Source organism: Streptosporangium canum (genome assembly GCF_900113865.1).
GTDB lineage: Bacteria > Actinomycetota > Actinomycetes > Streptosporangiales > Streptosporangiaceae > Streptosporangium > Streptosporangium canum.
In genome coordinates, this window is sequence record NZ_FOQY01000001.1 from 309,422 (window position 1) to 366,317 (window position 56,896).

51 protein-coding genes (2 of these 51 cut by a window edge) are annotated in these 56,896 nt (G+C 71.6%); 20 read left to right on the top strand and 31 right to left on the bottom strand.

The window, feature by feature from the left end:
- Together BM085_RS01295 and BM085_RS01300 are read right to left on the bottom strand one after the other, a co-directional pair.
- Window positions 1–601, bottom strand: partial view of a response regulator gene (locus tag BM085_RS01295; RefSeq protein ID WP_031160912.1) — the 5' portion only. Its footprint begins 38 nt before the window's first position; 601 of the gene's 639 nt are visible here — the first part of the coding sequence; the start codon lies at window positions 599–601; its stop codon lies off the left edge, out of view.
- Window positions 602–656: 55 nt separating this feature from the next.
- Entirely contained in the window at window positions 657–1,871 is a 1,215-nt protein-coding gene (locus tag BM085_RS01300; RefSeq protein WP_093885201.1) for a PspC domain-containing protein, read from the bottom strand.
- Between the two features lie 141 nt (window positions 1,872–2,012).
- On the opposite strand from BM085_RS01300, the gene BM085_RS01305 reads away from it, so the two are divergent.
- The 11 genes from BM085_RS01305 (at window position 2,013) to BM085_RS01355 (ending at window position 12,040) form a co-directional block, all read left to right on the top strand.
- Window positions 2,013–3,671 carry a PspC domain-containing protein gene (locus tag BM085_RS01305; RefSeq protein ID WP_093885202.1) on the top strand — a complete coding sequence of 553 codons (1,659 nt, stop codon included), beginning with the start codon at window positions 2,013–2,015 and terminating at the stop codon, window positions 3,669–3,671.
- Window positions 3,661–3,870, top strand: a complete 210-nt coding sequence (locus BM085_RS01310; protein WP_093885203.1) for a hypothetical protein — start codon at window positions 3,661–3,663, stop codon at window positions 3,868–3,870. The genes BM085_RS01305 and BM085_RS01310 overlap by 11 nt, the downstream gene beginning before the upstream one ends.
- A 45-nt stretch (window positions 3,871–3,915) precedes the next feature.
- The gene (locus BM085_RS01315) at window positions 3,916–4,491 is read left to right on the top strand and encodes a CGNR zinc finger domain-containing protein (RefSeq protein WP_093885204.1); all 576 of its coding nucleotides are present in this window, start codon (window positions 3,916–3,918) and stop codon (window positions 4,489–4,491) included.
- Between the two features lie 382 nt (window positions 4,492–4,873).
- Window positions 4,874–5,317, top strand: a complete 444-nt coding sequence (locus BM085_RS01320) for a VOC family protein (RefSeq protein WP_093885205.1) — start codon at window positions 4,874–4,876, stop codon at window positions 5,315–5,317.
- Window positions 5,318–5,321: 4 nt separating this feature from the next.
- Window positions 5,322–6,278, top strand: a complete 957-nt coding sequence (locus BM085_RS01325) for a pyridoxamine 5'-phosphate oxidase family protein (RefSeq protein WP_093885206.1) — start codon at window positions 5,322–5,324, stop codon at window positions 6,276–6,278.
- A complete protein-coding gene (locus BM085_RS01330; RefSeq protein WP_093885207.1) occupies window positions 6,275–6,466 on the top strand; it encodes a ferredoxin in 192 nt (63 codons plus the stop codon). The genes BM085_RS01325 and BM085_RS01330 overlap by 4 nt, the downstream gene beginning before the upstream one ends.
- On the top strand, window positions 6,463–6,888 hold the full coding sequence (locus tag BM085_RS01335; RefSeq protein ID WP_093885208.1) for a nuclear transport factor 2 family protein: 426 nt from the start codon (window positions 6,463–6,465) through the stop codon (window positions 6,886–6,888). Before BM085_RS01330 ends, BM085_RS01335 begins: the two co-directional genes overlap by 4 nt.
- A gap of 94 nt (window positions 6,889–6,982) precedes the next feature.
- Window positions 6,983–7,480, top strand: coding sequence for a (2Fe-2S)-binding protein (locus BM085_RS01340; protein ID WP_093885209.1), 498 nt, complete (start codon window positions 6,983–6,985; stop codon window positions 7,478–7,480).
- The gene (locus BM085_RS01345) at window positions 7,477–10,068 is read left to right on the top strand and encodes a xanthine dehydrogenase family protein molybdopterin-binding subunit (protein ID WP_093885210.1); all 2,592 of its coding nucleotides are present in this window, start codon (window positions 7,477–7,479) and stop codon (window positions 10,066–10,068) included. Before BM085_RS01340 ends, BM085_RS01345 begins: the two co-directional genes overlap by 4 nt.
- Entirely contained in the window at window positions 10,065–10,955 is an 891-nt protein-coding gene (locus BM085_RS01350; protein ID WP_093885211.1) for an FAD binding domain-containing protein, read from the top strand. Before BM085_RS01345 ends, BM085_RS01350 begins: the two co-directional genes overlap by 4 nt.
- Window positions 10,956–11,110: 155 nt before the next feature.
- Window positions 11,111–12,040, top strand: coding sequence for an SRPBCC family protein (locus tag BM085_RS01355; protein ID WP_093885212.1), 930 nt, complete (start codon window positions 11,111–11,113; stop codon window positions 12,038–12,040).
- A gap of 97 nt (window positions 12,041–12,137) precedes the next feature.
- Here the strand turns inward: BM085_RS01355 and BM085_RS01360 are convergent, their stop codons facing one another.
- The 3 genes from BM085_RS01360 to BM085_RS01370 form a co-directional block, all read right to left on the bottom strand.
- The gene (locus tag BM085_RS01360) at window positions 12,138–13,259 is read right to left on the bottom strand and encodes a CU044_5270 family protein (RefSeq protein ID WP_093885213.1); all 1,122 of its coding nucleotides are present in this window, start codon (window positions 13,257–13,259) and stop codon (window positions 12,138–12,140) included.
- Entirely contained in the window at window positions 13,256–13,795 is a 540-nt protein-coding gene (locus BM085_RS01365; RefSeq protein WP_093885214.1) for an RNA polymerase sigma factor, read from the bottom strand. Before BM085_RS01365 ends, BM085_RS01360 begins: the two co-directional genes overlap by 4 nt.
- Before the next feature lie 215 nt (window positions 13,796–14,010).
- Window positions 14,011–14,274, bottom strand: a complete 264-nt coding sequence (locus tag BM085_RS01370; protein WP_093885215.1) for an RICIN domain-containing protein — start codon at window positions 14,272–14,274, stop codon at window positions 14,011–14,013.
- Window positions 14,275–14,454: 180 nt separating this feature from the next.
- On the opposite strand from BM085_RS01370, the gene BM085_RS01375 reads away from it, so the two are divergent.
- The 3 genes from BM085_RS01375 to BM085_RS01385 all read left to right on the top strand — a co-directional run bounded on the left by BM085_RS01375 (window position 14,455) and on the right by BM085_RS01385 (window position 18,973).
- Entirely contained in the window at window positions 14,455–14,919 is a 465-nt protein-coding gene (locus BM085_RS01375) for a hypothetical protein (protein WP_093885216.1), read from the top strand.
- A gap of 63 nt (window positions 14,920–14,982) precedes the next feature.
- On the top strand, window positions 14,983–17,877 hold the full coding sequence (locus BM085_RS01380) for a bifunctional glycosyltransferase/CDP-glycerol:glycerophosphate glycerophosphotransferase (protein WP_245789052.1): 2,895 nt from the start codon (window positions 14,983–14,985) through the stop codon (window positions 17,875–17,877).
- Window positions 17,878–17,884: 7 nt separating this feature from the next.
- Window positions 17,885–18,973, top strand: a complete 1,089-nt coding sequence (locus tag BM085_RS01385) for a glycosyltransferase (protein WP_093885217.1) — start codon at window positions 17,885–17,887, stop codon at window positions 18,971–18,973.
- A gap of 64 nt (window positions 18,974–19,037) precedes the next feature.
- Here BM085_RS01385 and BM085_RS01390 read toward each other — a convergent pair whose 3' ends face one another.
- The 10 genes from BM085_RS01390 to pseB all read right to left on the bottom strand — a co-directional run bounded on the left by BM085_RS01390 (window position 19,038) and on the right by pseB (window position 34,174).
- Entirely contained in the window at window positions 19,038–20,081 is a 1,044-nt protein-coding gene (locus BM085_RS01390) for a sulfotransferase family protein (RefSeq protein ID WP_093885218.1), read from the bottom strand.
- Window positions 20,082–20,083: 2 nt separating this feature from the next.
- Window positions 20,084–21,094 (bottom strand): sulfotransferase family protein, encoded by a 1,011-nt coding sequence (locus BM085_RS01395; protein WP_031160945.1) that lies wholly within the window; start codon window positions 21,092–21,094, stop codon window positions 20,084–20,086.
- 25 nt (window positions 21,095–21,119) lie between these two features.
- Window positions 21,120–21,941, bottom strand: a complete 822-nt coding sequence (locus BM085_RS01400) for a CDP-alcohol phosphatidyltransferase family protein (RefSeq protein ID WP_245789053.1) — start codon at window positions 21,939–21,941, stop codon at window positions 21,120–21,122.
- A 257-nt stretch (window positions 21,942–22,198) separates the two neighbouring features.
- Window positions 22,199–25,771, bottom strand: a complete 3,573-nt coding sequence (locus tag BM085_RS01405) for a bifunctional glycosyltransferase/CDP-glycerol:glycerophosphate glycerophosphotransferase (RefSeq protein ID WP_281249801.1) — start codon at window positions 25,769–25,771, stop codon at window positions 22,199–22,201.
- Window positions 25,772–26,244: 473 nt separating this feature from the next.
- Entirely contained in the window at window positions 26,245–27,285 is a 1,041-nt protein-coding gene (gene pseI, locus BM085_RS01410) for a pseudaminic acid synthase (RefSeq protein WP_093885220.1), read from the bottom strand.
- The gene (locus BM085_RS01415) at window positions 27,275–29,125 is read right to left on the bottom strand and encodes a glycosyltransferase family 2 protein (RefSeq protein ID WP_177244911.1); all 1,851 of its coding nucleotides are present in this window, start codon (window positions 29,123–29,125) and stop codon (window positions 27,275–27,277) included. The genes pseI and BM085_RS01415 overlap by 11 nt, the downstream gene beginning before the upstream one ends.
- Window positions 29,126–29,150: 25 nt before the next feature.
- Window positions 29,151–31,142, bottom strand: coding sequence for a hypothetical protein (locus BM085_RS44125; RefSeq protein WP_093885222.1), 1,992 nt, complete (start codon window positions 31,140–31,142; stop codon window positions 29,151–29,153).
- Between the two features lie 37 nt (window positions 31,143–31,179).
- Window positions 31,180–32,013 (bottom strand): hypothetical protein, encoded by an 834-nt coding sequence (locus tag BM085_RS01425; protein ID WP_093885223.1) that lies wholly within the window; start codon window positions 32,011–32,013, stop codon window positions 31,180–31,182.
- An 11-nt stretch (window positions 32,014–32,024) separates the two neighbouring features.
- Window positions 32,025–33,149, bottom strand: coding sequence for a DegT/DnrJ/EryC1/StrS family aminotransferase (locus tag BM085_RS01430; protein WP_093885224.1), 1,125 nt, complete (start codon window positions 33,147–33,149; stop codon window positions 32,025–32,027).
- Window positions 33,149–34,174: a UDP-N-acetylglucosamine 4,6-dehydratase (inverting) gene (gene pseB / locus BM085_RS01435; protein ID WP_245789055.1), complete on the bottom strand. Its 1,026-nt coding sequence runs from the start codon at window positions 34,172–34,174 to the stop codon at window positions 33,149–33,151. Before pseB ends, BM085_RS01430 begins: the two co-directional genes overlap by 1 nt.
- A 61-nt stretch (window positions 34,175–34,235) precedes the next feature.
- On the opposite strand from pseB, the gene BM085_RS01440 reads away from it, so the two are divergent.
- The gene (locus BM085_RS01440) at window positions 34,236–34,970 is read left to right on the top strand and encodes a cytidylyltransferase domain-containing protein (protein WP_093885226.1); all 735 of its coding nucleotides are present in this window, start codon (window positions 34,236–34,238) and stop codon (window positions 34,968–34,970) included.
- Entirely contained in the window at window positions 34,967–36,028 is a 1,062-nt protein-coding gene (locus BM085_RS01445; RefSeq protein ID WP_093885227.1) for a PseG/SpsG family protein, read from the top strand. Before BM085_RS01440 ends, BM085_RS01445 begins: the two co-directional genes overlap by 4 nt.
- On the opposite strand, the gene pseH is transcribed toward BM085_RS01445, so the two are convergent.
- From pseH to BM085_RS01485, 8 genes are all read right to left on the bottom strand, one after another.
- Entirely contained in the window at window positions 36,029–36,517 is a 489-nt protein-coding gene (pseH, locus tag BM085_RS01450) for a UDP-4-amino-4,6-dideoxy-N-acetyl-beta-L-altrosamine N-acetyltransferase (protein WP_093885228.1), read from the bottom strand. It lies immediately after the preceding gene.
- A 5-nt stretch (window positions 36,518–36,522) separates the two neighbouring features.
- Window positions 36,523–37,572 carry an HAD-IIIC family phosphatase gene (locus tag BM085_RS01455; protein ID WP_093885229.1) on the bottom strand — a complete coding sequence of 350 codons (1,050 nt, stop codon included), beginning with the start codon at window positions 37,570–37,572 and terminating at the stop codon, window positions 36,523–36,525.
- Window positions 37,569–37,835 carry an acyl carrier protein gene (locus BM085_RS01460; protein ID WP_093885366.1) on the bottom strand — a complete coding sequence of 89 codons (267 nt, stop codon included), beginning with the start codon at window positions 37,833–37,835 and terminating at the stop codon, window positions 37,569–37,571. Before BM085_RS01460 ends, BM085_RS01455 begins: the two co-directional genes overlap by 4 nt.
- A gap of 266 nt (window positions 37,836–38,101) precedes the next feature.
- Window positions 38,102–38,491: a YbaB/EbfC family nucleoid-associated protein gene (locus BM085_RS01465; protein ID WP_093885230.1), complete on the bottom strand. Its 390-nt coding sequence runs from the start codon at window positions 38,489–38,491 to the stop codon at window positions 38,102–38,104.
- Between the two features lie 2 nt (window positions 38,492–38,493).
- Complete coding sequence (locus BM085_RS01470) at window positions 38,494–38,874, bottom strand: YbaB/EbfC family nucleoid-associated protein (protein ID WP_093885231.1); 381 nt, start codon at window positions 38,872–38,874, stop codon at window positions 38,494–38,496.
- A complete protein-coding gene (locus BM085_RS01475) occupies window positions 38,871–39,749 on the bottom strand; it encodes a hypothetical protein (protein WP_143120759.1) in 879 nt (292 codons plus the stop codon). Before BM085_RS01475 ends, BM085_RS01470 begins: the two co-directional genes overlap by 4 nt.
- 11 nt (window positions 39,750–39,760) lie before the next feature.
- Window positions 39,761–40,024 (bottom strand): hypothetical protein, encoded by a 264-nt coding sequence (locus tag BM085_RS01480; RefSeq protein ID WP_143120760.1) that lies wholly within the window; start codon window positions 40,022–40,024, stop codon window positions 39,761–39,763.
- 622 nt (window positions 40,025–40,646) lie between these two features.
- Entirely contained in the window at window positions 40,647–42,926 is a 2,280-nt protein-coding gene (locus tag BM085_RS01485) for a hypothetical protein (protein WP_093885234.1), read from the bottom strand.
- Between the two features lie 287 nt (window positions 42,927–43,213).
- Between BM085_RS01485 and BM085_RS01490 the strand changes: the two genes are divergently transcribed.
- A complete protein-coding gene (locus tag BM085_RS01490; RefSeq protein WP_093885235.1) occupies window positions 43,214–44,086 on the top strand; it encodes a polysaccharide deacetylase family protein in 873 nt (290 codons plus the stop codon).
- On the opposite strand, the gene BM085_RS01495 is transcribed toward BM085_RS01490, so the two are convergent.
- A complete protein-coding gene (locus BM085_RS01495) occupies window positions 43,993–45,252 on the bottom strand; it encodes an acyltransferase family protein (protein ID WP_245789056.1) in 1,260 nt (419 codons plus the stop codon). The two genes, BM085_RS01490 and BM085_RS01495, sit on opposite strands and share 94 nt — an antisense overlap.
- A gap of 278 nt (window positions 45,253–45,530) precedes the next feature.
- Here BM085_RS01495 and BM085_RS01500 point away from each other — a divergent pair, with 278 nt between their 5' ends.
- Both BM085_RS01500 and BM085_RS01505 read left to right on the top strand, forming a co-directional pair.
- Window positions 45,531–45,899, top strand: a complete 369-nt coding sequence (locus BM085_RS01500) for a nuclear transport factor 2 family protein (RefSeq protein WP_093885236.1) — start codon at window positions 45,531–45,533, stop codon at window positions 45,897–45,899.
- Window positions 45,900–45,943: 44 nt separating this feature from the next.
- Window positions 45,944–46,351, top strand: a complete 408-nt coding sequence (locus BM085_RS01505; RefSeq protein ID WP_093885237.1) for a hypothetical protein — start codon at window positions 45,944–45,946, stop codon at window positions 46,349–46,351.
- A 60-nt stretch (window positions 46,352–46,411) separates the two neighbouring features.
- On the opposite strand, the gene guaA is transcribed toward BM085_RS01505, so the two are convergent.
- The 4 genes from guaA to BM085_RS01525 all read right to left on the bottom strand — a co-directional run bounded on the left by guaA (window position 46,412) and on the right by BM085_RS01525 (window position 51,209).
- Window positions 46,412–47,983, bottom strand: a complete 1,572-nt coding sequence (gene guaA, locus BM085_RS01510) for a glutamine-hydrolyzing GMP synthase (protein WP_399506235.1) — start codon at window positions 47,981–47,983, stop codon at window positions 46,412–46,414.
- Window positions 47,984–48,234: 251 nt separating this feature from the next.
- Complete coding sequence (locus BM085_RS01515) at window positions 48,235–49,065, bottom strand: formate/nitrite transporter family protein (protein WP_218158562.1); 831 nt, start codon at window positions 49,063–49,065, stop codon at window positions 48,235–48,237.
- A gap of 188 nt (window positions 49,066–49,253) precedes the next feature.
- Window positions 49,254–49,613, bottom strand: coding sequence for a hypothetical protein (locus tag BM085_RS01520; RefSeq protein WP_177244913.1), 360 nt, complete (start codon window positions 49,611–49,613; stop codon window positions 49,254–49,256).
- 75 nt (window positions 49,614–49,688) lie between these two features.
- On the bottom strand, window positions 49,689–51,209 hold the full coding sequence (locus tag BM085_RS01525) for a DUF885 family protein (protein ID WP_093885240.1): 1,521 nt from the start codon (window positions 51,207–51,209) through the stop codon (window positions 49,689–49,691).
- 169 nt (window positions 51,210–51,378) lie between these two features.
- On the opposite strand from BM085_RS01525, the gene BM085_RS01530 reads away from it, so the two are divergent.
- On the top strand, window positions 51,379–52,122 hold the full coding sequence (locus BM085_RS01530) for an N-acetyltransferase (RefSeq protein ID WP_093885241.1): 744 nt from the start codon (window positions 51,379–51,381) through the stop codon (window positions 52,120–52,122).
- Between the two features lie 14 nt (window positions 52,123–52,136).
- Here BM085_RS01530 and BM085_RS01535 read toward each other — a convergent pair whose 3' ends face one another.
- From BM085_RS01535 to BM085_RS01545, 3 genes are all read right to left on the bottom strand, one after another.
- Entirely contained in the window at window positions 52,137–53,528 is a 1,392-nt protein-coding gene (locus tag BM085_RS01535) for a pyridoxal phosphate-dependent decarboxylase family protein (protein WP_093885242.1), read from the bottom strand.
- Window positions 53,529–53,582: 54 nt separating this feature from the next.
- Window positions 53,583–55,265 (bottom strand): FAD-dependent oxidoreductase, encoded by a 1,683-nt coding sequence (locus tag BM085_RS01540; RefSeq protein ID WP_093885369.1) that lies wholly within the window; start codon window positions 55,263–55,265, stop codon window positions 53,583–53,585.
- A gap of 115 nt (window positions 55,266–55,380) precedes the next feature.
- Window positions 55,381–56,896, bottom strand: the 3' portion of a protein-coding gene (locus BM085_RS01545; protein ID WP_093885243.1) for a succinic semialdehyde dehydrogenase. It continues 50 nt past the right edge of the window; 1,516 of the gene's 1,566 nt are visible here — the last part of the coding sequence; its start codon lies off the right edge, out of view — the gene reads right to left on this strand; its stop codon occupies window positions 55,381–55,383.

Sequence of the window (56,896 nt, forward strand, 5' to 3'; positions counted from 1 at the left end):
CGTGGCGGTTGGAGAGCTGAAGCTTGCGCAGGACGGACGAGACGTGGGTCTCCACGGTCTTGACCGAGATGAACAGCTCCTTGGCGATCTCCTTGTAGGCGTAGCCGCGGGCGATCAGGCGCAGGACCTCGCGTTCGCGCTGGGTCAGCGAGTCGAGCTCGGGGTCGATCGGCGGGGCCTCGCTGGAGGCGAAGGCGTCCAGCACGAAGCCGGCCAGTCTCGGGGAGAACACCGCGTCGCCGTCGGCCACCCGGCGGATGGCGTCGGTGAGCTCGCGGCCGCTGATGGTCTTGGTGACATACCCTCGGGCACCGCCGCGGATCACGCCGATGACGTCCTCGGCGGCGTCGGAGACCGACAGCGCGAGGAAGCGGACCGAGGAGCCGGAGCCGAGGACGCGGCGGAGCACCTCCTGGCCGCCGCCGCCGGGCATGTGCACATCGAGCAGGACCACGTCGGGCTGGAGCTCCGCGATCGTCCTGACCGCGGACTCGACGTCCTCGGCCTCCCCGATCACCTCGATGGAGTCGCCCAGCTCGGCGCGGACACCGGAGCGGAACAACCGGTGGTCGTCGACGATCAGAACCCTGATCGCGCTCATGAGCCCTCCCCCGCCGTCCGCGCTCCCGCACTGCCGTTCTTCCTGGCTCGCTCGCTCACGTCTTCTCCAGCTTCATGGTCAACATCACTTCCGTGCCCTCGCCGGCCTCGGTCCGCACCCGGGCGCTGCCGCCGTGGCGTTCCATCCTGCCGATGATCGACTGGCGGATGCCCATCCGGTCCTCGGGCACCTGTCCCATGTCGAACCCGACACCACGGTCCCGGACGAAGATGGTGACCTCCTCCGGCTCCGCCTCGGCGTAGACGGAGATGACCGATGATTCAGAGTATTTCGCGGCGTTGACCATAGCTTGCCGTGCGGCCTGCATCATCGCGGACAGTTCCGGGGTCAGCGGGCAGTCGCCGACGCAGACGACCTCGATCGGCACCCCGTGCGCGTCCTCCTCCTCGGCCGCGACCCGGCGCACGGCCGCGGCCACCGAGGCGTCGGCGTCCTGTTTCGGCTGGTAGAGCCAGTTGCGCAGCTCACGTTCCTGGGAGCGGGCGAGCCGCATCACCTCACGTGAGTCATTGGCGCTGCGCTGGATCAGCGTGAGCGTGTGCAGTACGGAGTCGTGCACGTGCGCGGCGAACTCGGCGCGCTCCTCCTGCCGGATGCGCTCGCGGCGCTCCCGCTGCAGCTCCTTCCAGAGCGCGGCCAGCCACGGGGCCGCGATCAGCGCGACGCCGCCCACGACCACCAGCGTGAACATGACGCCCGGACGGGCGCTGCCCAGCTCGTCGGTGACCACCAGGAAGCCGATGGCGCCGACCACGACGAGCGCCAGCCCGGCGAGCGTGCGGACCCGGTTCTGGCGCCCCTGGCCGACCGTCGAGTTCATCCAGCGCTGCCGCCGGTCCGGGTCGGCCTGCTGCCACAGGATCAGCGAGCCGATCCCGCCGACCGCGATCGGCCACGCGCCGATCCCGCCGGCCGAGGCCCCGGTGAGCCAGCCGAGAGCCATCAGCGCCAGCCCTATCGCGCCGTAGGCGGCGACCTGGCTCCAGTCGCGGGAGGGCTCCCTGCCCTCGTACAGCTCGCGCGAGGTGAACATCCACAGCGCCGCGTAGGCCACGGCGCCGATCCCGTCCAGGACGGTGAGCAGCACGAACGCCAGCCGCAGCGCGACCGGGTCGAGCCGGAGCTGGGCGGCGGCGGCCTGGGCCACCCCGGCGACCAGACGACCCTCCACCGGCCTGATCAGCCGAGGGAGGGCGGGTTCTTCCGGGGGCGCGGGCGCCGCGTCATGAATTGTCGGTCGGTCAGCCATATCGTCAGCATCGTCACATGTCGGGGTGCCTCTTCGCATCCGGCGTTCCCCTGACGCGACCCTGAGAGGGGCCTTCCCGCTCCGGGAGGACTCAGGGGTCTCCCGGATGCGATCTCCGCCGGGGAAGGCCACGATTGGTACATGACCGACACCGGGAACGCACAGGACCCGGCGAGCACCTCGTCCGACTCGCCGCCCGCATCCCCCCTTACTGAGGAGCGCGTGCTCCGCCGCAGTGACGAGGGCCGCATGCTCACCGGCGTCTGCGCGGGCCTGGGCCGCTACGCCGGGATCGACCCGGTGCTGTTCCGCGTCGGCTTCGCGGTGCTGGTCCTCGGCTCCGGGATCGGCATCATGCTCTACATCGCGGCGTTCCTGCTGATGCGGGAGGCGAGCGGCGGCCCGGGATACATGGAGCAGTGGACCCGGCGCACCTTCGACAGCGAGACCGTGCTGGCCCTGCTGACCGGCGTGTTCGCCTTCGGGCTGATCATCAACCTGTCCTCGGACGGCATCGGCACCGGCACGGTCGTGGTCGGCACGCTGTTCGCCATCGTCCTGCTCGCCGCCCACGCCCGCGGCGTCGACCTGCTGGCCGTGGCCCGTTCGCTGCCCGACCGGCTCCGCGGCCGTCGCGTTCCCCGCCCGTCCGGGCCGCCGCCCGCGGCCTTCGCCCCCGCCCCGCCCGTCGCGCACCCCTACCCGGCCGCGCCCCCGCAGACCGGATCGATGTCCACCGCCCCCTACGCGGCTCAGGCCCCGGCCGCGGACCCGGCGCCGGTCCCCGCCCCGCAGGGCGGCGGCACAGCGCCGGCCGGCGACATCCCGTCCGCCGAAAGCACGCCGCTCCCCGCCGACCCGCCCTCCGCCGCGGACACCCGGTCACCGGAGAACGCGCCGCCGTACACGGAGACGGCTCCGGTCGCGGACACCCGGTCACCGGAGAACGCGCCGCCGTACGCGGGCACGGCGCCGGTCGCGGGCGGCCCGCCGCGGGGCGCGTTCCCGGCCGGGGGCATGCCGCCGCCTCCCCGGCCCGCCCCCCGGCCGTCGTTCGACTCCTCCGGCGAGCCGTTCTCGCCCTACGGGCCCTACCAGCCCCTGGACCCCCGCAGGCGGCAGCAGCAGTACTCCCCCTATGACCTCTCCGGGTACGGCGGGCCGGTCCGGACGGCGCCCCGGCCGAAGCGGCCCCGGTCGTTCGTCGGAGGCGTCACCCTGTTCCTGGCCATGATCGTTGGAGGGATCATCATGGCGATCCAAGCCACGTCGGGATCGGTCAACATGACGATCGCCGGCGGCGCGATGCTGATCACCATCGGCGCCGGCCTCCTGGTCGCCGCCTGGTTCGGCCGGGGCGCGGCCCTGGTCGCGGCGGGCACGATCATCTCGATCGCCCTGGTCGCGGGGTCCACGCTGACCGACATGCCGAAGAGGTTCGGCAGCTACCACTGGGAGCCGACCAAACTGTCCGAGATCGCCGCGGACTACGACGTGGGCGTCGGCGAGGGCACCCTCGACCTCAGCGACCTGGCGTTCCCGCCGGGCTCGCGGACCGTCGTCGACGCCTCCGTCTCGGTGGGGCAGCTCAGCGTGATCCTGCCGCCGACGGTCCGGGTCGAGGTCAACGGATACACCAAACTGGGCGACGTCAAGATCGACCATGCGGTGGAGGGCGGGGCCGACATCCGGCACGACAAGATCCTGGAGCCTGAGACGGCTCCGAAGGGCGACGTGGCGACCGTCGTCCTGAACGTCAAGGCGGGCATCGGAGACGTGGAGGTGCGCCGTGCGGCCTGAGGTCGACCGGACGACGGAGCGCGGCAGGCTGCACCGGACGGACTGGATGGCCCTGCTCAGCGGCGTGCTGTTCATCGCGGTCGGGACCGTCCTGATCAGCCGGCCGGACATCGAACCGGTGATCATGATCCCGGTCGTCCTGTGCGGCCTGGGCTTCGCGGGCCTGGTCGCCATCCTTGTCCGGGCGGTCCGGCGCTAGACCGACCTCACGGCCTTCATTCAACCCAAGCGTTAGACTTGGAGCATGTTGGTCCTGGAGTTCGTCAGCACGGTCCGCGCGACCCGGAGCGGGCTGCTGGACACGCTCCCGGACGTCGAGGGCATGACCGAGTGGGGCCGGGCCCACGCCGCCGAGCTGGGGATCACCGCCGGCTTCACCGCCACCGAGGACCTGTGGCGCGAGGTGGTGGAGCTGCGGCAGGCCGTACGGGCCCTGCTCGCCAGGGCCGTCGCGCCGGGCCCGGCGAGCAGCGCGGACGCCGACCGGCTGCCGGGATTCACCGAGTCGCTCGACCTGGTCAACGCCACGGCGCTCGCCGCGCCGCTGGCCCCCCGGCTGGACTGGCCGGCTGAGGGCGCCCCGGTGGCCACGAGCGTCCCGGCGGGCGAGAGGGCGCAGTCCCCGCGCATCCGGGCCGCCCTCGCCACGTCGGCGATAGAGCTGCTGGCCGGACCGGCCCGCGAGCAGCTGCGCGCGTGCCCGGCCCCCCGCTGCGTGCTCTATTTCGTCAAGGAGCACAGCCGCCAGGAGTGGTGCTCGGTCGGGTGCGGCAACCGGGCCCGCGCCGCCCGCCACTACCACCAGCACAAGGGCCGGTGATCTCCGGGCCCGCCCGCCCGGCGAGCCCCCCACCCCCACCGTCCGGCCGGCCTTCAACCGTGCGGCGCGCCCGCACGGCCGCGCGGCCGGCTCCCGCATGCCCACGCAGCCGTACGGCGGCTCCAGCATGTCCGCGCAGCCGCGCGGCCGGCTCCCCATGCCCGCGCAGCCGTGCCGGGCGGTAGCCGTACGGCCGCACCGGCGACCCCGCGGGGCTGCACGGCGGCTCCGGCGTGCGGCGGCCAGACGGGCGGGACCGTCGCGATCCTTCTTGACAGTGATTCAGATCACATTTTTCTAACGTCAAAAATCTCACAACTCCATTAGATTGTCTTCCAGACCTAACGGGCAAATCCGTTGGGAACCGTGATAGGGAGATGAGATGACCTTCCAGACCGGCCATGTCGGCCTCAACGTCTCCGACCTCGACAGGTCCAAGGACTTCTACCTGAAGATCTTCGGCTTCGAGGTCTTCGGCGAGTCGGCCGATCCGGACCGCCGCTACGCCTTCCTCGGCTCCGACGGCAAGCTGCTGCTGACCCTCTGGCAGCAGAGCGAGGGCCGCTTCGCCACCGGACTGCCGGGGCTGCACCACCTGTCCTTCCAGGTGCCGGACATCGAGGCGGTCCGCCGGGCCGAGACCGTGATCCGGGAGCTCGGGGCCACGCTCCACCACGACGGCGTGGTGCCGCACGGCGAGGGCGCGTCCTCGGGCGGCGTGTTCTTCGAGGACCCGGACGGGATCCGGTTGGAGATCTTCGCGCCCAGCGGCGCCGGCGAGCGGCCCGCCCCGACCGCTTCCGCCCCCACCTGCGGCTTCTTCTAAACCCATGAGGCACGCGGGAGAGCTGGCCGTGCAGCGGCGGGCCGGGGTGCGGGCCGGGACGTGGGGCTCGGCCTCGGCCAGGCCGGAGATCCCGGCCGCGGCCGCCGCGTTCCTGGCGCGACAGCGGATGCTGCTGATCGGGGCCGAAGGCCGGGACGGGCGGCTGTGGGCGAGCGCGCTGACAGGGGCGGCGGGGTTCGCCGAGGCCGTGGACGAGCGGACGATCGTGATCGAGGCGGTCCCGGGCGAGCACGATCCGCTGGCGGGGCTGACCGGCGGCGAGATCGGGATGCTCGCGATCGAGCCGGCGACCAGACGCAGGATGCGGGTCAACGGCACGGTCCGGCGCGACGGCGGGCGCCTGACCGTCCGCACCGAGCAGACATACGCGAACTGCCCCAAATACATCCAGACGCGGGACATCTCCGACGAGCCCGCCGCCGCCTCTCCCGCGGCCGCCTCGGCCGCCCGGACGCTCACCGCCGAGCACCGGGCGTGGATCGAGAGCGCCGACACCTTCTTCGTGGCCACCCGGGCCCCGGATCTCGGCGCCGACCTGTCCCACCGGGGCGGCAACCCGGGATTCGTCCGGGTGGCCGGCCGCCGGCGGCTGGTCTGGCCCGACTACGCCGGCAACTCGATGTACATGACGCTCGGGAACCTGGAGCTCGACGAGAGCTGCGGCCTGCTCTTCCTCGGCTGGGAGAGCGGCGAGGCGCTGCACCTGACCGGGCGGGCCCGCGTCGACTGGGATCCGGGGGACGTCCCGGGGGCGCAGCGGCTGGTCGAGTTCGAGGTGGACCGGGCCGTCCACGTGCGGGGGGCGAGCCCGTTGCGCTGGACGCTCGACGGATACTCCCGCTTCAACCCGCCGGTCCGGCCCGCCCCCGCGGAGGCGGGGGCCGGTGCGGCGGAGAGCGGCCGGGATGGCCAGGATGGCCAGGAGGGAGAGCCGCGATGAAGGTCATCGTGGATCGGGCGCTGTGCCAGGTGCACGCGCAGTGCGTGTTCGCCGCGCCCGAAGTGTTCGAGCTGGACGACGACGACCGGCTCGTCTACGTCGCCGAACCGGACGACGGACTGATCGACGCGGTCGAGGAGGCCGCGCGGGCCTGCCCCGTGCAGGCGATATTCCTGGAGGAAGCATGAACTTCACCGAGGAGACGGCCAGGGCCAAGGTGCAGGCCGCCGAGGACGCGTGGAACACGCGGGACCCCGAGCGGGTCTCGCTCGCCTACACGCCCGACTCCGTCTGGCGCAACCGGGACGAGTTCGTCACCGGCCGCGCGGAGATCAGGGAGTTCCTCACCCGCAAGTGGGCCAGGGAGCGGGAGTACGCGCTCCGCAAGGACCTGTGGACGTTCGGCGGCAACCGCATCGCCGTACGGTTCCAGTACGAGTGGCACGACGCGGACGGCCAGTGGTGGCGCAGCTACGGCAACGAGCTGTGGGAGTTCGCCGACGACGGGCTGATGCGGCGTCGCGAGGCGAGCATCAACGACGTCCGGATCGACGAGGCGGACCGCCGCATCCTCGGCGACCGCACACCGAAGGAACTTCCGCTGGCGTGATACCAGGGGGTTGACCGGGCACAACAGGGGCGTACGTTCACTTTTGTCGGCTCTCACTTCTCCTATGTCCCCTGCGGATGTTCTTGGAGGACGTATGCCCCGAATCACCGTCACCGTCGACGGAGTCACCTATGAGGAGGAGGTCGAGCCGCGTCTCCTCCTCGTCCACCTGCTGAGGGATCGGCTCGGCAAGACGGGGACGCCCGTCGGCTGCGACACCAGCAACTGCGGCGCCTGCACCGTGATGCTCGACGGCAGGAGCGCGAAGAGCTGCTCCGTGCTCGCCGTACAGGCCGACGGGAGCGACGTCGTCACGATCGAGGGCCTGGCGCGGGGGGACGAGTGGCACCCCATGCAGAAGGCCTTCCACACCGAACACGCCCTGCAGTGCGGATACTGCACCCCAGGCATGATCATGGCCGCGATCGACCTGCTCAGGGACGACCCGGACCCGTCGGAGGAGGCCGTCCGCGAGGGGCTCGAAGGCAACCTGTGCCGGTGCACCGGTTACTGCAACATCGTCCGGGCGGTACGGCTCGCCGCCCAGGAGATGGCACAGGCCGGGGAGCGGCGGGAAGTGCGGACGCCATGAGCGAGCAACTCGACGCAGGCCTGATCGCCGAGCAGATCGCCGAGAGCGACCAGCTCGGCGAGCCCTCCGGCGCGCACGAGGTGGGCAGGGCCCGCAGGCGCAAGGAGGACGCCCGGCTGGTCACCGGCCGGACCACGTGGACCGACAACATCCAGCTCCCCGGCATGCTGTACATGGCGTTCCTGCGCAGCCCGATGGCGCACGCCCGGATCACCCGGGTGGACACCTCGGCCGCGCGTGCCCGGCCGGGCGTGGTCGCGGTCTACAGCGGCCGGGACCTCGCCGACGAGCAGGGCAGCCTGCCGTGCGCCTGGCCCGTCACCGAGGACATCGTCATCCCCGACCACCCGCCCATGGCGGTGGAGGAGGTCCGCTACGCCGGCGAGGCGGTGGCCTGCGTGGTCGCCACCGACCGCTACAAGGCCGCCGACGCCCTGGAGGCGATCGAGGTCGACTACGAGCCGCTCGACGCGGTCGTCGACATGACCGAGGCGCTCGCCGAGGGCTCCCCCCTGGTCCACGAGTCCGGCAACCGGGCCTTCACCTGGAAGTTCGCCGGGGGCGACATCGACGCGGCCTTCCGCGACGCCCCCGTGGTGATCGAACGCACCTACGTGCAGCAGCGGCTCATCCCGACCGCGATGGAGCCCCGCGCGGTCGTGGCCACCACCGACGGCGACGGCTTCACCCTCTACTCCGCCACCCAGATCCCGCACGTGCTGCGGGTCATGCTCGCGCTGACGACCGGCATCCCCGAGCACAAGCTGCGCGTGGTCGCCCCCGACGTCGGCGGCGGCTTCGGCTCCAAGCTCCAGGTCACCGCCGAGGAGGTGCTCGGCCTGCTCGTCACCAGGCGGCTGGGCAAGCCGGTGAAGTGGACCGAGTCGCGCTCCGAGGGCAACCTGACCGTGCACCACGGCCGCGACCAGCTCCAGCGGATCTCCCTGGCGGCCGAGCGGGACGGGCGCGTCCGGGGCGTCCGGGTGGACCTCCTGGCCGACATGGGCGCCTACCTGATGCTGGTCACGCCCGGCATCCCGCTGCTCGGCGCGTTCATGTACAACGGCATCTACAAGATCGACGCCTACGACTTCACCTGCACCGGCGTCTTCACCACCAAGATGCCGACCGACGCCTACCGGGGCGCCGGCCGCCCCGAGGCCACGTTCGCCATCGAACGGGCCGTGGACGAGCTCGCGCACGAGCTCGGCCTGGACCCCGTCGAGGTACGGCGCCGCAACTGGATCACCCACCAGGAGTTCCCGTACGACACGATCTGCGGGCTGACCTACGACTCCGGAAACTACGAGGCCGCCACCGAGAAGGCGCTCGCGCTGTTCGGCTACGACAAGCTCAGGGCCGAGCAGTCCGACCGGCGCGACCGGCGCGACCCGGTGCAGCTCGGCATCGGCGTGTCGACGTACACCGAGATGTGCGGGCTGGCGCCCTCGCGCGTGCTGGGCTCCCTCAGCTACGGCGCGGGCGGCTGGGAGCACGCCTCCGTCCGGATGCTGCCCACCGGCAAGGTCGAGGTGGTCACCGGCACGAGCCCGCACGGGCAGGGGCACGAGACGGCCTGGAGCCAGATCGTGGCCGACGCGCTGGGCGTGCCGTTCGGCGACGTCGCCGTGCTCCACGGGGACACGGCGATCTCCCACAAGGGCATGGACACCTACGGCTCGCGTTCGCTGGTCGTGGGCGGCGTGGCGGTCCTGGCGGCCTGCGAGAAGGTGAAGGACAAGGCCCGGCTGATCGCCGCCCACATGCTTGAGGCCTCCGCCGACGACATCGAGTTCTCCGCCGGGTCGTTCACGGTGCGGGGCACGGCCGAGGGGAGGACGATCCAGGAGCTCGCACTGGCCACCTTCGCCGCACACGACCTCCCCGACGGCGTCGAACCCGGCCTGGACGCCGACGCGACCTTCGACCCGGACAACTTCTCCTTCCCGCACGGCACCCACCTGTGCGCGGTCGAGGTGGACACCGAGACCGGCGCGTGCGCGATCCGCTCCTACGTGGCCGTCGACGACGTGGGCTCCGTGGTGAACCCGCTGATCGTCGAGGGGCAGGTGCACGGCGGCATCGCGCAGGGCATCGGCCAGGCACTGTTCGAGGAGGCGGTCCACGACACCGAGGGCAACCTGCTCACCACGACCATGGCCGACTACCTGATCCCGACGGCGGCCGACCTGCCCGATTTCACCACCGACCGCACCGAGACCCCGGCGACCAGCAACCCGCTGGGCGTCAAGGGCGTCGGCGAGGCCGGCACGATCGCCTCGACCCCGGCCGTGGTCAACGCGATCGTGGACGCGCTGCGCCCGTACGGCGTGCACGACGTGCGGATGCCGTGCACGCCCGAGCGGATCTGGCGGGTGGTCTCCGAGGCGGGACCGCCGGCGTCCGGATCCGCTGCGGCCGAAGCGCCCGCAGGGGCCTCCGCTGGGGCATCCGCGGAGGCGCCCGCGCCCACGTCCGGCCCCGGCCCCATGTCCACGCCCGGCCCCGCGTCCACGCCCGGCCCCGCATCTACACCCGGGTCCGGGTCCGGGGAGGCCACGTCCAGCTCCGAGGGAGGCGCCCGATGATCCCCGCGGCGTTCGACTACATCCGGCCCGCCTCGCTGGAGGAGGCCTGCCGCGTGCTCGCCGAGGCCGACGCCGCCGGCGACGACGTCAAGGTGCTGGCCGGCGGCCAGTCCCTGCTGCCGCTGCTGCGCCTGCGGCTGGCCTATCCCGCCGCGCTGGTGGACCTCGGGCGGCTGCCGGAGCCACGCGGCGTGGAGGACCGGGGCGACCACGTGTTCGTCGGCGCACTCACCACGCACGACGAGGTGCTGCGCTCCGGCGTGGTCAGGGAGCAGGTTCCGCTGCTCGCGCTGGCCACCGCCACGGTGGCCGACCCCGCCGTACGGCACCGCGGCACGTTCGGCGGGTCGATGGTCCACGCCGACCCCGCCGGCGACCTGCCCGCCGTCGCCCTGGCGCTGGACTGCGTGTTCGTCGTCAGGTCGAGCGAGGGAGAGCGGGAGATCCCGGCCTCCGAGTTCTTCGTCGACTACCTGGAGTCCGCGCTCGGACCCGGCGAGGTGCTGCTCGGCGTCCGGGTGCCTAAGCTCGGCCCCGGCTGGGGCTTCCACTACGAGAAGTTCCACCGGACCGCGCAGGCCTGGGCGATCGTCGGCGTGGCGGCGGCCGTACGGCGCGACGGCGGGACCATCGGGGAGGCCCGGATCGCGCTGACCAACATGGGGCCGACACCGGTGCGGGCGCGGGCGACGGAGGCCGCGCTGCGCGGCCTGAGCCCCGCGCCGGTCGGCGGTGCCGGCGACGGCGCGCGGGACCAGGTCAGGGACGCCTGCGGCCAGGCGGACTCCGGCACCTCGCCCCCGGCGGACCTGCACGCCAAGCCCGACTACCGCCGCCACCTGGCCCGGGTGCTGACCTACCGGGCGGTCAGGGCCGCGACCGGCTGAGCCCCGTCCCACCGGCCGGGAACCCTCCGGCCGGTGGACGGGCGTCCGCGCCGGTCAGAAGTTCAGCTTCCGGCCGGTGGGGCAGGCAGAGTTGTGACAGCCGCCGCGCGCGGTCGTAATGTCGCAGAAGCGGCCGATCGACAAGGAGCGGATCGATGGCGATGCGATTCGAGCACGAGTTCACGGTTCCGGTGCCGATCGAGCAGGCGTGGTCGGTGCTGCTCGACGTCGAGCGGGTCGCGCCCTGCCTGCCGGGGGCCACCCTCGACACGGTGGAGGGCGACTCCTTCACCGGCCGGATGAGGGTGAAGGTCGGGCCGATCACGGTGACCTACCAGGGCGAGGCCACGTTCGAAGACGTGGACAAGGACGCCCACGCCCTGACCATCAAGGCTTCCGGCAAGGAGACGCGGGGCGCGGGGACGGCCGGCGCCACGGTCGTCGCCCGGCTGTACCCCGCCGGCGCGGAGACCCGGGTGACCGTCGAGACCTCGTTCAACGTGACCGGCCGCCCGGCCCAGTTCGGCCGGGGGGTGATGGCCGAGATCGGCGGCAAGCTGATCGACAGGTTCGCGGCCAACCTGGCCGAACTGCTCGGGGAGAGCCCGGTCGCGGAGCCGGACGTGTCGTCGGCGAGCGTCTCGCCCCTCCCCTCGGCGGTCCCCGCGCAGGGCACGGCCGAGCAGGTCACCGCCGGCGTGGAAGACCGGCCGGAATCACCGGACACCACGGGCGCCCCGGACCCCACAGCCTCCAGAGACACCTCGGAGACCTCGGGCCTTACAAGCTCCCCGGGCTCGGGGGGCGAGGGATCCGGCGGGGTCTCCGGGCGGCACGAGCCGGTCCGCCACCTCACCGCCGTGCCCTCCTCACCCGAGGGGGCCGCGGTGGAGAAGGCCCTCGGCCTGGACGCCCACCCGGCGGGCACCTCCCGCACCTCCCTCACCCCCGAGGAGGAGGCGCTCGACCTGATGGAGATCGCCGGCCTGCCCCTGCTCAAGCGCGTCGCCCCGCTGGTGGCCGCCGCGCTGACCGGGATCGTCCTGGCGGGCTGGCTGATCCGCCGGACCCTGCGCCGCCGCTGAGCCGGCCCGTCTCCGCCGGCCGTCATACGCGTCTCACCCGTGGCGCCGGTACGGCTGAGGCCTGTGACAGGGCTCGACGCCGACGTGCGCGGCCGGTTCAGCGCAGGCATTCCTCCTTCTGGTCCGGCCCGCACCCCTCGGGGATGACAGGCTCGTCGTCGGTCCAGCCGAGCTTCTTGATCACCATGGACATGTAAACGATGCCCGGCGGGATGTTCCCCTGGTCGGCGGTCGGGACGGGCAGCACGTCCTGGGTCGCCAGCAGGTCGCCCGTCTCCCGGTCGATGACGATCTGCTCCTCCGACTCGCCGTTGGCTCCTCCGCGCAGGATGGCCACCCCCACCCGCCCTTCGACATCCCGGATCCCGTCCACGACCCGGACCCCGGGCAGCCCCGCGAGCATCCGGTAGACGGCCGCCCTGGTTCCCGGGGTGGTGGGGGCGTCCAGGAGGAGACGCTCGCCCAGCCCCCACAGCCAGTAGTCCTGCTCGGGGAGCTTCACCTGCGCCGACTGCGTGGACTGCGTGTCCTTCATGGCCTCCCGCGCGGCGGGCCAGTACGACAGCAGCTTCTCCTTCAGCTCCGCCGGGTCCTGGGGCAGGTCAAGGAGTTCCCTCACGCTCAACTCCAAGGTCGACTGTTCGAGGCCTTTCTTACCGGTGAAGAGGTACCGGGTCTTCCCTATGGGAATCATGTCGTTGCGGCAGTCGGTGTCCGATCCGCAGAGCCGGGGCGAGCCCGCCTTCTCCCACTCGGCCCTGTCGGCGGCGGTGAAGGGCCGGGTACCGAGCCCGCTGAACACCATGACCTGGTTCCGGTCGATCCCGTTCCACCGGACATCCCTGACGCGGTCCTCGGCGACGAACTCGCGTCCCCCGACGCTGATCCGTTGCCGGTAGACCTGTTCCATCTCCCTGCGCCAGTATCGGCCGCCGGTCGCCTCCTGCCGCCGGGCCATCCGGTCGGCGGCGGTGGAGAGCACCTCCTCGGCACTCGTCTGGGTCACCGTGGCGACCGGGCCGCCGCCCAGTCTGGGGACGACCGCGATGGCGCCGATCACGGCGACGGTCGCGGCCGTCGCGACCAGGACCCCCGTCCACGCGGAAATCCGCCGGCGCCGCCCGCCGTTCAGCACCCTGGCCCTGGCCTCGGCCGTCTTCCCATGCCCAGCGGGCGGGACGTCCGGCATCACGTCGTCGATGAGCTTGAACTCGTTCATCGGACCTCCACTCCCAGCGACTTGTGCAGCTTGGCCCTGGCCCGGCTGAGCCGGGAGGCGACGGTGCCGTAGGCGACCCCGAGCGCCTCGGCGACCTCGTCATAGGTCAGCCCGCCGTAGGCGACGAGCAGCACCACGTCACGCTCGCCCGTGGACAGCCCCGCCAGCGCCCCCGAGAGCCGGCCGACCGTCACCCCCGCCGCGACGCGGTCGACGACCCGCTGGTCGTGGCCGTCGTCGTCGGGTGGCGGCCCCGTCCTGGCCAGCGCCCGGTAGCGGCGCAGCTCGGCCCTGCGGTGGCGGCCGATCAGGTTGGTGGCGATGCCGTACAGCCAGGGCCGGATCGCGCCCCGGGCGGGGTCGAACCGGCCGCGCCGGCGGAAGGCGATCAGGAAGGTCTCGGCGGCCAGGTCCTCGGCGGTGTCGAGGTCGAGCCGCCGTCCGATGTAGCGGCGGATCTCCTCGTAGTGCGCGTCGAAGACGGTGCCGAACCGCTCGGGATCGACGACCGAGGCGGCGTCAGGGACAGCGATCATGCAAGGGTCTCCCCTGCCGGAAGGATCAGGACACCCCTTGTTGCCCGATGGTCGCACCACCCTTCCCTGTTTCCGGGGAGAGGCCCTGGCCCGTACGGGCCAGGGCCTCTCCCCGGACGTCGCCGGAGTCCGAGACCGCCGGAGGGGGGGAGGGGCGGTACGTCGGCCGCACGGTCTCGGAGGCCGTCACCGATCCACGGCCCGGCGGGAGTGGGTCAGTCGCTGAGTGACCACTTCTGCCCGGCCCCGCCGCTGCACTCCAGCAGATGGATCTCGGTGGCGGGGTTTCCGAGGGTGGCCGGGTCCGCGGACAGGCACTTGTCCGGAAGGATCTCGTTGCGGACCGTCACGTCGACGTCGTCTGCGCGCGCGGGCCCCGTGTCCCCCAGGGCGGTGCCCGTGGTGAGGAGGGTCAGCGCCGAGACGGCGGTGGCGGCGGTGATGCGCGCGAAGCGGTGACGTGCTGTGAGCCTTCGCATCTGGACCTCGTTCCTTCTGTCGCACTTACCGGAATGGCGCGGAGTGCCGGGCAACGGAGTGTCCGGCAGGGGAAACGGTGTCAGGAGCCGCTGTCGCGCCGGTCACCTTACGGTCACTTATCACTCACGCAGTGTCATCGACAGGTGACCGAACGCCAAGGATAAGTAACATAGCGTGACGTGGCGGATGCGCAGCGGAAGAGCCCCCCGCCGGGGCCGGGTTTCGAGTTCGGGGTCCTAGGGCCGCTCAAGGTGCTGCACGACGGCGCTCCCGTGGCGATCGGAGCGGTCGACCTGCACCGCTTCGACGCCCTGGTGCGCCGCGCCAGGGCGCGCGTCGGTGATACGCGGCCGGCCGCCGGCCTTCCCGCCGGCCTTCCCGCCGGGATGACGACGTTCGCCGGTCGCGAGCGGCAGCTCGCCGAGGCTCAGCGGCTGCTGACGCAGGCGCGGGACCGGTTCCGGCGGGGCGGCGAGATCGGCGACGCCCACACCGCCACGACGATGCGGGCCATGGCCGCGGCCCTCCTCGGCGCCTGGGCCCACATGGCCGCCTTCGCGCACGGCGTCCACACCGAGGAGGTCATCGGCCTGGCCCTGGACGAGAACCCGGTCAGCGGGGGGCCGCCGGCCGGGAACCAGTAAAAACAGCTCCAACAGTTCACAAGCCAGACGGAACCACTCTTAGTCACGGGAACACCTCATAATGTGATCAACCCACCGGACTGCAGCGTGGTCGTCATCACCTACAACGACGCCGTGCGGCTGCCCAGGGCCGTACGGTCCGTGCTCGGCCAGTCTCTGCGGAACATCGAGGTGATCATCTCGGACGACGCGAGCACGGACGACACCGAACGGGTCGTGCGGGAGCTCCAGCGGGAGGACCCCCGGATCCGCTACCTGCGCGCCGACGTCAACAGCGGCGGCTGCGGCGCGCCGCGCAACAGCGGGGTGGCGGCGGCCCGCGCGCCGTACGTCATGTTCCTCGACAGCGACGACCGGCTGACCAGGCACGCCTGCAAGAGCATGGTGCTGGAGATCGAGCGGACCGGCGCCGACTTCGTCACCGGGCAGATCTCCCGGCTGTACGAGTGGAGCGGCAGGACCCAGCGCTACTACCCCGGCCTGTACGCCAGGCGCAGGACCGTCGAGGGGATCGCGCAGGAGCCCGAGCTGTTCCTCGACTCCTTCAGCACCAACAAGCTCTACCCGGCCGAGCTGCTGCGACGGCTGCCCTTCCGGGAGGACCTGTACTACGAGGACCACGTCTTCACCACCGAACTCCTCTGCGCCGCGCGGCGGTTCGCCGTGGTCCCGTGGGTCGTCTACCTCTGGCACCGGGCCCTGGAGAAGAACGAGGAACGGCTGTCGATCTCGCTGAGCATCAAGGAGATGGACAACGTCCGGCACCGGATCAGGGCGGCCCGGCTGAGCGACGACATCCTGCGCGGCAACGGCCTCGCCCACCTGCTGCCCGCGCGCCAGCTCCGCTTCCTCCGCCAGGACCTGCGGGTCTACCTGAACCCGCTGCCCTCGCGTGACCCGGCGTGGGCCGAGGAGTTCTCCTCGCTGGTCCGGCCCTACCTGGCGGAGATCGCCCCCGAGGCCTTCGGGCTGATCGAGCCGGTCGCCCGGGTCTGCTGCGGCCTGATCCTCGACGGCCGGACCGACGAGCTCGTGGTGGCCGCCCGGTCCCTGAACGGGCCGCAGGCCGCCCCGCGGCACGCCGTACGGCAGGACGGCCGGACCTACTGGGGCACCGCCCCCGCCGAGAAGATGGACATCACCTCGCTCCGGATGGCCGAGCTGCCCTTCACCGCGGCCCGGCTCCGCCACGAGGCAGCCTTCACCGGTGAGGGCACCCGGGTCACGCTGACGATCAGGACCTACGACCCGTTCGGGGTGCTCGCCGCCAACCCGGGCTGGACCGCGTTCTTGCAGCTCAAGGACCACCGGGTGCCGCTGGCACCGCGCGAGCAGGACGACGGCAGCCATCTGAGCGAGGCGACCGTCGACCTCGCCGCGTTCGGACACGGCCCCCTGGGCTTCGGCGGCCACCACGACCCGCTGGTCGGGATCGTCCGCGCCGACGGCCGGGTCACCACCGACCGGCTGCTCGTCGACCCGTCCGCCGGGCCGTTCACCGCCGCCGTCCCCGGGCACCGGGTCACGGTCCGGGCGGAGGGGACGGCCGCGTTCCTCCGGGTGCAGTGGCGGCGCGGGGGCCTGCTCCGGCCGGTGCCCCGGCTGGGCCGGATCGCCCGCAAGGTGATCCGGCGGGTGGGCCGGGCGGACGTGAAGCTCCGCGTCTACAAGGGCCTGATCAAGGTCGTGCCGCCCCGCCGGGACCTGGCGCTGTTCGAGTCCGACGTCGGCGCCGGATACACCGGCAACCCGCGCTACGTCTACGAGGAGCTCAGGCGGCGGCGGGCGCCCCTCGACATGGTCTGGTCCGTCACCAGGGCCAGGCGGAACTTCCCCGGGGACGCCAGGCTGGTGCGGCGGATGAGCTGGCGCCACCTGTGGACCATGGCCAGGGCGGGCTACTGGGTGGACAGCCACGGCATGCCGCTGGCCTACCCCAAACCGGCCCGGACCCGCTACCTGCAGACCTGGCACGGCCAGGGCATCAAGTCGGTCGGCTTCGACTCACCGGACCTGCGGGCCGACTTCCCCGGGCCGCGCGAGCAGTGGCGGGCGGCGGTGGCGCGCTGGGACGCGCTGGTCTCGCCGAGCGCCGAGTTCGAACGGGTCTTCCTGCCCTCCCACGGGTACGAGGGGCCGGTGCTGCGGTACGGCTCGCCCCGGTGCGACGTGCTCGTCCACGGCGACGACGAGGCGGTACGGCGGGCCAGGGACAGCCTGGAGCTCCCGCCGGGGCGCAGGGTGCTGCTGTACGCCCCCACCTACCGGGACCAGGCCAGGTTCTCGGGGCGGTCGATCCGCGCCGATCTGGACATGATGGCCGAGGCGCTGGCCGACGAGTGGGTGGTGATCCTGCGCCCCCATCCGGTCGAGCGCTACCGGGTCCCCCAGCACCTGCGCCACTTCGTCCGCCCGGCCGGGAACTACCCCGAGGTCAACGACCTGATACTGGCCTCGGACGCGCTGCTGACCGACTACTCCTCGCTGATGTGCGACTACGCGATCACCGGCCGGCCGATGCTGTTCCTGATCGACGACTGGGAGGAGTACCGGCGTGTCGAGCGGGGCGTCTACCACGACCTGCCGTCGATCGCCCCCGGCCCCTGCCTGACCACCACGGAGGAGCTGATCGGCGCGCTGCGCGACCTCGACGACGTGGCCGCGTCGTTCGCCGCCAGATACATCGAGTTCCGCAGGACGTGGTGCGCCGACGAGAAGGGCCACGCCTCGGCGAAGGTGGTGGACGCCTTCTTCGGCCCGGCGCGGCCCCCGGCCGGGGCGCCGGCCGTCCCGCCCTTCACCGCGCGGCGGCCGATCCGGCTGCCCCGGCCGGAGCGGTCACCGGTCCGGCTCTCCCTGCGGGGATGGCTCATCCGGCTCTCCCTGCCGGGACGGCGGTTCCGGCTTTTCCCGCCGGACCGGCTCGTCCGGCTCTCCCCGCCGGAAAGACCGAGGTGAGCGGCGGATGAGTTGCGTGATGTTCGCCTGCATGGACGCCGACACGCTCGGCGGGACGCAGCGGGTCACCCACACCGTGGCGCAGGGCCTGGCCGAACGAGGACACGACGTGCACGTGGTCGGGCTGCACCGGGCCGAGAGCCCGTTCCGCTACGTGGACCGGCCCGGCTACCGGCACCACGTGATCCACCGCACGCCGGTCGGCAGGCTCTCCCGGCTGGGCGTGCTCCGGGAGCGCCGCAGGCTCGCCGGGCTGTTCCGGGAGCTGGGGGCGGGCTTCGCCGTCCTCGCCTCGCCGGGCGTGGTGACCCGGATCGCGCCCCTGCTCCCGGAGCGCCTGCTCCCGATCGGGCAGTACCACGGGTCCTACGAGCACGCGCGGGGCTCCTGGCACCTCGGCTCGGTCCGGGGCCGCTACGGCGAGCTGGAGAAGGCGGTGTTCCTCAGCGAGGACGACGCCCGGCTGTTCTCCGAGCACGCGCTGCTGCCCAACACCTGGGCCATCCCGAACCCGCTGCCCACCTGGCCGTCGCGGACCGCCGAGCTGACCGGCCACCGGATGCTCGGGGTCGGCAGGCTGGAGGGGGTCAAGCGGTTCGACCGGTTGATCTCGGCCTTCGCGGAGGCCGGCCGTACCGCGGGCGAGGACTGGGAGCTGCACCTGATCGGCGAGGGGGAGGAGCTGGAGCGGCTCCGCTCGCACGCGCGGGCGTGCGGGGCGGCGGACCGGGTGGTGTTCCGCGGCGCGGTGCCCGCCGCCGAGATGGGCCGCGAGTACCTGCGCGGGTCGCTGCTGGGGCTGGCCAGCGAGCACGAGGGGCTGCCACTGGTGCTCGGCGAGGCCGCCTCCTACGGCGTGCCCTCGGTGGCCTTCGACGTGTCGGGCGGGGTGCGGTCGCTGATCCTCCACCGGGAGACCGGCCTGCTGGCGCCGCCGGCCGACGTGCCGGCCTTCGCCGCGGCCCTGGCCGCGCTGATGGCCTCCGTGGAGGAGCGGCGGCGGCTGGGCGCCGCCGCTCGCGCGCACGTCGAGTCGTTCCGGCCGGAGCGGGTCGTGGACCGGTGGGAGGCTCTGTTCGAGCAGGTCAGCCGTTGACCGCCGGCCCGGGGAGAATCCGTGCCCGGCCGGGCGGCCGTCGGGGATTCCACGGCCGAGCGGGTCAGTTGTCGACCTTGACGGGCTCGTTGCGCGGCAGGGGCACCCCGGCCAGCACGAGCTGCCCGGTGGTGAGCCGGGCGCCCAGCGGGTTCGGCTCGCGGAGCCGTGTCAGCCGGTCGAAGGCCACCCGCTTGAACCGGGCCAGCTTCCGCTTGGCCGCGGTCCGCTCGTAGGCGACCATCCGCGAGGTCTCCGTCTTCGGCGCGCCGCTGAGCTCGTAGCCGTAGGTCTCCAGCCGGTCGCCGAGGACGCTCTCGCACAGCGAGATCTCCCAGGGGTCGAGCCGCTCCGTCCACGAGCCCGACCGCGAGGTGGTCACGTCCTCGTGCGTACGCGAATGCCAGGACTTGTGCGCGGGGCAGGCGATGTCGGCCACCAGCTTCGGCTCGCACATGACCGGGTCGAAGTCCTCCCCGAGGAAATCGCACAGCCTGCGCAGGTGCGCCTCGGGGTCCGTCGTCAGATCCTCGTAGCGCAGTTCGTGGTAGCTGCCCTCGGGGAGCTTCGGCGCGCCGTGCCGGGCGAAGTCGATCGCCTCGGCCCAGGCGGCGACCGCGCTGTAGACGCTCCCGCTGTACCAGGGCATCTCCTTCAGCGACGCCACGCAGTCACGGCCGTCCCTGATCAGGTGGACGAACTGGGCGTCGGGGAAGAGCCGCAGCAGCACGTCGATGTGCTGGAAGTACGACGGCCGCTTGTCACCCCAGCGCGGCTTGCCGTGCCGGGCCGCGTAGGCGCGGAGCACGATGCCCAGCGCCGAGCCGAGCGTCGACGGCCCGGCGACGATCTGCTCGACGACCTCCTCGCCCTCCAGGCCCAGGTCGTGGAAGCGCGACTGGCGGCGGTTGACCACCCACTCCGCCAGCTCGCGCCTGTGTGCCGGATCGTTCAGATCGCCGAAATGCAGCCGTCGCTGGTAGGCGGCGACCATGAACCGGGTCTCCGGAGGGATCGCGATGCGGGGGTGGGCGTGCGTCATGAGCTGCAGCATCGTCGTCCCCGAGCGGGGACAGCCAACGATGAAGATCGGTCGATCCGATTGCATGGTCAGACCTTCGCCAGCTCGCCCAGCTGCCGGGTGGTGAGCTGCGCGGCCACCGGACTCGGCTCGCGGAACCGGTTCAGGCGGTCCCGGAACTCCTTGCGCCGGCGGGCCCAGCGCCGCTTGGACGCCGCGTTCTCGCACGCCTCGACATGCTCCTTGGCCGCCTTGGGGGCGCCGCTCAGCTCGTAGCCGTTGGCGGTGAGCCGCTCGGCCAGCACGGTCTCGCAGACCGACACCTCCCACGGCTCCAGCCTGGACTTCCACGAGCCGGACCGGGCGGTGGTCACGTCGCCGTGGGTGTTCTGGTGCCAGACCTTGTGCTCCGGGATCGCCACCCGGGCCACGTGCTGCGGCTCGCTCATCGCCGGGTCGTAGTCCTCGCCGAGGAAGTCGCACAGCTTGCCGAGCTCGGTCTCCGGGTAGGCCGTCAGGTCCTCGTAGCGCAGCTCGTAGTAGCTGTCGGCCGGGAGGTTCTTGGCGTGCCTGCGGCCGTAGTCGATCGCCTCGGCCCAGTTGGTCACCGCGTGGAAGACGTCCTTGGTGTACCAGGGCATCTCCTTCAGCGACGCCACGCAGTCACGGCCGTCCCTGATCAGGTGGACGAACTGGGCGTCCGGGAAGAGCCGCAGCAGGAGGTCCACGTGGTGGAAGTAGCTCGGCCGCTTGTCGCCCCAGCGGGACTTGCTGTGCTGCTCGGCGTAGGAGCGGAAGGTGATGCCCATCGCCGAGCCCAGCGTCGGCGGGCCGGCGGCGATGTTCTCGATCAGCTCTTCCCCGTCGAGCTTGAGCTCCTTGAACTTGGTGTCCTTGTCGCTCACGATCCATCGGCCCAGCCTGCGCCGGTTCCCCTGCTCACGCAGGTCGCCGAAGACGAACCTGCGGTAGTAGCCGGGCACCAGGAAGCGTGTCTCCGGAGGCACCGCGATGCGCGGATGCGAATGCAGCATGAGCTGCAACATGGTGGTGCCTGAGCGTGGGCAGCCGATCACAAAGATCGGTCGGTCGGACTGCATGACAACGAACCCCCGTAGAAGACGATCAAACAGGTACGCGCTGCGCGTTCTCCGAGCGCGGCGCGGCGGGCGCGGCCCGGGTGAACAGCCACATTCGGTAGATCAGAAAGACCTCGTTGAGCAGGAGCAGCGCTCCTGCCACGATCGAGACGGGCAGCAGCGCCGCCACCCCGATCAGCGGGGCGACCACGAACACCGCCGCGTGGAACTCGATGCCGCTGATCAGGTGCGTCCGCACCCGGTGGCGGGTGAGGAACCGGCTGAGCCTGCGCCGCAGGGTGAGCGACCGGGGCGCCCTGGGCACCAGTGGATCCCTGGGCTCACGGGGCGGCACCGGCCCGATCTTCGCCGGGGGTTCCGGCCTGTTCTCTCTGACCACCTCGCGGACGCGCTTCATCTGCGGCGCGTTGACGTAGCGGAACAGGTCGAGGACGGCGACCCCGGCGCCGAGCATGACGTAGGCGACGTCCCCCGTCGCCATGTACTGCCCGAACGCCAGCCCGATCGCACAGCAGACCACCCGGATCCGGTCGCCCACGTAGTCGAGCCACAGGCCGAACGCGGTCCCGGTCTCCTTCAGCCGTGCGATCTTCCCGTCCATGCAGTCGACCATGAAGCTCACGTAGAACAGCGCGGCCCCCGCCACGAGCTGTCCGAACGCGAAGCAGACCGCCGACACCATGCCGAGAACCAGCGACAGACGCGTGAGCCCGTTGGGCGTGATGGCTGTGTGGTTGGCGACGAGCAGTGTGAGCCTGCACGCCACCGGATCGACCACGAAAACCGTCCACCAGGAGTCTCTTCGTTTGCGGGTCGCGTGAACGTCGTTCAACGAATAGGCCCTCATGCCTTCCAGCATGACCACCCTGCGTGATCGAAGGCTGACACTCGGGAGCCAAGAGAGAATCTCCATACCGGTTCTTGACCAGCAGCGTCAGTCAGGGGTTCCGCCACCTGTGAGACTCCCGCCGGTACGCCCCGGCGACTGCCGTTATTTCCGGTGAAAACCCGCAAGACCATCTGGCAGCCGTCCAGAGAGGCCCCCGGCCGTACGGCAGGCGCCACGGGCGGCGGCCCCGGTGGATGCCGGGGGGCCGGCGCGGGTCAGCTCCCGAAGACGTGGTCGACGACGCGGGCGGCGGCCCGCCCGTCGTCCAGCCGGCAGAAACGGTCCCTGAAGCCGCCGTACGCGGAGGCGTAGGCGGTGACGATCCCGTCGAGACCGGCCAGCGCGTCGATCACCTCGTCGGAGGTCGTCAGCAGGGGTCCCGGAGCGTGCCCGGCCGGATCGAGGTAGAAGCCGCGCACCCGGTCGCGGTAGTGCTCCAGATCGTAGGTAAAGAAGATCATCGGACGGCCGGTGCCGGCATAGTCGAACATGAGCGACGAGTAGTCGGTGACGAGGACGTCGGCGACGAGCAGCAGGTCCGTGACGTCCGGATACCCGGTGACGTCGACCACCCCCCGGACCCGGCAGGCAGGCTTCGGCGCCTCGGACGTGTGCGGATGGCCCCGCAGGAGGAAGACGTGGTCGTCGCCGAGCGCCTGGAGCGCCCGGTCGAAGTCCAGCCGGATGTCCAGGTGGTACCTGCCTCCCGGAAGGACCTGGTCGTCCCGCCAGGTCGGCGCGTACAGCACCACGCGCCTGTCCGGGGAGAGTCCCAGGGCCGTTCGCACCCGCTCGGCCTCCTGCCGGCTCCCGGGCCGGTGCAGCAGGTCGTTCCGGGGACGTCCGGCCTCCAGGACGGGCCCGCCGTACCGGAACGCGTCCGGCAGGATCGAGGTGCCGAAGGAGCTGGGCGAGACCAGCAGATCCCACCTCGCCACCTCCCGCGCGAGCCGCCGCCGGTGGTCGGCTCCGCTGCCGAAACGGCCGTCGGCGATGTCGTGGCCGATCCGCTTGAGCGGGGTGCCCTGTCCCGTCTGCACGTAGAGCTGGCCCTCACGCCCGGTGAACCAGCCCGGCGCCCGCTCGTTGGAGAAGACATGGCCGGCGCGGGCCAGCACCTCGTAGTGGTCCCGGCTGTCGCGCAGCACGACCCGCGCGTCCCCGGGGGGCCGCAGCCGGCCGTCGGCGGAGATCCACACGCACTCCCGGCCGTCACCCCTGCGCCGCAGCTCCTCGTATATCGCACGCGGGCCGTCGGAGTAGCGCCGCCCCCGCCAGGAGTCGAACACCACGAGCTCCCGGAGCGGCTCCTTCATGAAGGCCGGGTAGTCCCGCTCCATGAGACGCCGCTGGGCGTGGGCCCCCCGGTCGGCGCCGAGCGCCGGCTGGACGTCGATGGCGACGCCGTTCGAGCGGTGGGTCCGCACCCGGACCGTCTGCATTCCGGCCGTCTGCACGGGGGGCGGATCGGCGAGCAGGCTCCTGGCCGCCCGGACGGGAGACAGGTCCGCCCCGGACTCGACGAGGACCTCCCACCGGCCGTCGGCGAGCGGCATGTGCTCGCCGTACAGCTCGAACCGGGTCAGCGGGAGCACGCAGGAGAACCGCTCCCCCTCCTGCTCCAGCGGCACGTGATGCGTCTCGCCGCCGCCCGCCTTCCGCAGGACGAGCCGGGCCTGCGGGCCCATCACCCCGGCGCGCCGTCCCGCCAGGTGCAGGCTGTCGCCCGCCCCCTGCCAGACGTCGGTCACCGTCGGCCGGACGGGGCGGACCACCGCGCAGAGGGCGCCGAGCCTGGGCGCGACCACACCGACCTCACGGCCGTCCTCCACGGTCACGTACTCCTCGACGGCCGCGAGGCCGGCCGTCAGCCTGCGGAGCTTGCCGCCGCCCACGACGACGAACAGGTCCCACCTGGGGTCGGGGTCGATCTGCGGGCCGGTCGTGTCGCCGGTGGTGACGCCGGCCGGCAGGTCGGCCGGGAGCAGTTCCGCGACGGGAAGGCGGGCGCTGAACCCGACCCGGCCGCCGCCGAGGGGCACGCAGGACGCGGGGAAGCTCAGTTCCCTGCCGCCCCGGCGCAGCCGTGCCAGCAGCGTCCCGCTCACGTCGGCCGGGACGTCGGAGACCGTCCAGCCCGACACCTCGATCATGCCCTCCCCGGCCGGCCGGGGCTCCGCCACGGTGTGGACCCGCTGGACCTTGAACAGGACCTCGTCGTCGGGGTTCACCTCCACGTACAGGCTGATCTGAGGGGTGACCGGGATGCCGGGGAGCCGGCGGACGTCGCTGCCGGTGGTGGCGGTCAGCGGGCCGGACCGCCGTACGTCCTGCGCGACGACCTCGACCTCCAGCCGCCACCTGGCCTTCCGGACGGCCCCGGCCAGCACGGCGAGATCGATGTCGACCTCGAAGCCCGACCAGTCGTAGCAGGTCGTGTCGCGGCTGGAGGCAGCGGTCACGTCCGGGCGGAAGCGCCGCCGGACCGGCAGCTCGACCACGCGCTGGGTCCGGGTGTTGCGCAGCGTCATCGTGATCTCCGACGAGTCCTCCGCCGGCAGGCCGATGCCCTTGATGTGGGCGCGACCGGTCACGCGGAGGCGGTCGCCGTCCTCCCAGTCGAGCTGGTCGACCCGGCAGACCAGGGTGAAGTCGCCGTCGCCCGCGCGGAAGACCTTCCGGGGCAGCACCCCCCCGTGCATCATCGGGTGGTCGGCGTACCAGCCGAACACCCGGCGCGTCAGACCGTGGAAGGCGCCCTCCCGCCGGTCGGCCAGCACCTCGACGAAGTCGTCCGCCTGCCGGCGTCTCAGCAGCTCGAACACCAGGCGCTGCTCCCAGGGGAGTGCGGACAGGATGTCGGGGTCCATGCGCTCGACGAGCGAGCCGGCGTTGTCCACCAGGCGTCCGCGGTAGTCCTCGCCGGCGTCCAGCGCCGCGTTGACGTAGAGGGTGAGGTCGCTGCGGAGGACGAGTTCGTCGAACTGGCGCTGGAGCGCGGGGGACGCGTGAGCGGCCAGGAAATCCCGGACCCGCGTGATCGACGCGATCCGGTCCTCCAGGTTGCCGGGCTCGGTCCGGCTCTGCGTGATCGACGGGTCCCCCGGCTCCCGCTGCCGCCAGTAATAGACCACGTCGCTGAGCACGTCGACCGAGCGCGCCAGCACATGGGCCGGGAGGGTGACGGGCGCGTCCTCGTAAAGTCCCCCGGGAAAGCTGAAACCGTGCTCCCGGTAGAAATCATGACGGAATACCTTGTTCCATGCCGTGCGGTCCAGGAGCAGTTCGGGACGCGCGTTCACATGGGTCCGCCGGACGGTCTCCCTGAAAGGCCGGGAGTGCAGGCCGGACCGCCAGGTCTCGGTCGAATTGAGATAGAGGACGTTACCGCACGCGAAATCCGAGCCCGATTCGGAGAGCGCGGAGACCAGCAGTTCATAGGCGTCGGCGGGCAGCACGTCGTCGCTGTCCAGGAAGCACAGATACTGGCCGGTCGCATGGAGCGCACCGGCGTTCCTGGCCGCTCCCAGCCCGGCGTTCTCCTGGTGGACCACCCGGAAGCGGCGGTCCTTCCCGGCGAACTCCTTGGCGATGACAGCGCTGCCGTCGAGCGATCCGTCATCCACGCAGATGACCTCCAGATCGCGGAGCGTCTGCCTGGCGACCGACGCCAGGCAGCACTCGAAATAAGGTTCCACGTTAAAGAAAGGGACGATAACGCTCAGCAGCGGCGACAAAATGTAAGCCTCCAACGTCGTCGAAATCCGGAATGACCGAAGTGACCTCATGGAAGGGTCCGGAGCGGTTCCGGAGACGCTCCATCTCGATGAGATCGAGAATGAGGAGAACGTCCGATAGACGCACGGGCCATGCGTTTAAATGACGCGGCTGTTGTCGAGCCTTGACCGCCTCGGACAGCCCGGCGGCTTGTCCGCGGGCACGGGCCGGCCACGGCCGCCGTGACGCGCCGAGGCCCGCAGGCCGGCGGATCGGCCGGCCTGCGGGCCTCGGGACGCGCCGGGTCGGCGCCGTGAGCGGGTCGGCTCGGACCCCGGCTGAGGGCCGGCCCCCGGTCAGGGATCGGCCCCCGGCTGAGGGCTGGGCCCCGGTCAGGGATCGGCCCCCGGCTGAGGGCTGGGCCCCGGTCAGGGATCGGCCCCCGGCTGAGGGCCGGATCCTCAGCCGGGAATCAGATCACGGCTGAGGATCGGATCCCGGCCGGGAATCAGGTTCCGGCCGGGAATCAGGTTCCGGCTGAAGGTCAGATCAGATCCCAGGTGAGCGGAGTGCCCCGCGGGGTGTCACGGTGAAAGGTCCGGCCGGCGACCGTCGTGATCGCGTCCGGTGGGAGCCCCCCGGCGGGGCGGATCGAGCGGACGTTGCTCTCCGACACCGCGTCACCGGCACGGACGTCGGCCACGACGTACAGGGACCGGCGGAAGCGCATCCCCTCGTCCTCCGCGGAGACGGGGCGGACCACGGCGCTGCCGAGCGCCTGCCACGCGCGGTCGCTCTCGACGACGAGCGCCGACAGCTCGTCCGGCTCCAGCGAGAACGCCGCGTCGACGCCCCCGCCCGCCCTGTCGAGGGTCACGTGCTTCTCGATCACGCATGCGCCGAGCGCCACCGCGGCCACCGCGGCGCCGATGCCCGGGGTGTGGTCCGACAGCCCGACCGGCAGCCCGAAAGCCTCCGCCAGCACGGGAAGCCTGCGCAGGTTGCTGTCGGAGACCGCCGCGGGATAGGCCGCCGTACAGCCCAGCAGGATCAGGTGCTCGCAGCCGGCCCCCCTGGCCGCCTGAACCGCCGCGTCCATCTCCCCCAGGCTCGCCATCCCGGTCGAGATGATCAGTGGCCTGCCGGTCCGCGCGACGCGGCGGATCAGCGGCAGGTCCACGATCTCCGATGACGCGATCTTGTAGGCGGGCGCCCCCAGGCTCTCCAGCAGGTCCACGGCCGTCGGGTCGAAGGGGCTGGAGAAGACGGTCAGCCCCGCCGACCGGGCCCGCTCGAAGATCGGCTCATGCCACTCCCAGGGCGTGTGCGCGCGTTCGTAGAGGTCGTAGAGGCGCTGGCCGCCCCACAGGTCGTGCCCTTCGGACAGCCGGAACGACGGCCCGTCCGCGTCGATGGTGATCGTGTCCGCGCGGTAGGTCTGGAGTTTGAGCGCGTGCGCCCCCGACGCCGCCACCGCATCGACGATCTTCATCGCCCTGGCGAGGTCCCCGTCGTGGTTACCGGACATCTCCGCGATGACGTACGGCGGGGCATCGGCGCCGACGGGCCGCCCATTAATGATCATCTTCACTCCGTTGGACTCTCAGCGCCATGTTTCCGCGCGATGTGCGCGCCATCTGCGTCTCCCACCCGTCCAGCTCCCACCCGGGGAGCTCGTGGAGGGCCACGGGCATCCGCAGCGGCCTGCCGTCGGCCATCCCGGACAGGTACATGTTCCAGACGGCCGTCTCCCCCTCGGCCCGCAGGTCCTCGACGGGCACGTCCACGACGAACTCCCGCCGGCCGTCCCGCGCCGGGACGGTCGTGACGGGGTAGGACCGCTCGGGACCGTCCGGGACGCCCATCACCAGGGTGAGGCCCGCGGCGCCCTCCTGCTCGGCGTGCCATCCGAGGATCCGCAGCCGGCCCTCGGACGCCTCGCATCCGGTCACCGCCGCCCGCGGGCGCTTGACGGTGATGACGGCGAACCCCTTGTCGTCCACGAGCGGCTGGATCCACATCCCGTCATCCGTCTCACCGGGACCGAGCGCCGGGGTGTTCCCCCTCAGCCGCGCCTCCCGGACGATGCCGTCCACGGTGAGCCTGACCCACACCTCCCACTTGGCGGCCCGTCCGGGAAGCGTGCCGGGATCGCAGACGAAGCCGAACCCCAGGTCGTAGCGTTCCACGGGCAGCTCCAGCACCGTGCCGGTCGCGCGCTCGCGCAGCCACAGGCTGATCGCGCAGGACGGAGCCGTCCCGACCATGACGCCCGGCAGGCGCACCCTGCCCTCGCCGTGCAGCCGGCCCTCACGCCACTCCCAGCCTTCCAGCCGGCCGGCCATCGTGAGCTCCCGCGAGACGTCGAAGACCCAGCGGGGGATCCCGTAGCCGCGCCGGAAGGGATAGTCGGCATACCATTTGCGCCGCGACAGCAGGCCCCGCCGCAGGCGGGCCTCGTCCATGCTCTCCCGCTCGAACCGGACCGCCTCGGCCAGCTCCGCGACCATGCGCCGGTGCATCAGCTGGAGCTGCAACCTGCGGATCGCGGGCAGCTCCAGATACGACCTCCGGTTCACCGTGTCGAGGTAGGAGCAGGCGGCGTCCAGCAGGAGATCGGGCTCGACGCCCGCCGCCAGCGCCTCGACCGCCACCCGCAGGTCGTTGTGGAGGGTGTCGCGCTCGTAGACGCGGCGCAGCCCGGGGGCGTGCTCCTCCAGGAACCTCGCGGTCTCCGCGACGGAGATCACGAGATCGGTGACGTTCTCGGCGCGGAAGCGGCGCTCGGTGATGGACCCCTCACGCAGGCGCCAGACGTAGACGACCTCGGAGAGCACGTCCACGGCCCGCGCGCGCACGTGGGCGGGAAGGGTCACCGGCATGTCCTCGTACAGCCGGGCGGGGAACTCCATGCTCAGGTCGTCCCAGAACGAGCGCCGGAAGACCTTGTTCCACACCGACCGGTCGAACAGCAGGTGCACGTTCCGGGTGATGTGCGTGCCCACCTGGGTCTTCCTGAAGGCGTTGCGGTGCGCCCAGGACTGCACCAGCCCCTCGGAGGTGAGCCGCTGCACGTTGCCCGACGCGAGGTCGGACCCGCTCCGCTCCAGGGAGTCCACCAGCAGCTCGTAGGCGCGCGGGGGGACGATGTCGTCGCTGTCGGCGAAGGCCAGGTAGCGGCCCGACGCGTGCGTCACACCGGTGTTCCTCGCCGGGCCGAGGCCCTGGTTCTCCTGGACCACCACCCGGAAGCGCGGGTCTCGTGACGCGTACTCCTTGGCGATGACCGCACTGGCGTCCATCGATCCGTCATCCACGCAGATGACCTCAAGGTCGCCGAGCGTCTGGCCCTGGATCGAGGCCAGGCAGGCGTCGAAATACCGTTCGACGTTGTAGTACGGAACAACCACGCTGAGTCGTGGCATACGGATCACCCCCTGAGATGTCGAACTAACGTGCGGCGCTTCCATCCGAGCCGGTCCCGAACATCCGCCGTACCGGCCGGAGAGCCGACGCCGGAGCCGTGATCATGCGCCCCAGCCGGGAGCCCTCCGGGGGCCGGGGCCTCTCGTCGCGCCGCTGTGCCTGCTTGGCGGCACGGACGGCCTTCGCCAGCTTGGCCTCGGAGGTCTCCAGGTCGCGCTCAAGCATCGTGATCTTCTGCTGGGCCTCCTCCAGCCGCGCCCGGAGCCGCCCCCGGGCGGCGTACAGCTCCCGGTAGCTCTCCCGCCACTCCCCCGGCCCGCCCGCGCTCCCGTGCCGTGCCGGCCCGGCCCGGCCCGGCACGTCCGCGCGCGGACCGTCCTCATCCCACGCGTTCCCGGCCGACCCGTCCTCACCCGGCGCACTCCAGACCCGCACGTCGCCGTACGGCGCCTTCCCGCCCGGCACGTTCCCGGCCTGCGTCTCGCCGTACGGCACAGTCCCGGCGTGCGTCTCGCCGTACGGGATGGCCTCGGCCCGGTCGGCGGCCTCGCCGTGCGGCGCGCCTCCCTCCGGCGCGTCCCCGCGCGGGCCGCCGTCGCCGGGCACCCCGTCCCGGGCGCCGTCCTCCAGGACGGCGTCCAGGTCGGCGCCGATCTCCGCGTCCAGCTCGGCGCCCCGCCGTACGGTCTGCCGGTCGGCCGTGCCGCCCGCCATCGCCAGCAGCGTCAGCGTCAGCCGGTCGGCCCCGACCTGCCAGGACCACGGATGCCACTGACCCGAATCCAGCAGGCGCACGGCGAAGTGACGCAGGATCCGGGCCAGGGCCACGTCGAGGTCGAGCTCACCGGGGAGCTGCCAGCTCGCGTCGAGCATCGCGAACCCGGTGCCGTCGAAGACCACGTTGTCGGCCGCGGCGAAGGCCGTCGACGCGGGCACCCGCCCGTCGGCGCCGTGCCCCTCCACCCACCGCCCGAAGAGGCCGAGAAGCTCACGGATCGCGACGACGTCATTGCGCGCGCAGGCCGCCATGAGGATCTCGGCCAGGAAACGGCCCTCGGGGACCGGCCCGTCGAGCAGCTCGGGCGTCCGTGTCACCCGTCCTGACACGCGCAGCGTCCGGTCCCCGCGCGCCCTGCGGGCCCACCCGCCCCGCGCCGCCGGAGCCAGCTCGCAGGAGAGCCGCCAGTAGGGAGCGGCGTCGGCGTCGGCGGTCAGCGCCACCGGCGAGGTCACGGGGCGGCCGTCGGCGGCATGCGCCATGACCACCCAGCGCGTCGCGACCCTGGCCCCGAGCCCGCCGGCTATCGCCATGCGCCCGAGATGCCGGGCGTCGTAGCCCGCCGCGGGCGTGCCGAAGACCCCGACACAGGCGGCCACGGCGAGGGCCGTCGGCGCCGAGGCCGCCTCCAGGACCGAGACGTCCAGCAGCAGGTGCGGCCCGGCCGCATGGCCGTACGCCGCGTAGCTCCTGCCCACCGTGAGGCCGGAGCCGTTCAGCAGGTCCGTGAGCCGCTCCAGGTTCACCGGCCGGGACTGGTCCAGCTCCACGGCGGCCCAGTCGTCGTCCGGGCGCTGATGGACCTCCGTGGGATCTCCGGCGAACCGGTGGACGCCCAGTGGGTTCTCCACCCCCAGCACGAGCGTTCCGCCGGGGGCGAGCATCGCGGTGAGCCGTCCCAGCGACTCCGCCCAGGAGCCGGCCGCGTGGTCGGAGGAGGTGAGGCGCTCGACCCCGTCGAGAGCGATCACCACGTCGAACGCCTCGGGGAACGCCGCCTTCTCCAGGCTGCCGCAGTAGACCGTGGCCTCGTGGTGCTCCGCCAGGCGGCAGGCGTCGGAGTGGGAGCGCAGCAGCACGCTCAGCTCGCCCGCCCCGGCGGCCGCCGCGTCGAGGAGCTCGGCGGGGTGCGGCCCCGCCACCAGGACCCGGCCGCCGGTGAGAAGGGGGCGCAACAGCTCGCCGAGCACCCCGGCTCCGGGAGATCCGCCCGGTCCGTCGTCGGACCACTCAAGCATCTCTCCCCCCAGGAGACGTATTCGGGCCGCCGCGTCGTCACAGATCATTGGTCTCCCCCGACCATCCGAAAACGGTTCTGATCTCCTCGGGGGACACCCGGTACCTGACCCCCAGCTCCTCTGCCGCGATCTGCCGCGCGGTGACGAGATCGACCTCCGCGCCGTGCAGCTCCGGCCACAGCCGCCGGACGCGGGCGACCCCGCCGTGCATCGGGTCCTCCTCCGCCAGGACCATGGGATCGCCGTAGACGGCGGGTTCGCATCCGGCCGCGATGCCGTGGAAGACGGCGGTGCTCAACCGGTTGGACGCCACCCGCCGGTGACGGCGGAGCTCGGCGAGCTGCCTGTGCGGGAAGCGCGGATCGGTCCCCTTCTTCATCCAGCCCCGGGCTCCGTGGCTGATCACCCGGAAGCCGGCGTCCTCGTAGACGCTCCGGATCTCGGGCTCGCCGAACTCCAGCCAGTAGAGGCAGACGGTGACCGGCCCCCGCTCGACCTCGCGGATCTCGTCGATCAGCCGCCGGTGGTCGCCGTCCACGTGCTGGCGCTCCCAGCCGTGGAAGGGGTACCAGATCGTGCCCTCCCGCTCCGGCTCCGGCACGGCGGGGGGCTCCATCTGCGTCAGGTAGAGCCACGGGGCGCCGATCGGGTAGTAGTCGCGGCGCCCGCGCGCCCAGCCCCGGCGGCGCATCGTGTCCGTCCAGACGAACTTCGGCGTCGCCGGGACGTATTTCTCGCGGGGGCCGAACCCGTCCAGGGCGTTCCATCCATGCTGGAGGTAGCCGTTGATACGCGGCGGCCTCCGCCGGTCCAGCCCGCAGTACCGGGCGAAGATGTGGGCATGCCCGTAGAAGTGATTCGTGTGGTGCATCGTTTCTCCGCTCAGCCGAGAATGGCGTGGAGAGCTTCGATGACCCGGTCCTGGTCCGAGTCGGTGAGATCGGGGAACAGGGGCAGCGACAGTTGCCGCGCGTAGAACTCCTCGGCCACGGGGCACATGCCGCGCCGGTAGCCCATGTCCGCGAAGACGGGGTGCCGGTAGGCGGGCAGGTAGTTCACCTGGACCCCGATGCCCGCCTGCCGCATCCGCTCGTAGACCTCGCGCCGCCGCCCGTCGAGGACCCCCACGGCGTACAGGTGCCAGGCGGGGTCCACGTGGGGGCGCCGGGCGGGCAGCCGCAGGCCGGCCAGGCCGGAGAGGGCCTCGTTGTAGCGCGCGACGAGCCGGGCCCGGCGCGCCTTGAACTCGCCCAGCCGCCGCACCTGGCTGATGCCGAGGGCGCAGAGCACGTCGGGCAGACGGTAGTTCAGGCCGAACGCGTGGACCTCCTGGTGCCAGCCGCCCTCATCCGGCTCGCGCTGCTCGGCCGGGTCCTTGACCAGCCCGTGGTTTCTGAATCTCCGGGCACGCCGGAGAAGCTCCTCGTCGGCCGTGGCGACGGCGCCGCCCTCGGCCGTCGTGATCGTCTTGGTCGGGAAGAAGGAGAAGGTCGTCAGGTCCGCGAGCGCGCCGACCGGCCGGCCGCGGTAGCGCGACCCGACGGAATGGGCCGCGTCGCCCACGACCACGGCCCCGGCGCGGGCGGCGATCTCGCGCAGCGCGTCGTACTCGGCCGGGTGGCCGGCGTAGTCGACGGCGGCGACGGCTCGCGTGCGCGGACCGGTCACCGCCTCCACGGCCGCCGGGTCGAGATTGGCGGTGTCCCGCTCGACGTCGGCGAAGACGACACGGGCGCCGAGCATCGCGGCCGTGGCCGCGGTGGCGACGAAGGTGATCGGCGAGGTGACCACCTCGTCCCCCGGGCCGATCCCGGCCGCCGCGTAGGCCGTGTGCAACGCCGCGGTGCCCGAGGTCACGGACACGCACGGCACTCCGCCGGTCCAGGCCGCGAGCTCCGCCTCGAACGCGCCGACGGCCGGGCCGGTGGTCAGCCAGTCTCCGGTCAGGACGCCCAGGACGCCTTCGACATCGCGCTCGTCGATCGACTGCCTGCCGTACGGAAGCATCAGATCCTCACCGCGAGCAGCTCGCGGATGCCCTCGACCGACAGCCACTGGTCGTTGCCGTCGGAGCGGTAGGAGAACCCCTCGGGGACGTTCTGGCCGCCGGGCGGAGGGACGTATCCCCAGGTCGCGATGGTGGGCTGGACCACGTAGCGGGCGGCGAGCCGGATCGTCCTGCGGCTGTCGTCGGCGGCGATCATCTCTTCGTGGAGCTTCTCCCCCGGGCGGATGCCGACCTCGTGCATCGAGGCGCCCGGCGCGACGGCCTCGGCCAGGTCCATGATCCGCATGCTGGGGATGCGCGGGACGTAGAGCTCGCCGCCCTGCATCAGGTCGAAGGAGTCGACCACGAACCGGACGGCCTGGTCCAGGGTGATCCAGAAGCGGGTCATCCGCTTGTCGGTGATCGGCAGGCTCTTGTCCTCGGCCGCCAGTTTCTGGAAGTAGGGGATCACCGAGCCTCGGCTGCCCATCACGTTGCCGTACCTGACCACGGCGAACCGGGTCACATGGTGTGAAGCGTAGTGATTGGCCGACACCAGCAGTTTGTCCGCTACCAGCTTGGTCGCCCCATAAAGATTGATAGGGCTGGAGGCTTTGTCGGTGGAAAGCGCGATGACTTTCCGGACACCGCAGTCAATGGCCGCCTCAACGACGTTCTGCGAACCACTGACATTCGTCAGGACATATTCGAACGGATTGTATTCGGCCGTGTCGACCTGCTTGAGCGCGGCCGCGTGCACCACATGGTCGACGCCGTGCATCGCACGGGTCAGGCGGCTACGATCGCGCACGTCGCCGATGAACCAGCGCAACCTGGAGTCGTCGGCGAACAGCTGCCTGACCTCGTACTGCTTGAGCTCGTCCCGCGAGAAGACGACGACCCGCCGCGGGTCGTGATGGTCGAGCACATGCCGGATGAAGGCCTTTCCAAACGACCCCGTCCCCCCGGTGACAAGGATCGACGCCCCTTCAAGCTCCCCCACGTGAGCCCCCCATACAAGACTTTCGTAACTTACGGTAGTCATTCAGTGACAAGCTCGTAGCATAACGCAGGGTCATCATCACTCAACCGAGTTAGGAAATGTTTTGGCCGTTCACATCGCCGGAGTCATTCAGGCCCGCATGGGCTCCACCCGCCTGCCGGGAAAGGTCCTGCGGACGCTGGGCGGGCGCACCGTCCTCGAACGGGTCGTGCACGCCGTCCCGCGCGGCGTCCTCGACGATCTCGTGGTGGCCACCACCACCGAGCCCGCCGACGACGCCGTCGTCGCGGAGTGCGAGCGGCTCGGCGTCGCCTGGCACCGCGGCCCGGTGGACGACGTGCTGACCCGCTTCCTGGGCGTCCTCGACCGGCTGGAGTGCGACGCGGTCATGCGCCTCACCGCCGACTGCCCCCTGCTCGACCCGGAGATCATCGCGATGGCGGCGGGCATGTGGCGGGCCGCCCCCGGGCTCGACTACCTGAGCACCAGCCCGCAGCCCAGGACCCTGCCCAGGGGGCTGGACGTCGAGATCGTCTCCGCGGGGGCGCTCCGGAGCCTCGACGGTACGGCCACCGGCCACCACCGCACCCACGTGACGTCGTACGTCTACACGCACGCGGAGCGCTTCCGGATCATCGGGCTCACGTTCCCGCCGGGCGACGCCGATCTGCGCGTCACGCTCGACACCGTGGAGGACTGGGAGCTGATCAGGGCCGTCGTCGACCACTTCGGGGACGGCCCGGTGCCGCTGCGGACCCTGGTCGGCTGGCTGAGGGAGCGGCCCGAGGTCGTGGCGCTCAACTCCGCCGTGCGGCAGAAGGCCCTGGAGCTGGCGTGAGGCGCGTCGGCATCCGCTGCGACGCGGGCGTCGGCCGCGGCGTCGGCCACCTGATGCGCTGCCTGGCCCTGGCCGAGGAGCTGCGGGAGCGGCGGCTGGAGGTCGTCGTCCTCGGCGACATGGGCGGGCTGGAGTGGGCCGCGGAGCAGCTGGCCCGGCGCGGCCTGAGACTGCTCCCCGGACCGGGCGACGCGGCGGCCATGGTCCGGGCCGCCCGCCGCCTCGCGCTCGACGCCGTGGTCGTCGACTCCTACGATCTCGACCCCCGCTGCTCGGGAGCGCTCCGCCGGGCCGGGGTGCGGGTGCTGGCCGTCGTCGACGACGACGACCGCGGCCAGGACGCCGACATCTACCTGGACCAGAACCTCGGCGCCGAGCGCGGGCCCGGCCGCGCGCCCGCCGGATCGGTCCGGCTCGCCGGGGTGCGCTACGCCCTTCTCCGCGACGACGTACGGCGCCTGCGCCGGCGGGGGCCGATGGAGCCCGGACGGCCGGACGGCGTGCTGCCGCCGGGCGGGGGGCCGGTGGAGTCCGGGCGGCCACCTCGGGTGCTGTGCTTCTTCGGCGGCACCGACGCGGCCGGGGCGGCTCCCGTCGTGGTGGGAGAGCTCATCGCGACGGGCGTGCCGTTCCTGGCGACGGCCGTCACCCCGCGCGAGCGGGCGCTGGACCATCTCCGGCCGGCCGGCGGCCAGACGGTCCGACGGATCCCCCCCACCGACGACCTTCCCCGGCTGATCGCGGCGGCGGACCTCGTCGTCACGGCGGCGGGGAGCAGCATGTGGGAGCTCCTCTACCTGGGGAAGGCCGCCGCGCTCGTCTGGGTGGCGGCCAACCAGCGGCCGGGTTACGAGGAGGTGGTCTCGCGCGGGCTGGCCGCCGGGCTCGGGCACCTCGACGCCGTGGCCGGTACGGCCGGCCCCGCCCGCGCGTGCCTGCGGGACCTGCTCACCTCCGCGCGGGCCCGTGCGGAGCTCGGCGCGCGGGGGCCCGCGCTGGTCGACGGCGAAGGCAGGTCGAGGGTCGCCGACGCCCTGCTCTCCCTGATCTCCCTGTGATCACCTCGTCAGCTCCATGACGACGACGGGCTCCCGGACACCGCCCACCTCGCGCGTGTAGGTGCCCACCTCGGTGAACCCGTGGCGGCGGTGCAGGGTCCTGACCGCCTCGTTACGGGCCAGCACCTCGCCGCGCAGCGTGCCGATCCCCAGCTCGGCGAAGGCGTACTCGATGGCCTCGGCCTCGATCCGCATCCAGGCGGCCAGCAGCTCGCCCCGCTCGCCGAGCCCGTCGACGTCGAGGTAGAAGCCCCATCCGGCCCGCCGCGCGCCGGCGTCGTGGTCGGAGATGTTCACCACTCCGCTCGGCACGCCGCCGTGCTCGTAGACGAGGATCCGGCGCGTGCCGTCCGCCATCGTCGTCCGCCACCACCTGCGGTGTTCGACCTCGCCGATCTCGTGGCCGGTGAAGCTGACCCCCCGCACACGCGGGTGGTTGCGCCACCGCCGGATCATCTCGCACTCGCGCTCGACCGCTTCCCTGAGCACGGCGGTCAGCCGGTCCGTACCGTGAGGTACGCGGGAGGGTCCTGGATGCGGCCGAGGTCGGACTCCAGGATCCGGAGCTCGCCCCGGGCCCCCACCTCCTGGAAACCCGCGAAGCGGTAGGTCACGAACATCACCCGGTTGCGGTCGTTGGGCAGGAACTCCGCCTGGAGCCGTACTCCGGCGTCCCGTGCCAGGCGCATGACGTGGTTCAGCAGGACCGTCCCGACGCCCCGGGACATCACCCGGCAGGACATCAGCAGGAGCTTGAGGGTCCAGATCTCGGCTCCGCGCTCGACGAGAGCGAGGCCGATCTTCCCGTAGGAGCCGAACCTGTCCTCAAGGCCGGCCACCAGCAGCAGGTGGCCGGAGGACCGCGCGAACGCGCTCAGCTCCTCGTAGGAGTAGGTGACGCCGGTGGAGTTGAGCTGGTTGGTCCGGACGCTGAGCTCCTCGGCCCGCCGGAGGTCGGCCTCCGCCGCCGCGGAGATCGAGAAGGTCATGTCGAGGGTGGCCAGGAAGTCGTCGCTCGTCCCGCCGAACTCGCGCTCGGCGGCGTCCCTGAGCTCGGACCCCATATACATGGAGCGCCGGTTGCGGGAGTCCTCGGTGACGAACCTCGGCGTGAAGACCGGCATCTCCGGAATCCTCACCACCTCGTCGGCGTCCAGGCAGAGCACCTGGGGATGGCTGAAGGCGACCTCCTCCCGCTCGAAGGGCTGGTCGTCGATGAGGGCCAGCGTGTCGATCCCGATGTTCAGGGACTTCGCGATGGCCGCCACGGACTCGGACTTGGAGTTCCAGCCGATCTGCGGGGCGAGGAAGTAGTCGCGCAGGCCGAACCGCTCCAGCTGCTCGATGGCGGCCGGGCCGTGGTTCCTGCTGGCGATCGACTGCAGGATTCCCCGCTCGTCGAGCACCCTGACGACCTCCGCGACCCCGGGCCGGAGCGTGACCTCCCCGTCCTCCAGGAGGACGCCGTCCCACAGGGTGTTGTCCAGGTCCCAGACGACGCACTTGATCGGGCCGGTCCCCCGCCCCTCGACGCCCGCGGTCATGCGGGCACCGCCCCCGTCCTCGGGCCGGCGGAGATCCGCCGGACCAGCGCGGCCATGGAGCGGACGCTGCGGAAGTTGTCCATGTGGAGCTCGTCGTTGGGCACCGTCACCTCGAAGGTCCGCTCGACGAACATCACGACCTCCATCGCGAACATCGAGTCGACGAACCCCAGGGCGAAGATGTCGTCGTCGTCGGTCCAGCTCCGGCCGGGGAAGCGCGGCTCGATGAACGCCCTGATCTGCGTGTCGATATGATCTTGCACCGATTTCGCCCTTTCGGTCACGGCAGGCAGCGGAGTAGCTCACAGTATCGTCGCGACAGCGTAGTGTAACGGCACGATGCGTGAGAGGCTGCCCGCCCATGTGCCCGTCGGGCCTGCGGCCACCGACCTGTCGGACGTGCTCGGCTCGCGGAGCGTGAAGCCCGGGACGGAGCCCTGCCCGCCGTGGCCCCGTCCAGCCGGTGGCCTATCGGTCAGCAGGCGGCCGCCGCCAGAACGCCACCCACCGGAGGCGATGGGACGACGTCCTAACGGTGCGGGCCGCCACCAGCCTCGAAGAAGTGTTTGGCGTCGCCGAACAGGTCTCCCAGGTCGACGCCCGAGGCGGCGCCCAGGTCGCCCGTCAGCGTGGCCCTCGCCTCGCTCGCGGCCTGCTCGGCCTTGTGGATCGCCTCAAGCACCGCGTCGCCGAGCGTCACGCCGTCATGCCGCCGCTTGCTCAACTGGCTGATGTCGAGGGCCAGCAGGTTCCCCGAGGCGTCCACGGTCGCCGTGATCCCACCCCTGTCGACCTCGCCGGTGAACTCCCGCGTGGCCCACTGCTCCGCCGTCGCCCCGGTCTCGGCCAGAGCCGCCGACCGTCGCTCCAGCCGCTCCAGCCGCTCTGTGAACATCCGCAGTCTGTCCGTCTCATCCATGCCTAGCCCTCCCGCAGAAACGCGTCGAGGTAGGGCGCGAACGAATCGTCGTCCGGGTCGGGCCGCGGCCGGCCACCGTTCAGCCTGTCCAGGACCTCGTCCAGCCCTTCCGCCGCGGCCTGGCGCGCCGCGCCGACCGCGTCCAGCACGGCCTGGCTCAGCGCCACATGGTCGAGATCACGCATCGCCCGGGGGTCGATGCGCACGCGCAGGAGCCGCGCCGAGCCCGTCACCGTGGCCACCACCCGGCCACTGCTGTCGGCACCTGTCACCTTGCGCTCGTCGAGCTCTCGCATCCCGTCTGCGAACGTGTCGGCCGCGCGCTCGACCTCGCGGGACAACCGCAGGAGGTCCTCCTCGTCGCCCGCGCCGATGTGCGTCACTGGCTTTCCTTGGTGACGGGCACCCAGAAGTTGGGGTCGTAGCCCATCGGCTTCAGGTGCAATTTTTCACCCAAGTTGAAGAGCCCCCGGAGTTCGAAGATCTTATGGCCGAGGGTTTCCAGTTTGCCGTCGAGTACTTTGATCTTGGCGACGAACTCCCCTATCAGGCTCCAGAGCAGCTTGATGACCACGAGGCTGGCCGCCCCCAGGGCCATCCGGCCGGCCATGGTCGCCCTGAACGGCAGGAGCAACGTGAAGAAGCCGACGGACCCGACCAGCAGCTCGCCGAGCTTCATGTCGTAGTCCATGACATCCCAGGCCAGGCTGGACAGGATGCCGCTCACCTCGGTGGCGATACGGCCGAGCTCGTCGAACATGCCGATCAACTCGAATCGGAGATACCGCTGGACCGTTTCGGACGCGTGCCCCTTCCAGTACGGCGAGACCTCACTGAAGTAAGTGATCCACACGTCCCAGGCGCTGAGCTTGAGATCGCCCAGCATTTCGTTCCACCTATTCCGATCGTCGAAGAACTTCCCGGGATCGGCCATGTGCCTGATGGCGTAAAGTGCCAGCGCGCCGCCTACCGCGAGGAGACCGGCCCCGGCGCACCCCGTAAGGAACGGCCGCTTGCTGGCATTGACCGTGGTCATCAATCTCTCGAAGAACTTCGGATCCGCCTTGATCTGGGTGGCCTTGGCCCACTCGGCTTCCCGGAGAGCCATCCGCTGCTGAGCTTGCCAGCCAATCCTGTCCCGCTCAATGAGCTCGCCGACCCTGGCCCTCTCAGCCCTGGCGGCGCTCGCAGCTTCAAGCCGCGCTGCGCGATTACGTAGTACTTCGTTGTTGGGCTGATTGCCCGAGGGTGGCGGCATCTAGACCTCCTTCACCGGTTGATCTGATCGGCGGCGTTTCCAGCGTCCTCGTTGGCGTCGCGGTACGTCCTTGCCACGCGGATGAGGTTTGGCGCGTCTTCCCCGAGCACTCGCTGCAGGGTTCCCGCGGCTGCGACCCATTCCCCGATGTAACCGTTGAGCTTGTTGACAAAAGGCGCAGCTCTGTCGGGGATGCCGAACAGCGGGTTCCAATGGTCGACCATGGGGGCCTTGGCCTTGAGCTTGCCGACGTTCGCCTCGGCCTCAAGCATCACGTTGGCGAATACGACGATCTTGTCGGTCCACGCCTCGTAGCCGTCCTTGTCATCCGGTGCAGACTCGGCGGGCTGGGCCGGGGTGGGAACGTGGTCTTTCGGCTCAGGCCAAATGGGGCTGCGCCCCTTGCGGTCCAGTCTGTCTTTCGGCAGGCACGGGCGGATCAGGCACGGGGGGTCGTGCGGGCACGAGGGTTGACCCGATGGAGAAGGGCTCGGGCTGCCAGTCGACGGGCTCGGTGACGGACCGGGCGTCCCGGAGCCACTCGGCGACGGACCGGGCGTCCCGGAGCCACTCGGCGAAGGACTCGCAGATGAGTCCGGATATGTCGGGCTTGGAGAGACGCCGTCGGACACTCGATACACCTTCCATGCGCTCGGCGGGTTGAACGACAGCCCTCGGTGCAGGCGGCCGGCCGGCGGAGGATGTGGCGTCCGGGAGGCACCGGGGACGAGTGCCTTCTCTCCACCGGTGCGATCGGCAAAGATCAAGACTCAATGTAGGGGATGGAGCTCATTGGCGTCCACGAAAGCACATTCGCCATATATGCGACACACAGCCCGTGAACCACCGACATGTCCCCGTGACCGATCGCGGGACGCCACGCGGACGGCGCGGCGCTCAGGAGGCGATCGAGTAGACGGCGAACGGGCCCTCCGCGTAGCGGAGCCGGGCGAACTCCCCGAGGTCCGGCGCGACCGGGGGGCGCCTGCTGTCGACCATCAGCCAGCGCACGCCGTAGCGTCGCGCCAGCAGGTCGACCGCCCGCGCGGTGGGGGCGGTGAAGACGACGTCGTTGGCCGCCAGCAGCTCCGCGTCCCAGAACGGGACCGCGGCCATGGATTCCCGGTCGACGTCGGTCACCGACGCCAGCGTCCGCGCCGTGTATCCCCAGCCCTCGATCAGGACCCGCCTCTCGGTATAGCCAGATATCCAGAAATGCCGGTTGTCACAGGAACCGGAGACGGTGAACCGGCAGTGGGCGTTGGTCGCGACGACGTCGTCCGCGTCCGAGTGGTCCCGCAGCCAGCGCGCGACCGCCACCCCTTCCGCCGGAATCTCCATCGTCTGAACCGGGACCCGGTAGGTCAGGCCGGCGACCACGGACTGGACCGCCGAGGGCGCCGAGAGCCCCGCGAGCAGCAGGAGTACGCCCGCCCGCCGCCACCGAAGCCGCCAGAGCAGGCAGAGCGCGGCGCCCACGACCGCGCACGGCACGATCACGGGCAGCACGAAGACGGTGATGAGAGCCGGACCGCCGAGCGCCGCGAGACCGGGCGGGGACTCCGGCCGCACCGCGGCGACCAGCAGTGCCACCGCGACACCGACCGCACCGCAGACGCACACCACCCGGACGCGCGACCGCCGGGGGACGGCCGCCAGGGCTGCCAGGATGCCGGCCGCGGCGGCGATCGACAGGTACGGCCTGGCCGCGGTGAGGAAGTACATCTGGCTCATGCCCGGGTGTCCGAGCACGATCACCGCGGCGACGCCGCCCAGCCCGATCCCCAGGAACAGCGTCAGCGCCCGGTCCGGCCCGGAGCCGGGAGCGGCCCGGCGCCCGAAGGCCCCCGCCCAGAGGGCGGCCCACCCCAGAAGGAAGACCAGGGAGAGCACCACGGGCGCGAACCCGAGATCGCCGGCGCCGCTGCCGGGGACGGACCGCATGACGAACCTGACGGCCGTGGAGAACGGCGAGACCCGCAGCCCCTGCGAGGCCCCGCCGAAGAGGACGAGATGCGCGAACGCCAGCGTCACGAGGGTGAGGAGGCCGAGCGCCACCAGAGTGCGGTCCAGCCGCCTCGACCGCGTCCACTCCACCGCGGCGAGCAGGCAGAGACCGGCGGCCAGCAACGGGAGATAGGTGGCCTTCGCCCCCGCCAGCGCGGCGAGCAGCACGACCACCGGCACGAAGATCGATTTTCCCGGGGCCCGCCGTCCCAGCAGGGCGACCACCGGCAGGGTGAAAGCCGCGAAGAGCGCGGCTCCGAACGTCTGGGTGGGGCTCAGCCACGCCAGGGAGACGGTCGGCGGGCCTCCCGGGAAAACCGTCCCCGTCCAGGTGTAGGGGTCCAGCGGGCCGGCGAAGCAGGTGATGAGCAGCCCCAGGACGCCGGCCCGCCACGTCCCGGTGATCATGAAGGCCACGGCCGGGATGAGCACGACGGAGATCGCGATCATCGGAAGGACCGCGAGGCGGTACAGGAGCGTCTGGGCCTCGATCCCGGTCGCCCAGCTCGTGGCGGCCATGTCGGCGTGGACGAACCAGTGGTAGGACAGCGGCTCGCCCAGCACGTGGGGGGTGGTCGGCGGCAGATGGTTGCGCAGCTCGCCGACGAGCCCCAGGTGGAAGGGCATGTCGACGTACGGGTTCCCGTTCTCCGGCCATCGCAGGCCGTGGCCGCCGAAGAAGGTGAGGCCGCTGGAGACGACGAGGAAGCAGAACACCGCGGCCATGGCGGCGGCGGCCCGGACCGGGATCCGCGGCTCGGTCGCGGTCCGCCAGTGGCGGCGCAGGCGGGGGTGAACGAGGAAGACCGCGATCACGGCCGGCGGGCCGAGCAGGATCAGTCCGGGATGGCCCACGGCGCGGACCACCAGGTAGAGCAGGATCTCCAGCGCGTATCCCAGCGCGGTGCCCGCGGCGAGGTCGACGGCCGGCGGGGACGGCAGCCGGGCGAGAGCACGCCAGAGCAGGGTCCCCGGGAGGGTGAGGCCGAACGCCACGTAGGCCGCGAAGAGCCCGATCGTCGCCGGCGGGGTGCCGTAGGCCAGCAACGTGCCGACGGTCACCGCCGCGGCGGCCGTACCCGGGACCACGGCGAGCAGCCGTGACCGTGGCCGCGGTCCCGGTGCCGCCTCACCGTGCTCCGCCCCCGCGGCCAGTGTCGCCGTATCCATGGATTCACCCGTCCCTCATGCACGACCCCGCGGACTCAGGTGGTGCGCGCCCCGGATACGATGATCTTTCCGGGGATGGGCCGGACCCCCGCGATTCGCCTCCCGCACACCGTGCTCTTGCCGAGCTTTTAACGGTGCACGCGGGACGGCTCTCCCTGAGTGCTGGCTGGCAGAAGCCTGAACGTCGGCTGACAGACGAGCGATCGCCCCACATTCGGGCGATGTGTCCGGATAGGATGCTTTTTTCTGTCCCGCCCGCATCTCTCGTCACACCCGGAGCTCCCCTCATGAAGTCTCCTGCTCGAATGCTGCTGGCCGTCCCCTGCGCGCTGGCCCTGGTGGCCGCGCCGACCACCGCCTGGAGCGCGGACCAGCCCAAACCCACCAGCACGGCCAAGCCCACCAGCACGGCCAAAACCACCACGGCCACGACGACGGACAAGGCCAAGTCCGCCGCCAAGGTCGCGCCGGTGGACTGCGTGAAGGTCAAGTGCATCGCGCTGACCTTCGACGACGGCCCCGGCAAGTACGCCGACAAACTGCTCGACACCTTCAAGAAGTACAAGGCCAAGGGCACGTTCTTCCTTGAAGGCCAGTACGTGAAGTCCCGCCCGGCCTTCGCCAAGCGGATGGCCGCCGAGGGCCACGACCTCGGCAACCACAGCTACACCCACCCGCACCTGCGGGAGGTCTCCGAGGACAAGATCCGCGAGGAACTGACCAAGACCCAGGACATCGTCAAGCAGGTCACCGGCAAGTCGCCGACCATGATCCGCCCGCCGTACGGCGAGATGGACGACCGGGTCAAGGCGATCGCGGCGGAGATGGGCATGCCGATCGTGCTGTGGAACGGCGGCTCACGTGACTGGGCGACCAAGAACGAGAAGGCCATCTACGACGAGGTGCTCAAGAACGCCAAGCGTGACGGCGTCATTCTCATGCACGACTGGGTCGAGCAGACCGTCAAGGTGATGCCCAAGCTGCTGACCGCGCTGCAGAAGCAGGGCTACCACGTCGTCGCGGTCTCCTCCCTGCGCGGCGCGAAGGACCTCAAGGCCGCCGACATCTACCCCGTCGGCAGTGAGAAGGACGAGGACTTGTCGGGTGACACGCCCGCCGAGGGCGCCGAGAGCGCCGAGTCGCCCTCCGACGGCCAGTGAGCCACCCGCCTGCCCAGCCGCTGCATCGGCAGCTCGACGTATCGGTAGGTCAGCCAGCTCAGGCCGACCACCACCGCGACGAAGCCCGCTGACAGCGACACCTGCACCACCGGCTGCATGGACCGGACGTCTCCCAGGAGGGAGTTCGCCAGCCTCAGCAGCGGGTGGTGCAGCAGGTAGAGCGAGTAGCTGATCAGGCCGAGCCGGACGAGGAAACCGGGCAGGCGCCGGCGGCGCAGGGCCATCGCGCCCGCGAACGTCGCCCCCGCGAGCGCCATCGTGGTGAACCACACGCCCGGCTGCACCCACCACCACCCCGCCTGGCCCGACCACACCGGGGCCAAGGCCACCAGAACGGTCGCCACGGCCACCGGCCAGAGCCCGCCCGTGCCCTGCTCCCACCGGCGGACGGCGGTCCCGATGAACATCACCGCGAGGATCGCCGCCCCGAGCCACGGCACGAAGCTGCCGAAGATCAGCAACACCACGGACATCCCGCCGAGGACGTAGGCGGCCGCGGTCCGGAACCGGCCGCTGATCAGGCACACCATGCCGACGAGAAAGAGCACGCCGGACACGTAGGCGGGCCAGGGGCCCTTGAGCAGCGGCGCGGACAGCACCAGCCCGGCGACGACCGCCACCGCGCCGAACCCCACCGCGAAGGTCCCGCTCCGGTGGTGCAGGCCGCGGACGAACAACGCGGTGACCAGCAGGTAGAAGACCATCTCGTAGGAGAGCGTCCACATGGTGTCGGCCAGCCCGCCCAGGTGGACCACGTCCAGCAACATCGTGACGTGCGCGGACACGGCCGACAGGTCACGGGGGACCTGCTCGCGGACCGGTGTCCAGAAGGCCATGAGCAGGACGGAGGCCGCGACCAGCAGATAGATCGGGTAGAGCCGGAAGATCCGGCTGATCCAGAAGGCGCGGACGTCGCCGCGCCCCTCCAGCGAGACCGGGATGATGTAGCCGCTGACCAGGAAGAAGACCAGGACGCCGTACATGCCGAGGTTGAACCAGTACGGCCGGAGGGCGGGCATGAACCAGGGCAGCAGATGTTCCAGCAGCACCGCGACGGCACCGAGTCCGCGCAGGGCGTCCAGCCAGGCCAGCCGGCCGGCGGGAGTGGCCGTGGAAGATCTGGCATCGATGACTGTCGGGGGCACCCGCCCCAACTTACCTGGACAGAAATAGTGAAACCGGCCTAACGGCTATCTATCCCGATACGGACCCTCTTCCCACCGCGCAATGGACAGACCACAACTCCGGCGGTCACGCACGGGGCCGTCCCCCGCCGAAACGACCGGCGGGTAAGGAACGGAGCACCCCAGCCGACCTATAACGGGTCCCGGAAGTACCGGTGGATGACGGATTCCCCGGCCCGCCGATCTCCGTAACTTTATGACCTGCAGGAACAACCGCAGGAAACAAGGAGACGAGCGACATGAACGACACCGCCAAGCTGGTCGAGCGCTACCTGGCCACCTGGAACATCACCGACGCCGCCGAGCGCCGCGCGGAGATCGACGCCATCTGGGCCGAGGACGCCCGCTATGTCGACCCCCTGGTCGACGCCGCGGGCCGCGACGCGATCGACGCCACCATCGCCGCCGTCCAGCAGCAGTTCCCCGGTCTGGTGTTCACCCCGGGCGGCGACGTCGACGCCCACCACGACCTGGCCCGCTTCACCTGGAACCTCGGCCCCGAAGGCGGCGAGGCCATCGTGGTCGGCTTCGACGTCGCGGTCCTGACCGAGGACGGCCGCATCCGGACCGTTCACGGCTTCCTCGACCAGGTCCCCGCCGGCCTCTGAGCGCCGGCCCCACCCCGTCCGCCCATCCGGAAAGGCTCTTCGAGATGACCGCCGTCGCCGCCGTCCCCACCACCGACCCCTACCGGCTCGTGCGCCTGGCCCTGCGCCTGGACGCCGTCGTCACCACCGTCAACGGCCTCGCCTACCTCGCCCTGGCCGCTCCGATCAACGACCTGCTCGGGCTGCCGGTCGCCCTCCAGTACGGCATCGGCGCGTTCCTCACCGTGTACGGCGTCGCGGTCTGGCTGATCGCACGGCCGGCCGTGGTCAACCGGACCGCCGTCCTGGCGGCCGTCACCCTCAACGCCCTGTGGACCGTGGCCAGCGTCGCCGAACTGGTGGCCGGCGGCCTGGAGGCCACCACCCTCGGCGCCGTCTGGGTCGTCATGCAGGCGGCCGTCGTCGGCGGCTTCGCCGCCCTGCAGTGGCTCGGCCTCCGCAAGGCCGGGTGAGGACGGAGAACGGCGCGGCCCCCGGAGATCGATCTCCGGGGGCCGCGCCGTCGGTCCTGCCTACTCCCACTCGATGGTGCCCGGGGGCTTGCTGGTCACGTCGAGCACCACGCGGTTGACCTCGCGGACCTCGTTGGTGATCCGGGTGGAGATGCGGGCGAGCACGTCGTAGGGGACGCGGGACCAGTCGGCGGTCATGGCGTCCTCGCTGGAGACCGGGCGCAGGACGATCGGGTGGCCGTAGGTGCGGCCGTCGCCCTGGACGCCCACCGAGCGGACGTCGGCGAGCAGGACGACCGGGCACTGCCAGATGTCCCGGTCGAGACCGGCGCGGGAGAGCTCCTCACGGGCGATGGCGTCGGCCTCGCGGAGGATCTCCAGGCGGTCGCGGGTGACCGCGCCGACGATCCGGATGCCCAGGCCGGGACCGGGGAACGGCTGGCGCCAGACCATCGCGGCCGGCAGGCCGAGCTCCTCGCCGGCGCGGCGGACCTCGTCCTTGAACAGCGCGCGCAACGGCTCGACCAGGGAGAACCGCAGGTCGTCGGGGAGGCCGCCGACGTTGTGGTGCGACTTGATGTTGGCGGTGCCGGTGCCGCCGCCGGACTCGACCACGTCGGGGTAGAGCGTGCCCTGGACGAGGAAGTCGACCGGGCCGTCGGCGATGATGGCGCGCTGCTCGTCCTCGAAGACCCGGATGAACTCGCGGCCGATGATCTTACGCTTCTCCTCCGGGTCGGTGACCCCGTCGAGCGCCTTGAGGAAGCGCTCCTGGGCGTCCACCACGCGGAGCCGGACGCCGGTGACGGCCACGAAGTCACGCTCGACCTGCTCGGCCTCGCCCTTGCGCAGCAGCCCGTGGTCGACGAACACGCAGGTCAGACGGTCACCGATGGCGCGCTGCACCATGGCGGCGGCGACCGCGGAGTCCACTCCGCCGGAGAGCGCGCAGATGGCGCGGCCCTCCGGGCCGATCTGGGCGCGGACCGCCTCGACGGCGTCCTCGACGATGTTGAGCATCGTCCAGGAGGGACGGCAGCCCGCCGCGTCGAGGAAGTGCTTCAGCACGGTCTGGCCGTGCTCGGAGTGGAGGACCTCGGGGTGGAACTGCACGCCGTACAGGCCCTTGCCGGGGTGCTCGAAGGCGGCGACCGGCGTCTCGGAGGTCGCGGCGGTGACGAGGAAGTCCTCGGGGGCGGCGGCGACGCTGTCGCCGTGGGACATCCAGACCGACTGCTTGGCGGGCAGCCCCGAGAACAGGACGCCCTCCTGGGTCACCTCCAGCTGGGTGCCGCCGTACTCCGCGATGCCGGTCCTGGCCACCTGACCGCCGAGGGCCTGGGCCATGACCTGGAAGCCGTAGCAGATCCCGAAGGTCGGCACCCCGGTCTCGAACAGGCCGGCGGGCGCGGCGGGGGCGCCTTCGGCGTAGACCGACGAGGGGCCGCCGGACAGGATGATGGCCTTGGGCTTCTTGGCCAGCATCTCCTCCACCGGCATCGTCGACGGGACGATCTCGGAGTAGACGTGGCATTCACGCACCCGTCGCGCGATCAGCTGCGCGTACTGCGCACCGAAGTCGACGACCAGGACCGTGTCGAACTCAGACACCAAGACCCCCAAAGGAAACACAGCGGTGCATCCAGTCTATCGGCGCCTGTCAGCATCGTTACTCGTAGGTGCGAAACGTGGGTGGAACGCCCGGTCCGTCCCCGTCCCGGGAGGCCTCGGCCATAGGTTCCCGATGAGCGATGAGGCGTCCTCATCACCGAGGGCCACATGGCCGAACGGGTCATCGTTGTCGCCGGCTGCGTCATACGCCGCAGGACGACGGCTTCGCGGCGCCAGCCTCTGCGGGGACCAGGACGGGCCGTGTCACGCTGTCAGCTGTGGTGGCCGCGTTCCTCGGCGAGGCGGTGCGGCACCCGCGCCAGCCGTAGGAAGGTCACCAGCCCGACACCGCCGACGAGGTTGCCCATGACGGCCCAGCCCAACGCCGCCAACCAGTCCAGGTAGCCGAACGGAGCCTGGCCGGTGATCAGGGCAGTGAACATCAGGATCGAGTCCAGCACGCTGTGGAACAGCTGACCGCCGGCCAGCAGAGCACCGAACAACACGGCGGGCACCAACCGGACCCCGAGATTGTCGGTGGCGTGCTGCATCCGGGTCATCAACGTGATCACCATGCCGGCCAGCACCGCGAGAGAGAACGAATGCAGGTTCATCCCCAGATCCGCGAAGTGGGTGCCGGCCTCCACAGCGGTCGGATGCAGCCGGGGAAAGGCCTGCATGATCAACCAGGCGATTCCCCACCCGCCGATCAGGTTGGCCACCAGCGACACCGCCCACAACCTGGCCAGTCCGCCCACAGATCCATGCCGGGCCGCGACCGCGGCCACCGGTACCAGGAAGTTTTCAGTGAACAACTCGCTACGGGCCAGCAACAGCGCGACGAAACCGATACTGAACGCCAGTCCGGCCAGAATCGCCGACCCGGTCTCCTCCTTGACCAGCAGGTACGCCAACACCCCAGTGCCGACATCGATCCCACCGAGCAGGCCGGTCACCACCAACGTCGACCACGGCCGCGCCAACCGCCCCGAACCCTCACTGACCAGACGGTCGAAGGCATCCTCAAGATCGGGCTCCGGCTCCACCGGGGGCTGCGTCAGCCCGTCACCATGACGGTAACCGGACTCCGAGGACTCACTCACCGAGACGTCATGCCCCTTGCGGCAGCCGCTACTCCTCGCGCATGAGGACAAGCGCGCAATGTGGCATCTAGAAACCCACTGAAGATCTTGTTGTGTTGCCTCCCGGTCGAGGGCGTAGCCGCCCTGTTCCTATACGGGGGCAGGGGCCAGTGCCCAGGTGTCGTTCGGGTGGGTGAGGCCGAGGTTGATCAGGGCGCGCAGGTTGAGGGCGGCGGCGCGGGTGTGGAGCCAGGCGTTGTTCTTGATGGTGCCGAGGTGGTGCAGCGGGAGCGCAGCGGGCAGGGCGTGCAGGGTTTCTTGAACTGGGCGATGCGGGCGCCGTTGGGTTGCAGGCGGCCCAGCGCTGTGGTGTGCCCGGCGTCGGTCAGCGCCCGGCGGGCCTGGCCGGTGCCGTAGGCGGCATCCCCCAGCACGGTGACCGGTCCGTTCTCGCCGGCCGGCAGATCGGCGGCGACGGCGGCCTCGTGGTGGTCGGCGCCGGTGCCGGGCCGCAGCGCGACTCCCGGCAGGTGGCCCACACATCCGGCCCGACCAGCTCTCCAGTCCATTGACCCTGCATAACAACCAGTCTGGCCCCGCCATCATTTGCGGCGAAACCAACCCCCAACATCTTCAGTGATCTTCTAGGCCCGGAGCGCGTGGCCGAGCAGGCCCAGGGGCGGGGAGCCGAGGTCGAGCATGGCCGTGTGGAAGCGCTTGAGGGTGAATCCGGCGCCCCACTCGGCCCTGGCCCGCTCGCGCAGGTCGAGGATCTCCAGCTTGCCCCAGGTGTAGCGGCCGTAGGTCGGGTCGAAGGTGGCCCGCGCCGCCTCCGACAGGGCCGCGGGGCCGGCGATGTGGGTGTCGGCCTCGAAGCGCCGGGCGCCCTCCTCGACGGTCATCGTCCCGGTGTGCACGCCGATGGCGCAGGCCAGGCGGGTCACCCGGATCAGCGCCTCCAGCCACACGCCGATCTCGAAGCGCGGGTCGTCGGGCGCGAAGCCCTCCTCGACGCAGAGCTCCTCGGCGTAGTGCGCCCACCCCTCGGCGAACGCCATGGACATCAGCGTCCGCCGCACGTCGGAGGGGGCGTGGCGGAGGGCGCGGCCGTGGGAGAAGTGCCCGGGGGCGACCTCGTGCACGTTGATCGCGGGCAGGGTGGTCTCGCTGAAGACCTCCAGCCACTCCTCGATGTCGCGCTCCGGCCAGGAGGGATCGGGCGGGGTGATGTGATACCAGGACGGGCCGTCGGGCTCGCCGGGCGCCGACCAGCTCATCATCGCCATGGCCCACCGGCGCGACTCCGGTGCGAGACCGACCAGGCACTCGCCGTCGTGGTAGGGCACCAGGTCCTTCTCGCGGGTGAAGGCGATCGCCCGCTCGGTGCCGGTCCTGGCGGCGTCGATCACGCCGTCGACGCCGGGGTGCTGCCTGACCAGCTCGCGCGAGACCTCCAGCGGTGACCGGCCGGCCGAGCCCAGCCTGGCGCAGGCCTCGGTCAGCCGGGCCATGAGCCGGTCGCGTTCGGCGTCGGCCCGCTCGGCGAGCCGGCCCAGATCCACCGCGAGGCCGTCGCCCGCGCTCATCAGCCGGGTCAGCCCTCCGGCGCCGAGGGCCGCCTCCGGGTCGCCGGTGCGCGCGGCCTCCTCGACGTGCTCCACCAGGCGGGCGTGGGCCTTGAGCGCCGCCTCGCGCACGGACTCCTCCGCGTCCGCCGGAACCCCGGCCGCCAAGCCGCGCACGGCTCCGAGCAGCGCGCTCGCGACGGGGGCGCTGAGACGGTCGAGCGAGGCGATCGCGTTCTCCACGGCCTCCGGCCACCGGGCGAGATGGGCGTGCTTGGCGGCGGCCCGCTCGGCCTCGGGGGCGTAGTCACGGTCGTAGGTGGCGAGGTCGAGGTTGTTCGCGTGTTCGAGCGGGCTGCCGCGGTGCAGCTCCAGCTCGCCGAACCGGACCCGGGTGGCCTCCTCGAAGATCTGCAGGTGCGCCGCGTCGTAGGGGTCGGCGGGCGGCGTCCCCCCGCCGAGTGCGGCCAGTCCCGCGCGTACGCCCTCGGGTGAGAGGTCCTGGATCCGGCCGTCGTACTCGTGCCGTCCGGCCATCTCCCGGACATCGGCGACGGCCAGGTCACACACCGCGCGGAGGCGGCTGTCGAGTTCGGTCATGACCGCGACGCTATATCAGGACACGCCCGGGTGATCGGACCGGACGCGTCCCGGCGGAACGGCTCCCTCCGGCCGCCGCCGAGTCCCGTCACCGCGGGGACGCCCCCCCGGCTCCGGCATCCACTGAAAACGGGTCGTACCAGTCCGGCATCGGTGGAACGATGACCGGGTGTCCGTCCGCATCACCACTCTCGCCGAACGTCCGGAACTCACCGGACAGCTGTGGGCCATGGACAGCTCGTGGCCCGAGTTCATGTTCCACGACCCGATGGCGGCCCTCTACTTCGAAGTCTGCACGACGGTCTATCCGGAGTTCGTCCTGGTCGCCGACGACGACGCCGCCCCGGGCCGCCTGGTCGCCAAGGGCCTCAGCGTCCCCTTCGCCTGGAAGCACGAGGACCTGCCCGACGACGGCTGGGACGCGGCGGTCCTGTCGTCGTGGCACACCCGGCGGACCGGTGAGAAACCCACCGCGGTCTCCGCGCTGGAGATCACCATCCGGCCCGACCACATCGGCTCCGGGCTGTCGCCCCTCATGCTGGGGGCCATCCGGGACAACGCCGCCCGCCTGGGGTTCGGTGAGCTGCTCGCCCCGGTACGGCCCAACGCCAAGCACCTGGAGCCGCGCACCCCGATGGCCGAGTACGCCGCGCTGACCCGGTCCGACGGCCTGCCGGCCGATCCGTGGCTACGGGTCCACGTGCGCGCGGGCGGCACGATCGCGAAGGTGGCGCCCCGCTCGATGACGGTGGCCGGCACGCTCGCCGAGTGGCGGAAGTGGTCCGGCTGCGCCTTCGACGAGAGCGGCCCGGTCGAGGTGCCCGGAGCCCTGGTCCCGGTCCACTGCGACGTCGACCAGGACCACGCCGTCTACGTCGAGCCCAACGTCTGGGTCCGCCACCGGCTGACCTGACGGGCCCGCCCCCGTCATCCGCCGGGGCCGAGCTCCTGCTCGCCGATCCGGTCGAGCAGCGCCTCCAGCGTCTTGTCGTCCGTGGCGGGGGCCATCACGGTGACCCGCAGGTGGCGGATGCCGCCGATCTCGGCCGAGGTGAGCTGGAAGGCGCCGTCCGCCATCAGCCGCTCGCGGATCTCCGCCTGGTCGGCGCCGCCGTACCGGAAGCAGACGATGTTGCTCTCCGGCTCGTAGGGGCACTCGAAGCCGGGCCGCTCCCGGGCCAGCTCCCAGAATCGGTGCGCCGTGGCGTACTGCCGCGCGACGTGGTCACCCAGTCCCCGCTCGCCCCGCCAGGCCAGGTTGAGGAAGACCTTCAGGCCCAGCTCGGCCTTGCTGCACTCCACGGTCCTGCCGATCAGGTCGAAGCCCTGGTCGCCGTAGAACAGGTAGCTCGCCTGCTGCCGGAAGGCCGCGTCCAGATCGCCCTCCCTCCTGGTCAGGACCGCCGCCGCCAGGCTGGAGGTACGCAGCATCTTGTGCGCGTCCCAGATCAGGGAGTCGGCGAGCTCGATCCCGTCGAGCAGGTGCCGGTGCTCCTCGGCGAGCAGCGCCGACGCCCCGTGCGCGCCGTCCACGTGGAACCAGACGCCGTTGGCGGCGCAGAAGTCCCCGATGCCGCGCAGGTCGTCGTAGAGCCCGGTCCCCGTCGAGCAGGCACTGGCCACCAGGGCCATCGGCCGCCGTCCCGCCCGCCGTACCCGGTCCAGGGCCTCGGGCAGGCGCGTGACGTCGATCCTGCCCAGCCCGTCCACGTCCAGCGGCATGACGGCCCGCTCCCCCAGCCCCAGGATCGCGGCGGCGCGGGTGAGCGAGTAGTGCGCCGAGGCGGGGGCGAGCAGGGCGAGGTCGGCGGGGACCCCGTCGGTCCACGCCTCCGGCGCGGCCGCCGCGCGCGCGGCCAGCAGCGCGGTGAGGTTGGCCAGCGAACCCCCGTGGGTGAGCACCCCTCCGCCGCTCTCCCCGAACCCCACCTTGCCCAGCATCCAGCGCAGGACCTCGAACTCGACCGTGGCGGCCGAGGCGCCCATCTCGTAGACCGCCATCGGGTTGTTGGTCGCGCCGTGGACGAAGTCGGCGAGCGCGGCGGGGAAGTCGGGGGCGGCGATCTGGTGGCCGAGGTAGGCGGGGTGGTGCAGCCGGGTCCCCTCGTCCAGGTAGGCCGCCAGGAACTCCGCGTAGCTGTCCGGCGTCATCCCGCCCTCGCGGATCCACCGCACGAGCCCGAGCCGTTCGGCCACCTCCCGCGGCGGCCGGCCGCGGATGACGGGCGGCAGTCCCCGCTGGCTCTCGTCCACGTAGGCGGCCAGCCCGTCGGCGGTCACCGCGGCGGCGCGGGCGAACTCTTCAACATTCCAGATCACACCGGGATACTGGTCGAATCCACGACATATCGCCAGTTACACCGACACCCCGCGCTACGTGATGTCGACGATGGGCAGGCGGAGGGCGGCGGCGGGGACGGCCGGATTCCTGGGGGCGACGGGCGGCAGCCGGACGTAGGGGGAGCCCGGGGCGGGCCGGGGGTCGGCCTCTCCCCTGTTGGGCCAGAGCGACATGGCGCGCTCGGCCTGGGCGGTGATGGTGAGGGAGGGGTTGACTCCGGGGTTGGCGGAGACCGCGGAGCCGTCGACGATGTGCAGGCCCTCGTGTCCGTGGACGCGGTGGTAGGCGTCGATTACCCCGGTGTCGCGGCCGGCGCCGATGGCGCAGCCGCCCAGGAAGTGCGCGGTGGCGGGGATGTCGAACAGGTCGAGCCAGGAGCCGCCGGCCATGCCGCCGACCTCCTCGGCGGCGTGCCGGACGAACTCGTGGCCGGCCGGGAGCCAGGTGGGGTTGGGGTCGCCGTGCCCCCGCCTGGAACGGAGCCCCCAGCCGAACAGCCCCCTCCGGGCCGACAGGGTGATCGAGTTGTCCTTGGCCTGCATGACGAGGGCGATGATCGCGCGCTCCGACCACCGGCGGTGGTTGAACAGCCTCGGCACGAGATGGGGCCTGCGCACGGCCTCGCCGAGGAACTTGAGCCAGCGGGGCGCGCCGCCGCCGTCGATCAGGAGGGAGCGGAGCATGCCCATCGCGTTGGAGCCGTCGCCGTAGCGGACGGGCTCGATGTGGGTGTGGGCGTCCGGATGGATGGAGGAGGTGATCGCCACGCCGTGGTTGAGCTTCTCTCCCTTGACGGACAACCGCTCGAAGCCGAGCAGCGCTTCGGAGTTCGTCCTGGTCAGGGTGCCGAGCCGGTCGGAGAGCCGGGGCAGGGCGCCGGTGGCCTTGAGGCGGTGCAGCAGGCGCTGCGTGCCGTACGTGCCGGCCGCGAAGATCACCTGCTCCGCGGTGAGGGTACGGCGGCGCCAGGGCGCCCCCGTCTTGCTCACCTCGACCCGGTAGCCGCCGCCCACCGGGCGGACCGAGGTGACCGTGGTCTCCGGATGGACCTTGGCCCCGGCCTTCTCGGCCAGGTAGAGGTAGTTCTTGACGAGCATGTTCTTGGCGCCGTGCCGGCAGCCGGTCATGCACTCGCCGCACTCGGTGCAGCCCCTGCGGCGCGGCCCGGCGCCGCCGAAGTAGGGGTCGTCGACCTCGACGCCCGGCTCGCCGAAGAAGACTCCGGCCGGGGCCAGGTGGAAGGTGTCGCCCACGCCCATCCGGTCGGCGACCTTCCGCATCACCTCGTCGGCGCGGGTGACGGTCGGGTTGACCACCACCCCCAGCATCCGCCGGGCCTGGTCGTAGTAGGGGCCGAGCTCGGCCTTCCAGTCGGTGATTCCCGACCACTGGGCGTCCTCGAAGAACGGGTCGAGGGGCTCGTAGAGGGTGTTGGCGTAGACCAGCGAGCCGCCGCCGACCCCCGCGCCCGCCAGGACCATGACGCCGGTGCCCTTCTGACCGCGCAGCACGTGGATGCGCTGGATGCCCCTGAGGCCGAGTCCCGGCGCCCACAGGAAGTCACGGGCCCGCCAGGATGTTCTGGGCAGCGTGCCCTCGTCGAAGCGCCGCCCGGCCTCCAGCACGGCGACCCGGTAGCCCTTCTCCGTCAGCCGCAGCGCCGAGACGCTCCCGCCGAACCCCGAGCCGATCACCAGCACGTCGTAGTCGAACATCAGCGGACTCCCTTCGGGCGGCGGCCGGACCGCGGCGGGCGCCGTCACGCCCGCGCCGCTCGCCGGCTCCCGCGGCGTCGTGACGGTCACCCGTGGGGCGCGACCGCCGCGGACCTCACTTCAGGTGCAGTTTCTTCATGGTCTTGAGCAGGCCCGACAGGGTGTCGGCGTACTTGTCGTAGGTCATGCCGAGGATCGGCTCGAAGCCCATCCAGGAGGCCTGGCTGGAGATGGTCTGCACCTCGGTGTACTTCAGCAGGCCCTCGGCCCCGTGGCGGCGGCCCAGGCCGGAGGACTTCATGCCCCCCATGGGGGCGTCGTAGGAGGCGTAGGCCGAGCCGTACCCCTCGTTGATGTTGACGGTCCCGGCCTGGATCCGGGAGGCCAGCGCCCGGCCGCGGGACAGGTCGCGGGTCCAGACGGAGGCGTTGAGGCCGTAGACGGTGTCGTTGGCCCTCTCGACCGCCTCGTCCTCGTCGGCGAACCGGTAGACCGAGACGACCGGGCCGAAGGTCTCCTCGCGGCACAGGTCCATGCTCTCGTCCACCCCGGCCAGGATCGTGGGCTCGTAGAACAGCGGCCCGACGTCGGGGCGGGCCCTGCCGCCGGCGAGGACCTCGGCCCCCTTCGCGACGGCGTCGTCCACGTGGGCGCCGACCGCGTCGAGCTGGCGCCGCGAGGTGAGCGAGCCCATCTGCACGCTCCAGTCGAGCCCCGCGCCGAGCTTCATGTTGCGGGCCTGGCGGACGAACTTCTCCACGAACGCGTCGTACACGGCGTCGTGCACGTAGAGCCGCTCGATGGAGATGCACAGCTGCCCGGCGTTGGTGAAGCAGGCGCGCAGCGCGCCCTGCGCGGCCACGTCCAGGTCGGCGTCGTCGAGGACGACCATCGGGTTCTTGCCGCCGAGCTCCAGCGAGCAGCCGATCAGCCGCCTGGCCGCCGCCTCGGCGATCTTCCGGCCGCCCCGGGTCGAGCCGGTGAACGCCACGTAGTCGGCGTCGTCGATCAGCGCCTCGCCGATCTCGGCGGGGTCGCCGAGGACGACCTGCCAGATCTCGCGGGGCATTCCGAGGGAGACCAGCAGGTCGATCGTCCACAGCGTGGACAGCGCGGTCTGGGTGTCGGGCTTGTGGACCACGGCGTTGCCCGCCAGCAGGGCCGGGACGATGTCGGTGACGCCGAGCGAGAGCGGGTAGTTCCACGGGGAGATCAGCGCCACGGTGCCCTTGGGCCGGCGCACCTCGACCGTCTTCGTCGCGACGGGGAAGATGCCCGCGCGGCGCCGGGGCTCCAGGAGGCCGGGCGCCCGCCGTACGTAGTAGAGCGTGCAGCCCGCCACGTCGAGGACCTCCTCGAAGGCGTGCCTGCGGGCCTTACCGGTCTCCCACTGGACCACGTCGAGGATCTCCTCGCGCCGGTCGAGGATGGCGTCGTGCAGGCGGAGGAAGGGCTTGATCCGCTCGCGCACGGGCAGCTCGGCCCACGCCTCGCGCGCCGCGCGGGCCCTGGCGTGCGCGGCGCGGACGTCCTCGGCGGTGGAGAGGGGCAGTTCGGCGAGGGGCTCGCCGGTGAACGGCGCGGTGATCGCCTGCGTCTTCCCGCTGGAGGTCACCTGCCGGACAATGCGT

What these genes read in the sequence shown, in the direction of transcription:
- BM085_RS01500 (WP_093885236.1), top strand. Translation starts at nt 45,531, where the DNA reads ATGAACGACACCGCCAAGCTGGTCGAGCGCTACCTGGCCACCTGGAAC.
- BM085_RS01430 (WP_093885224.1), bottom strand. Translation starts at nt 33,149, where the DNA reads ATGCTTCCGTACGGCAGGCAGTCGATCGACGAGCGCGATGTCGAAGGC.
- BM085_RS01425 (WP_093885223.1), bottom strand. Translation starts at nt 32,013, where the DNA reads ATGCACCACACGAATCACTTCTACGGGCATGCCCACATCTTCGCCCGG.
- BM085_RS01540 (WP_093885369.1), bottom strand. Translation starts at nt 55,265, where the DNA reads ATGTTCGACTACGACGTGCTGGTGATCGGCTCGGGGTTCGGCGGGAGC.
- BM085_RS01485 (WP_093885234.1), bottom strand. Translation starts at nt 42,926, where the DNA reads ATGGATACGGCGACACTGGCCGCGGGGGCGGAGCACGGTGAGGCGGCA.
- BM085_RS01455 (WP_093885229.1), bottom strand. Translation starts at nt 37,572, where the DNA reads ATGACCGCGGGCGTCGAGGGGCGGGGGACCGGCCCGATCAAGTGCGTC.
- BM085_RS01350 (WP_093885211.1), top strand. Translation starts at nt 10,065, where the DNA reads ATGATCCCCGCGGCGTTCGACTACATCCGGCCCGCCTCGCTGGAGGAG.
- BM085_RS01345 (WP_093885210.1), top strand. Translation starts at nt 7,477, where the DNA reads ATGAGCGAGCAACTCGACGCAGGCCTGATCGCCGAGCAGATCGCCGAG.
- BM085_RS01335 (WP_093885208.1), top strand. Translation starts at nt 6,463, where the DNA reads ATGAACTTCACCGAGGAGACGGCCAGGGCCAAGGTGCAGGCCGCCGAG.
- BM085_RS01300 (WP_093885201.1), bottom strand. Translation starts at nt 1,871, where the DNA reads ATGGCTGACCGACCGACAATTCATGACGCGGCGCCCGCGCCCCCGGAA.
- BM085_RS01385 (WP_093885217.1), top strand. Translation starts at nt 17,885, where the DNA reads ATGAGTTGCGTGATGTTCGCCTGCATGGACGCCGACACGCTCGGCGGG.
- BM085_RS01305 (WP_093885202.1), top strand. Translation starts at nt 2,013, where the DNA reads ATGACCGACACCGGGAACGCACAGGACCCGGCGAGCACCTCGTCCGAC.
- BM085_RS01365 (WP_093885214.1), bottom strand. Translation starts at nt 13,795, where the DNA reads ATGATCGCTGTCCCTGACGCCGCCTCGGTCGTCGATCCCGAGCGGTTC.
- BM085_RS01320 (WP_093885205.1), top strand. Translation starts at nt 4,874, where the DNA reads ATGACCTTCCAGACCGGCCATGTCGGCCTCAACGTCTCCGACCTCGAC.
- BM085_RS01340 (WP_093885209.1), top strand. Translation starts at nt 6,983, where the DNA reads ATGCCCCGAATCACCGTCACCGTCGACGGAGTCACCTATGAGGAGGAG.
- BM085_RS01325 (WP_093885206.1), top strand. Translation starts at nt 5,322, where the DNA reads ATGAGGCACGCGGGAGAGCTGGCCGTGCAGCGGCGGGCCGGGGTGCGG.
- BM085_RS01415 (WP_177244911.1), bottom strand. Translation starts at nt 29,125, where the DNA reads ATGCCACGACTCAGCGTGGTTGTTCCGTACTACAACGTCGAACGGTAT.
- BM085_RS01475 (WP_143120759.1), bottom strand. Translation starts at nt 39,749, where the DNA reads ATGCCGCCACCCTCGGGCAATCAGCCCAACAACGAAGTACTACGTAAT.
- BM085_RS01370 (WP_093885215.1), bottom strand. Translation starts at nt 14,274, where the DNA reads ATGCGAAGGCTCACAGCACGTCACCGCTTCGCGCGCATCACCGCCGCC.
- BM085_RS01355 (WP_093885212.1), top strand. Translation starts at nt 11,111, where the DNA reads ATGGCGATGCGATTCGAGCACGAGTTCACGGTTCCGGTGCCGATCGAG.
- BM085_RS01490 (WP_093885235.1), top strand. Translation starts at nt 43,214, where the DNA reads ATGAAGTCTCCTGCTCGAATGCTGCTGGCCGTCCCCTGCGCGCTGGCC.
- pseB (WP_245789055.1), bottom strand. Translation starts at nt 34,174, where the DNA reads ATGACTACCGTAAGTTACGAAAGTCTTGTATGGGGGGCTCACGTGGGG.
- BM085_RS44125 (WP_093885222.1), bottom strand. Translation starts at nt 31,142, where the DNA reads ATGCTTGAGTGGTCCGACGACGGACCGGGCGGATCTCCCGGAGCCGGG.
- BM085_RS01360 (WP_093885213.1), bottom strand. Translation starts at nt 13,259, where the DNA reads ATGAACGAGTTCAAGCTCATCGACGACGTGATGCCGGACGTCCCGCCC.
- BM085_RS01315 (WP_093885204.1), top strand. Translation starts at nt 3,916, where the DNA reads ATGTTGGTCCTGGAGTTCGTCAGCACGGTCCGCGCGACCCGGAGCGGG.
- BM085_RS01330 (WP_093885207.1), top strand. Translation starts at nt 6,275, where the DNA reads ATGAAGGTCATCGTGGATCGGGCGCTGTGCCAGGTGCACGCGCAGTGC.
- pseI (WP_093885220.1), bottom strand. Translation starts at nt 27,285, where the DNA reads ATGATCATTAATGGGCGGCCCGTCGGCGCCGATGCCCCGCCGTACGTC.
- BM085_RS01395 (WP_031160945.1), bottom strand. Translation starts at nt 21,094, where the DNA reads ATGCAGTCCGACCGACCGATCTTTGTGATCGGCTGCCCACGCTCAGGC.
- BM085_RS01525 (WP_093885240.1), bottom strand. Translation starts at nt 51,209, where the DNA reads ATGACCGAACTCGACAGCCGCCTCCGCGCGGTGTGTGACCTGGCCGTC.
- BM085_RS01465 (WP_093885230.1), bottom strand. Translation starts at nt 38,491, where the DNA reads ATGGATGAGACGGACAGACTGCGGATGTTCACAGAGCGGCTGGAGCGG.
- BM085_RS01520 (WP_177244913.1), bottom strand. Translation starts at nt 49,613, where the DNA reads ATGGACTGGAGAGCTGGTCGGGCCGGATGTGTGGGCCACCTGCCGGGA.
- BM085_RS01400 (WP_245789053.1), bottom strand. Translation starts at nt 21,941, where the DNA reads ATGAGGGCCTATTCGTTGAACGACGTTCACGCGACCCGCAAACGAAGA.
- BM085_RS01390 (WP_093885218.1), bottom strand. Translation starts at nt 20,081, where the DNA reads ATGCAATCGGATCGACCGATCTTCATCGTTGGCTGTCCCCGCTCGGGG.
- BM085_RS01505 (WP_093885237.1), top strand. Translation starts at nt 45,944, where the DNA reads ATGACCGCCGTCGCCGCCGTCCCCACCACCGACCCCTACCGGCTCGTG.
- BM085_RS01405 (WP_281249801.1), bottom strand. Translation starts at nt 25,771, where the DNA reads ATGAGGTCACTTCGGTCATTCCGGATTTCGACGACGTTGGAGGCTTAC.